The organism is Pseudomonas sp. (assembly GCF_030690725.1).
Classification (GTDB): Bacteria; Pseudomonadota; Gammaproteobacteria; order Pseudomonadales; family Pseudomonadaceae; genus Aquipseudomonas.
The window spans coordinates 1-57,671 of sequence record NZ_JAUYGD010000007.1; the positions used below are offsets into that span (position 1 = coordinate 1).

Consider the following 57,671-nt stretch of genomic DNA (forward strand, 5'->3'; position numbering starts at 1 on the left):
GCCTTCACCGGAATGTTGTTCGTCCCCGCGCCCGCACGGCCGATCGCCCGCACGCTTTCGGCAATGGTCGTGCCGTGCATGTCCTGCGAACGCACGAGGATCGCATCGGGCTTCGCCACGTCCTTGGAGACGTGATAGTGCTCCTGAGGAAAGCGCCGCAGCCCGATCTGCGAGATCTGGTTGAGTACCTGTATTTGGAATTTTTTCGTTGTCATCGGCAAAATCATAACCCACCGCGGCCTGCGCCGGGTGCCGGATTCCTCTCAGATTCCCGCGTGCGCTGAGCTGCGCGGCCGAACAAACCGGGCCGGGGCCGGATTCAACCGTGCTTCGCCTCGAACTCCCGCATGTACTCGACCAGCGCCTTCACGCCCTCGATCGGCATCGCGTTGTAAATCGAGGCGCGCATGCCGCCCACAGACCGGTGCCCTTTCAGCTGCACCATGGCGCGCTGCTTCGCGCCCTTGAGGAACTCCTCGTCCAGCGCCTCGTTCGTCAGTTTGAACGGCACGTTCATCCGCGAACGGTCCTGCCTGTCCACCGGGCTGACAAAGAACCGGCTCTGATCCAGATAGTCGTACAGCAGCTTCGCCTTGCCGATGTTGTGTTTCTCGATCTGCGCGAGCCCGCCCTGTTCCTTCAGCCACTTGAACACGAGCCCGGCGATGTACACGGCATAGGTCGGAGGCGTGTTCAGCATCGAATCGCTGTCGGCCTGCTGCTTGTAGTCGAACGCCGAGGGCGTGATCGGCAGCGCCTGGCCGATGAGATCATCGCGCACGATCACGATGGTGAGCCCCGCCGGGCCGATGTTCTTCTGGGCGCCGGCGTAGATCAGGCCGTACCTGGCCACATCGACCGCTCGGGAGAGGATGTGCGAGGACATGTCTGCAACCAGCGGCACGTCACCCGTATCGGGCGTCCAGTGGTACTCGATGCCGCCGATGGTCTCGTTGGAGCAGATGTGCACGTAACCCGCATCCTTGCTGAGCTTCCAGGTCTCGCGCGCCGGAATGTAGGTGAAACCGCGGTCCTCGCCCGAGGCCGCCACATTCACGGCGCAGTATTTCTTCGCTTCCTTGATGGATTTCTTCGACCACTCGCCCGTATTGACGTAATCCGCCACGGTCCTGCCACGCAGCAGGTTCATCGGCACGATCGCGTTCTCGGCGATCGCACCGCCCTGCAGGAACAGCACCTTGTAGTCGGACGGAATTTCCATCAGGTCGCGCAGGTCCTGCTCGGCCTTTTCCGCGATGGCGGTGTACTCGTCACTGCGGTGGCTCATCTCCATCACCGACAGGCCTTTACCCTGCCAATCGAGGAGCTCCGCCTGGGCGCGTTGCAGAACAGCTTCAGGAAGCGCGGCCGGGCCGGCGCAGAAGTTAAAGGCTCGCTTGCTCACATCCACTCTCGCTCAAAATAGTGGGCGGGCTGGTGCGTGCCAGCAGCCGCCAAATCCTACGCCGTCAGGGGCGAGCGCACTCGCCCCGACAGATCACTCTTCGCTGATCGGGCTTTCGTCAGCTGCGGCTTCGGGTGCATCACCTTCATCCGCAACTGCGCCGTCAAAACCCTCTTCGCCTTCCAGCAGCTCTTCGTCGTCTTCCGCCGAAGGCTCCTGTACGCGCTCAAGACCCACCAGGGTTTCATCCTTGGCCAGTTTGATCAGGGTCACACCCTGGGTGTTACGACCGAGGCTGGAGACTTCGCTGACGCGGGTACGCACCAATGTGCCCTGGTCGGAAATCAGCATGATTTCCTCGCCTTCCAGCACCTGCACGGCGCCGACCAGCTTGCCGTTACGCTCGTTGCTGACCATGGCGATTACGCCCTGGCCGCCACGACCGCGACGCGGGAACTCGGCCATAGCCGTGCGCTTGCCGTAGCCACGCTCGGAAGCAGTGAGAATCTGCGCATCGGCTTCAGGAATCAGCATGGAGATGATTTCCTGGCCTTCCGGCAGACGCATACCACGCACACCACGAGCGGTACGGCCCATGGTGCGCACCTTGCTTTCCTTGAAGCGAATGACCTTGCCGCCGTCGGAGAACATCATCACTTCGCGGGCGCCGTCAGTTACGGCGGCGGAGATCAGGGTGTCATCTTCATCCAGCTTGAGGGCGATCAGGCCCGAGCTGCGCGGACGGCTGAACTGCACCAGCGGAGTCTTCTTCACAGTGCCTTTGGCCGTAGCCATAAAGATGTAGGCACCGGTCGGTTCATCCGGGGTCTCGTCGTCGGCGTCATCGCCTTCGGTCAGATCTTCGACTTCTTCAGCCTCGACCACTACGCCTTCGATATCGTCCTGCTCATCGCCTTCTGGCGCTTGCTGACGCAGGGCCTCGAGATCGACCTGAAGCATGGCGGTGATGCGCTCGCCTTCGTCCAGCGGCAACAAGTTGACCAGCGGACGACCACGGGCAGCGCGCGAGGCCTCCGGAATTTCGTAGGTCTTCAGCCAGTACACCTTGCCCTTGCTGGAGAACAGCAGCAGCGTGGCGTGACTGTTGGCGACCAGCAGATGCTCGATGTAATCCTCATCCTTCACGCCGGTGGCCGACTTGCCCTTACCGCCGCGACGCTGCGCCTGGTAAGCATGCAGCGGCTGGCTCTTGGCATAGCCACTGTGGGAGATGGTGACCACACGCTCTTCTTCGGTGATCAGGTCAGCCAGGCTCAGGTCCAGACGATTGTCGAGAATCTCGGTGCGGCGCTTGTCGCCAAACTCGGCCTTGACCGCTTCCAGTTCCTCGCGAATCACTTCCATCAGGCGCGTAGCGCTGGTGAGGATGCGGATCAGCTCGCCGATCTGGGTGAGAATTTCCTGGTATTCGGCCAGCAGTTTTTCATGCTCAAGACCGGTCAGGCGGTGCAGACGCAGCTCAAGGATGGCCTGGGCCTGTTCCGGCGAGAGGAAGTACTTGCCATCACGCAGACCGTACTGCGGATCAAGATCGTCCGGGCGGCAGGCATCGGCACCGGCGCGCTCGACCATGGTTTCCACCGCACTGGATTCCCAGGGCGTGGCGATCAGCGCCAGCTTGGCTTCGGCCGGGGTCGGCGAGGCCTTGATCAGGGCGATAACCGGGTCGATGTTGGACAGGGCAACCGCCTGGCCTTCAAGGATATGCCCACGTTCACGGGCCTTGCGCAGCTCGAATACGGTGCGGCGGGTGACCACTTCACGGCGGTGCAGAATAAAGGCTTCGAGCATGTCCTTGAGGTTAAGGACCTTCGGCTGGCCGTCGATCAGCGCCACCACGTTGATGCCGAACACACACTGCATCTGGGTCTGGGCGTAGAGGTTGTTGAGCACCACTTCCGGCACTTCGCCGCGACGCAGCTCGATCACGATGCGCATGCCGTCCTTGTCGGACTCATCGCGCAGCTCGGTGATGCCTTCGAGCTTCTTCTCTTTAACCAGCTCGGCGATCTTCTCGATCAGACGCGCCTTGTTCAGCTGATACGGCAGCTCGCTGACGATGATCTGCTGACGGCCACCGACCTTGTCGATGTCTTCAATAATCGCCCGAGCGCGCATGTAAATGCGGCCACGGCCGGTGCGGTAAGCCTCGATGATGCCAGCGCGACCGTTAATGATCGCCGCAGTCGGGAAGTCCGGACCGGGGATGTACTGCATCAGCTCATCGACAGTCAGCTCGCCGTTGTCGATCAGCGCCAGACAACCATTGATCACTTCAGTGAGGTTGTGCGGCGGAATATTGGTGGCCATGCCCACGGCGATACCGCTGGAGCCGTTGACCAACAGGTTGGGGACCTTGGTCGGCATAACCGCTGGGATCATCTCGGTGCCGTCGTAGTTCGGCACCCAATCCACGGTTTCTTTGTGCAGGTCAGCCAGCAGCTCATGGGCCAGCTTGGTCATGCGCACTTCGGTGTATCGCATGGCGGCGGCGTTATCGCCGTCCACCGAACCGAAGTTGCCCTGGCCGTCGACCAGCAGGTAACGCAGCGAGAATGGCTGCGCCATGCGGACGATGGTGTCGTACACCGCGGTATCACCGTGCGGGTGGTACTTACCGATTACGTCACCGACCACACGGGCGGACTTCTTGTATGCCTTGTTCCAGTCGTTGCCCAACTCACTCATGGCAAACAGCACACGGCGGTGCACGGGCTTCAAGCCATCACGTGCATCCGGCAGCGCTCGCCCGACAATTACGCTCATCGCGTAATCGAGGTAGGACTGCTTGAGTTCGTCTTCAATATTGACCGGGAGGATTTCTTTGGCCAGTTCGCCCATGAGTAGCCTTGTTCCTTTTTCTGGTGAAACTCCGCGCCGCTCGTCCTGAGTGGTGTGGAGCCTGTCGCCGTGCCTTGAGGCTCATAGCGACTCACGACAAATCAATAAGTTATGCCATGTATCTGCGCAGGTAAGAGGCCCATAACGGGCACCCCCGAAAACCGCCGGAGCTTACCACAATCACCGCGGCGCACCTATCCCCAGCGCCACCCTACCGACTAGGTGCGCGCACCCGCAGAAAAACTCAGTGCAGGCGCTTGCGGCACATCAATTGCGCCATTTTTTCCGTATCTGGACGATCCACCACGCCCTTCTCGGTGACGATAAAGTCGATCAGGTCCGCCGGGGTCACATCGAATACCGGATTGAGCGCTTCGATCCCGCCAGCAATGCGCTTGCCGCCCAGCTCGAGCAGCTCACTGGCATCACGCTCTTCCAGCACGATGTCGTCACCGTGCTCCATGGCCATATCAATAGTTGAGCTGGGCGCGACCACCATAAAGCGCACGCCATGGTGCATGGCATTCACGGCCAGCTGATAGGTGCCGATCTTGTTCGCCACATCGCCGTTTGCAGCAATGCGGTCCGCCCCGACGATGACCCAGGTGATGCCACGGGTTTTCATCAGGTGCGCGGCAGCCGAATCGACATTGACAGTCACCGGAATGCCGTCAGCGGCCAGCTCCCAGGCTGTCAGGCGCGAGCCCTGCAGCCAGGGCCGGGTTTCGTCGGCGTATACCCGCTCAAGCAAACCATCGTGGAAGGCTGCGCGAATCACCCCCAGTGCCGTACCAAAGCCGCCCGTGGCCAGAGCGCCGGCATTGCAGTGGGTCAGCAGGTTCTGCTGATTGCCTTGATGCTTGCGGATCAGATCGACGCCCAGCTGGGCCATGGTCAGGTTGGCTTCGCGATCACTCTGATGGATGCCGATGGCTTCGGCCTCCAGCAGCGCCAGCGGGTCGTCATGGCTTTTCAGCCGACCCAGCCGATCACGCATGCGTTCGAGCGCCCAGAACAGGTTGACCGCGGTCGGCCGCGAAGCCGCCAGCAGGTCGAAATCCGCCTGCAGTGCCGCGCGCCAGTCACCGCCTGCCTGCAGACGAGCCCGTACAGCCAGAACGATTGCATAGGCCGCACTGATGCCGATGGCCGGCGCGCCGCGCACCACCATGCTGCGGATCGCCTCGGCGACATCCGCCGCCGAGTGGTAGCTCAGCCAGGTTTCCTCGAAAGGCAGCGCGCGCTGATCGAGCAGGTGCAGAGCGCCGTCACGCCACTCGATGGCCCTGACCTTCTCTGCCGCTAGCAATTGCTCGCGCATGACACACCTCCGCCGGAAAAAGCCGACCATTATACGCACAGCACTCCGCACATCGCGCCAGATCAGCTGCATGCAGCTTCAAGCCTAGGGCGTTCCCCTATAAACTCGCCACTTTACTGACTGCCGGAAGCGCTCCCCATGCCCCAAGCCCCGCTCGACCTCCTGCTCCTGCCCACCTGGCTGGTCCCGGTCGAACCTGCTGGCGTGGTGCTGCTGGAACACGGCCTGGGCATCCGTGACGGACGTATCGCGCTGATAGCCCCGCGCGCTGAAGCACTCAAACACGCGGCCCTGCAGGTGCTTGAACTACCCGGGCGACTGCTCACGCCAGGCCTGGTCAACGCCCACGGGCATGCGGCAATGACCCTGTTCCGCGGCCTGGCCGATGATCTGCCGCTGATGACCTGGCTGGAGAAGCACATTTGGCCGGCCGAGGCCAAGTGGGTCAACGAGCAGTTTGTGCAGGATGGCACCGAGCTGGCCATCGCCGAACAGCTCAAGGGCGGCATCACTTGCTTCTCCGACATGTACTTCTACCCGGAAACCGCCAGCCAGCTGGTGCACAGCAGCGGCATCCGCGCACAAATCACCATTCCCGTGCTGGATTTCCCGATTCCCGGCGCGCGTGATGCGGACGAAGCGCTGCGCAAGGGCCTGGCGCTGTTCGACGACCTCAAGCATCACCCACGTCTAAGCGTGGCCTTTGGCCCGCACGCGCCCTATACAGTGAGCGACGACAAGCTGGAGAACATCCGCGTGCTCGCCGAAGAGCTGGACGCTGGCATTCATATGCACGTGCACGAAACCGCCTTCGAAGTGCAGCAGAGCCTGGAGCAGCGTGGCGAGCGGCCACTGGCCCGCCTGGCGCGCCTCGACCTGCTCGGCCCGCGCTTCCAGGCCGTGCATATGACCCAGATTAATGATGAAGACCTGGCCCTGCTGGTGGAAAGCAACAGCAGCGTGATCCACTGCCCGGAGTCCAACCTCAAGTTGGCCTGCGGCTTCTGCCCGGTGGAAAAACTCTGGCAGGCCGGGGTCAATGTGGCCATCGGCACCGATGGCGCGGCGAGCAACAACGACCTCGACCTACTCGGCGAAACCCGTACCGCTGCCCTGCTGGCCAAGGCGATTGCCGGCTCTGCCACTGCGCTGGATGCCCACCGCGCGCTGCGTATGGCCACACTGAACGGCGCCCGCGCCCTTGGCCTGGATGAGCAGATCGGCTCACTGGAACTGGGCAAGGCAGCGGACATGGCGGTATTCAACCTCTCCGGCCTGGCCCAGCAGCCGGTCTACGACCCGGTATCGCAACTGATCTACGCCGGCGGCCGCGCCTGCGTCGAACACCTGTGGGTCAGCGGCAAGCTTTTGCTCGACGGCGGCCAACTGACGCGCCTGGACGAGGCGCGGATCGTCGCCAATGCACGCGCCTGGGGGGCGAAAATCGCCGCTAAATAACCGCAAGCCCAGAGAATGCGGGAACTGCGACAAACTGACATACATTGGACGCACAACAGGCGTCCAATCCACCCGGCGAAACTGGCAACATAAGCGCCTTGCGCTCCCACTCTCGCCGCAGCCTGACTCAGGGATTTATATGAGCAACGTCGACCACGCCGAAATCGCCAAATTCGAAGCCCTCGCCCATCGCTGGTGGGACCGCGAAAGCGAATTCAAGCCGCTGCACGACATCAACCCATTGCGGGTCAACTGGATCGACGAGCGCGTCGGCCTGGCCGGCAAAAAGGTGCTCGACGTCGGCTGCGGCGGCGGCATCCTCAGCGAATCCATGGCTCAGCGCGGCGCCAGCGTCACCGGCATCGATATGGGTGAAGCGCCGCTGGCCGTGGCCCAACTGCACCAGCTGGAATCAGGCGTAAGCGTCGAGTACCGGCAGATCACTGCCGAAGCCCTGGCCATCGAGATGCCCGAGCAGTTCGATGTGGTCACCTGCCTGGAAATGCTTGAGCACGTGCCGGACCCGGCGTCGGTGATCCGCGCCTGTTACCGCATGGTCAAACCCGGCGGTCAGGTGTTCTTCTCCACCATCAACCGCAACCCCAAGGCCTACCTGTTCGCCATCATCGGTGCTGAGTACGTGATGCGCCTGCTGCCGCGCGGCACCCATGACTTCAAGAAATTTATCCGTCCGTCAGAGCTGGGCGCCTGGAGCCGCGAGGCGGGCCTTGAGGTCAAGGACATCATCGGCCTGACCTACAACCCGCTGAGCAAACGCTACAAGCTGGAAGCCGATGTCGACGTCAACTATATGATCCAGACCCTGCGCGAGGAGTGAGGCGCATGCGTTTACGCGCAGTTCTATTCGATATGGACGGCACCCTGCTCGACAGCGCGCCGGACTTTGTCGCCATCAGCCAGGCCATGCGCGCCGAGCGCGGTCTGCCGCCGATTAACGACAAGTTGATTCGTGATCAGGTCTCCGGCGGTGCGCGTGCCATGGTCGCCGCCAACTTTGCCATGGACCCCGAGGCCGCAGGTTTCGAAGCCCTGCGCCTAGAGTTTCTCGAACGTTATCAGAGCCACTGTGCGGTACTTACCCGGCCCTTCGACGGCATGAATGAACTGCTTGATGACATCGAACAGGCCAAGCTGATCTGGGGTGTGGCGACCAACAAGCCGGTGCGCTACGCCGAACCGATCATGCAACAGCTCGGCTTGGCGCAGCGCTCGGCGGTGTTGGTCTGTCCGGATCACGTCAGCCGCAGCAAACCCGACCCGGAGATGATCCTGCTAGCCTGCGCGAAGATGGGCGTGGAGCCCGCCGCCACCCTGTTTATTGGCGATGACGAACGCGATATCGAAGCTGGCCGCGCCGCCGGCTGCAAGACCGCCGCCGTGACCTACGGCTATATCCACCCGCAGGACAACCCACGCAACTGGGGCGCCGATGTGGTGGTGGACCATCCGCTGGAACTGCGTGCCGTACTCGAACGCGCCCTGTGCAGCTGCTGAAAATCGCCTGCCGGGCGCGCACCGACGCCACCCGTTTTTGAATTAATGAGGCTTTACCCATGCATGACTATTCCGCCCGCCCCGACCTGCTCAAGGGCCGCGTGATTCTGGTGACCGGCGCCGGCCGTGGCATTGGCGCAACCGCCGCCAAGACCTTTGCCGCCCATGGCGCAACCGTGCTGCTACTGGGCAAAACCGAAGAAAATCTCAGCCGGGTGTATGACGCCATCGAAGCCGCCGGTCACCCGCAGGCCGCGGTCATCCCGTTCAACCTGGAAACCGCCCTGCCGCATCAGTACGACGAACTGGCGGCGATGATCGAAGCCGAATTCGGCAAGCTCGACGGCCTGCTGCACAACGCCTCGATCATCGGCCCGCGCACGCCGCTGGAGCAGCTGTCCGGCGACAACTTCATGCGCGTGATGCAGGTCAACGTCAACGCCATGTTTATGCTCACCAGCACCCTGCTGCCGCTGCTCAAGCTCTCGACGGACGCCTCGGTGGTATTCACCTCCAGCAGCGTCGGCCGCAAGGGCCGCGCGTACTGGGGCGCTTATGCGGTATCGAAGTTCGCCACCGAGGGCCTGATGCAGGTACTGGCCGATGAAATCGACGGTATCGCCAATGTGCGCGCCAACAGCGTCAACCCAGGCGCCACCCGCACCGATATGCGTGCCCAGGCCTATCCAGGGGAGAACCCGGCCAACAACCCGTTGCCTGAGGCGATCATGCCGGTCTATCTGTACCTGATGGGGCCGGATAGTACGGGCGTCAACGGCCAGGCATTTGACGCGCAATAAACCATCACAACTGCCGCCGGTTTTCCGGCGGCAGCCGACTCGCCTGGCATCAAATTGCCAGCAGCCCCGCCAGTTAACCGGCAAAGACTTGCCGCCAGCCGTTGCCACATAAATCTAAGTGCATGAAATAAAAGCACTTTTCGCACGCTACCGCGCTTGGCATGAAATTCGCTCTACCTCTTTCAGTCGTCGCGTATCGCGTAAGAGGTAAGGCTTTATGGCCCCGCACAACCAGTCCAACACCATCGATTTCGACGCTGCCAAATTGCAGCGCCTCGGCTATGCCGGTCGCCTGCAGAAAAATCTGAAACCAGTCAGCCTGGCGCAACTGCGCCAACAGCTGAGCCTGCGCCTGCAAACCTCGCTGGAAGCCGAACGCATTCTTGAGCTGTTTTTCACTGAAGTGCAGCGCCTGGTGCCCCTTAGCTCCCTCAGCTACCACCTGGCGTCCTGCGACCTGCGCCTGGACCTGGGCGAGCGCGCCAACCACTCGGCCGGCTACCGCCTGAATCACGAAGGCGAGTACCTCGGTGAGCTGACGTTCCGCCGTAACCAGCGTTTCAGCGAGGACGAGCTGGGCCAGCTGGAATCATTGCTGGCCAGCCTGCTGTTTCCTCTGCGCAACGCCCTGCTCTACCGTTCGGCAGTACAGAGCGCACTGCGCGACCCGCTGACCGAAACCGGCAACCGCATCGCCATGCAGCAGACGCTCAAGCGCGAAGTGGACATCGCCCGGCGCACCCTGCAGCCGTTGTCCGTGCTGATGGTCGACATCGACCACTTCAAACGCATCAACGATAACCACGGCCATCTGATCGGTGACCAGGCGCTCAAGGCCGTCGCCACCGCGCTGAAAGACAGCCTGCGCAATGTCGACATGGTGTTCCGCTTCGGTGGTGAAGAATTTATGGTGCTGCTCTCCAGCACCAGCCGCGAAGCCGCTTCGATGGTCGGTGAGCGCCTGCGCCTGGCCGTCCTAGGCATCCAGTATCTGGTGGAAAACCGCGCCATTGAGCTGTCGGTCAGCCTCGGCTGCGCCACCCTGCTGCCGGGTGAGTCGATGGAAAGCCTGATGCGCCGCGCCGATAGCGCGCTGTACGTGTCCAAGCGCGACGGCCGCAATCGCCTGTCGATGGCTGGGTAAAACGTCCAGCAATAAAAAGGCGACCCGAGGGTCGCCTTTTTCACATCTGCCGAAATGCTTTACTCCGGCTTAGGACCGCGACCGAAGCCCGGACGCTGACCTTCGCGGGTCGGCTGGCTGCGACGCTTGACCGGCGCACCGGCCGGCTTACGCGACGGACGATCAGTCAACTCAACGCCTGGACGCTGCGCACCCGGCTTGGCCGGACGCTTCTTGTTGACATCGCTCGGGCGCTCGGCAACTGGTGTGCCTTTGCCTTGATCGACACGCGGCGCACGCGGGGTGCGTACTGGACGCTCGCCACGCTCAGCACCTTCACCACGCGCAGGGCGCGAACGGCCCTGGTCGCCAGCCGCTGCCGGACCGCCGCCATGGGCCGGGCGCAAAGTCCGCTCCGGACGGGCGGCACGCCCCACCGGCTTGGCCGATTTGCGTTGCAGACGGTCGATCTTGTCGCGGGCTTTTTCCTTCATATCCGGCAAGGCGACCGGCTTGAGGCCGACTTCCTCACTGAGGATATCCACTTCGCGCTGGCTCATTTCGCGCCAGCGGCCCATGGTCAGATCCGAGGTGATAAACACCGGGCCGAAACGCACGCGCTTCAGACGGCTGACCACCAGCCCCTGGGATTCCCACAACCGGCGCACTTCGCGGTTACGGCCTTCCATCACCACGCAGTGATACCAGTGGTTGAAGCCCACGCCACCTGGCGCGACCTTGATGTCGGTGAACTTGGCCGGGCCGTCTTCGAGCATCACGCCGGCTTTCAGGCGCTCGATCATCTCTTCGTCGACTTCACCACGCACACGCACGGCGTACTCGCGATCCATCTGGAAGGATGGGTGCATCAGGCGGTTGGCCAGCTCACCGTCAGTGGTGAACATCAGCAAACCGGTGGTATTGATGTCGAGGCGACCGATATTGATCCAGCGGCCATCTTTCGGCCGTGGCAGACGGTCAAATACTGTCGGACGGCCTTCCGGGTCGTCACGGGTGCAGATCTCGCCTTCGGGTTTGTTGTAGATGATTACGCGGCGCACGCTTTCTGCGGCTTCTTCGCGGCGGATCACCTTGCCATCGACGGCAATCGCATCGTGCAGGTCGACGCGTACGCCGAGGCTGGCGACTGCGCCGTTGACCTTGACGCGGCCAGCGGTAATCCAGGCTTCAATTTCACGGCGTGAAGCCAGGCCCATGCGCGCCATGACTTTCTGCAGCTTTTCGCCTGCGGGGCTGTATTCTTCGATTTCTTCACTCATCTGGGCACCTCCCGGTGTTTTCTTTAGTGATTGGACGACTCGAGTCGTCGAAGGGCCGCGGAGCATACGCGAAACGCGGCGCTTACGCACGGATTGAGGCTAGCTGGCTGATCGGTGGCCGTCAGCCTTTGCGCCGACCGATGGTCGCCAAACTCAGCAAGCGCATATCCGCCTCGGCCAGAACGACACGCCGGGAAGCCTTGTCGAGCTTCTTCCAGCCTTTGATCTCGGCCTTGCTGCGCCCGCAACCGAGGCATATATCACGCTCGAACTTGCACAGCTTGATGCAGGGGTCTTTCACCGCGCTAACGCTTCAGTCAGACAGCTGCTCTTTATCCAGGGTTTCGTGAGGCTCATCGGCATCGTCAAGCTCATCGTCCTGCTCGGGTAAATCATCGAAGTCGGTCTTCAGACCCTGTTCCATCGAGTCGAGTTCAGCTAGCAGGCTACTGAAGCTGGTTTCCTCGCCCGCCTCCGCCGCCGGCTCATCGGCCAGGGCCAGGTCGGCACGCGCCTGCAGGCTTTGCGGCGCGTCCAGATCATCCTCAAAAGCCAGCACAGGCTCCGGTTCCAGTTCGCGCAGGGCGGCCAGAGGCGGTAATTCGTCGAGGCTTTTCAGGTTGAAGTGATCGAGAAAGGCCTTGGTGGTGGCGAACATCGCCGGTTTGCCCGGCACATCGCGATAACCGACCACACGAATCCACTCGCGCTCCAGCAGGGTTTTGACGATATGGCTGTTGACCGCCACACCGCGCACATCTTCAATCTCGCCCCGGGTGATCGGCTGGCGGTAGGCAATCAGCGCCAGGGTTTCCAACATCGCGCGCGAATAGCGCTGCGGGCGCTCTTCCCATAGGCGACCAACCCAAGGCGCAAATTTCTCACGCACTTGCAGACGGTAACCGGACGCCACTTCAATAAGCTCGAAAGCGCGCCCTTCACAGGACTTGCCCAGGTGTGTCAGGGCCTTCTTGAACACCGCCGGCTCCGGCCGCTCGGCCTCCTCGAAGAGTTCGTACAGACGCTCCAGCGATTGCGGTTTACCGGAGGCCAGGAGGAAGGCTTCGAGCAGGCTGGCCAGCTCACGAGGTTCGTTAAGGTTCATGCTTATTCAGCCCGCGCACGCACATGGATTGGCCCAAAAGCCTCATTTTGCACCAGTTCAACCAGGGATTCCTTGATCAACTCGAGCACTGCCATAAAGGTCACCACCACCCCGAGCTTGCCCTCTTCGGCGCTGAACAGGCTGACAAAGGGCACAAACGCGCCGCCCTTGAGGCGTTCGAGCACTTCGCTCATGCGCTCGCGGGTCGACAGCGCTTCACGGGTGACCTGGTGGCTTTCAAACATATCGGCGCGGCGCAGCACTTCGGCCATCGACAGCAGCACTTCTTCCAGGCTGACATCCGGCAGCAGCTTGCGCGCCCGCGCTTCGGGGGCATCAAGACGCGGCACGGTAACGTCACGACCGACCCGGCTAAGGCCGTCGATGCCTTCTGCAGCGGCTTTATAACGCTCGTATTCCTGCAGACGGCGGATCAGCTCGGCGCGCGGGTCGTCTTCTTCAGCTTCGACCTCACTGGAGCGCGGCAACAACATGCGCGACTTGATCTCGGCGAGCATGGCCGCCATCACCAGGTACTCGGCCGCCAACTCCAGGCGCACAGACTGCATCAGCTCGACATAACCCATGTACTGGCGGGTGATTTCCGCCACTGGGATATCCAGCACATCAATGTTCTGTTTGCGGATCAGGTACAGCAGCAGGTCCAGCGGGCCCTCGAAGGCTTCGAGAAACACCTCCAGGGCATCCGGCGGGATATACAGGTCCAGCGGCATTTCGGTGACCGCCTGGCCATATACCAGGGCAAATGGCAGCTCTTGCTGGGCATTGGCCTGATCCTGGGGATGGCTCTCGGGATGTTCCTGGGCTGGCACGCTGGACATGGTCATTCTCGAAATTAGATTCAGCGTTAGGTTCAGCGGTAATTCAGGCCAAGGGCCAGGCGCACTTCACTCAGAGTTTCGCGCGCCTCGGAGCGCGCACGCTCGGCGCCATCGGCAAGAATCTGCCGCACCAGATCAGGGTTGTCCTGATAATCCGCGGCGCGCGCCTGCAACGGTTGCAACTCCTGCTGCAGCGCCTCAACCAAAGGCGCCTTGCATTCCAGACAGCCGATACCGGCGCTGCGGCAGCCTTGCTGGGCCCAGTCGCAGGTCTCATTACTGGAATACAGCTGATGCAGCGGCCACACCGGACAATTCGCCGGGCTACCGGGATCATCGCGATGCACCCGCGCTGGATCGGTCGGCATACGGCGGATCTTCTCCTCGATCGCCGCAGCGTTGTCACGCAGGAAAATCGCGTTGTTATTGGATTTGGACATCTTCCCGCCATCGAGCCCGAGCAGCTTGGGCGACTCGCCGAGCATGGCCTGCGGTTCAATCAGCAGAATCTTGCCGCCACCCTCCAGGTAACCGTAAAGGCGCTCTTTATCACCCAGGGTAATGCTCTGTTGATCCTTAAGCAGCGCCCGCGCGGTTTCCAGCGCCTCGGCGTCGCCCTGCTGCTGATAGGCCTTGCGCAGATTGTTGTAGAGCGTCGCGGTTTTCTTGCCGAGCTTGATAATCGCCGCCTCGGCCTTCTCCTCAAAGCCAGGCTCGCGGCCATACAAATGGTTGAAACGCCGCGCCACATCCCGGGCGAACTCGATATGCGCCAGCTGATCGCTGCCCACCGGCACCACGCCGGCGCGGTACAGCAGAATATCCGCGGCCTGCAGCAAGGGGTAACCGAGAAAGCCGAAGGTGCTCAGGTCCTTGCCGTGCAACTGTTCCTGCTGCTCTTTATAGGACGGCACCCGCTCCAGCCAGCTGAGCGGGCAGATCATCGACAGCAGCAGGTGCAACTCGGCGTGTTCAGGGACTTGCGACTGGATAAACAGCGTCGCTGAGCTGGGGCTGACGCCGGCCGCCAGCCAGTCCACGGCCATGTCCATTACGCGCTGGGACAGTGGGCCGACATCGTCGTAATCAGTGGTCAGCGCGTGTAGGTCAACGATGCAGAAGAAGCATTCATAGGTGTGTTGCAGCTTCACCCAGTTCTTCAGCACCCCCTGGTAGTGCCCCAGGTGCAGCAGACCACTCGGGCGCATGCCAGACAGCACGCGGCGTTCAGCGTCAACAAGACTCAAAACGGATTACCTGAAAGCTCAAAGGAGCCCGATTATAGCCAGGATCAGATGTCATTCGTAAAAGGCGACGGATCACCGCAACCCACTCGGAACACCTCGGGCTCATCGTTAAGCAGGCTGACCACGGTAGAGGCTTCCAGCCCGCCAAAACCGCCATCGATGATCAGATCGACCTGATGCTCAAGGATCTGACGCATCTCGTAAGGGTCGCTCATCGGCAGCGTGTCCTCCGGCAGAATCAAGGTCACGCTCATCAACGGCTCATCCAGCTCGGCCAGCAAGGCCATGGCTATCGGATGGCTGGGCACACGCAAACCGATGGTGCGGCGCTTAGCATGCAGCAGCATGCGCGGCACCTCACGGGTGGCATTGAGGATAAAGGTGTAAGGCCCCGGGGTATGACTCTTGAGCAGGCGAAAGGCGGCGGTGTCGACCTTGGCGAAGGTGCTGAGCTGCGACAGGTCGCGGCATACCAGGGTGAAGTTGTGTTTATCGTCCAGCTGACGCAGGCGGCGGATGCGCTCCACCGCGCTCTTGTCGCCGATGTGGCAGCCGACGGCATAGGAGGAATCGGTCGGATAGATCACCACCCCGCCGCTACGAATAATCTCCACGGCCTGTTTGATCAGGCGCGCTTGCGGGTTTTCCGGATGAATCTGGAAGAATTGGCTCACGCTCGGTTCCTGGTCAAATTGCAGTAGGCTGCTGGACATGCTGAAACCGTGCCCACAGGGGCGGTAGATCCTCGGGCACCGGGCGATAGACGCCCAGCTCAGACCACTGGCCTGGCGCGTGGAAATCACTGCCTGCGGTGACAAACATGCCGAACTCCCTCGCCAGAATCGCCAGACTGCCAACCTGCTCGGCCGGCTGCATACCGTTGACCACCTCAAGTGAATGGCCGCCGGCACCGACAAAATCGGCGATCAACTTGCGTCGTTTACTCCGAGTAAAGTCGTACTGCCAGGGATGCGCCAGACTGACCCAGGCATTGGCACGGCGCAGGGTATCCACTGCCTGAGCCAACTCTGGCCAGTGCTGTTTGACATCACCCAACTTGCCCGAGCCCAGCCACTTGCGAAACGCTTCGGCGCGGTCCTTGACGTAGCCACTGCGTACCAGAAAGTCGGCAAAGTGCGGACGCGCCGGGGCGTTGCCGCTGTCGCCCAATTCCTGTTGCATGGCCCGCGCGCCTTCCAGCGCACCTGGCATACCCTTGGCTTCCAGGCGTTTGCTGATTTCCGCAGCGCGCAACCAGCGCCCCTCATGCAATTCGGCAATCGCCTGCTGCAAGGCCGGCGCATCGCGGTTGAAGGCGTAGCCCAACACGTGAATGGTCGCGCCACCCCAGGTGCAGGACAGCTCGATGCCATTGACCAGCTGCATACCCAAGGCTTGCGCTGCGGCGCCGGCTTCATCAAGGCCATCGAGAGTGTCGTGATCGGTCAACGCCAGCAAACGCACACCGCGCTCAAACGCCCGCGCCACCACCACAGCCGGCGCAAGGGCGCCATCTGAAGCGGTGCTGTGGCAATGCAAATCAACATCCATAAGGGGCGCTTTCCGAGTCATTTATGTTTGTTATTATGCCGCCAGATGTGGATTCTTGCTGGCTTGCGCCAATATTTCCTCGACTTTGCCTGACCAGGCTGCTTTTCTCCCCAGGCAGCGGCCTACGCCGACGACCTTATTAAGGATTGAAATGCTCTACGCGATCATTGCCACCGATGTGGAAAACTCCCTGGAAAACCGCCTGAATGCCCGCCCAGCACACCTGGCGCGCCTGGAGCAACTGAAGACTGAAGGCCGTTTGATCCTCGCCGGCCCACACCCGGCCGTCGACAGCAATGATCCAGGCCCAGCCGGGTTTTCCGGCAGCCTGATCGTCGCCGAGTTCGAATCGCTACTGGCCGCACAACAATGGGCAGATGCCGACCCTTACCGCGCCGCCGGGGTATATGCCTCGGTGCTGGTAAAACCCTTCAAGCTGGTCTTGCCTTGAAGCCATCCCTTCGCTGAACAACCCATAACAACAATTACAAAGATAGGAGTTCCGATGCGTACAGGCCCGCTGTTTCTACTCTTGACCCTGTGCTTGCCGGCCGTCACCCAGGCCGAGGAAAGCCCGCCGCAGCCATTGGCAGAAGCCACTTCGGCGCAGACGCAGATCGATGAACTGGAGCAGCGCCTGGCGCTCAGCGAAGAACAGCGCGCAGCCCTCAGCGCTGAACTGCAGAACAGCAGCAACGAACGTGACACCGTACAACTGCAGCGCCTGCGCCAGGAAAACCAACGCCTCAAGCTGCAGCTGAAAAAAGCCCAGGCCAGTGCCCCGCAGCCGCTGATCAGCGAACAGCAAATGTGGTTCGCCACAGGCGCCGGCGCCGGTTTGCTCGGGGTGATTATCGGTGCGTTCCTGCGCCGTGGTCGCCGCTCACGTAGCGAGTGGCTCAACTGACCCATGAGTGATCTGCTGTTAATCGACGACGACGTCGAACTCTGCGAACTGCTTACCAGCTGGCTGACCCAGGAAGGCTTTCAGGTCAGCGCCTGCCATGACGGCCACAGCGCGCGCAACGCCCTAGCCCAGCACAGCCCGGATGCCGTGGTGCTGGACGTGATGCTGCCCGACGGCAGCGGCCTAGAACTGCTCAAGCAGTTGCGCAGCGACCACCCGGAACTGCCGGTGCTGATGCTTTCAGCACGCGGCGAACCGCTGGACCGGATTCTCGGCCTGGAACTGGGCGCCGACGATTACCTGGCCAAACCCTGCGACCCCCGCGAACTCACCGCGCGCCTGCGCGCCGTCTTGCGCCGCAGCTTGCCGGCCACGCCCAGCAGCCCGCTCGATCTCGGCGACCTGCATTACAGCCAGGCCCGCGGTACCGTAACCCTGGGCGAACAGGAAGTGCTGCTGACCCTCTCGGAAAGCCGCATCCTCGAAGCCCTGCTGCAACAGCCGGGCGAGCCGGTGGATAAACAGGAACTGGCGCAACTAGCCCTCGGCCGCAAGCTGACCCTGTATGACCGCAGCCTGGATATGCACGTCAGTAACCTGCGCAAAAAACTCGGCCCACACGCCGACGGCCGCCAGCGCATCCTGGCGCTACGCAGTCGCGGCTATTACTACAGCGTCTGAGCAGTCGCTGTGTAAATCAGCCACACGGTGCTCTTTACCTAAGCTTTACCTTGCCCTGACGGCCCTTGACCTTGACCGCCCTAGACTGGGCTCATCCGGTGTTTACCGGTTTCAGACAAGGAGACACACCATGCGCAAGACCCTTACCGCAGTACTGCTCGCCCTGACACTGCCGACCCTGGCCATGGCCATGCCCGAAGGCGGCCCACGGCACGGCGGCGGCGAGCACAGCTCCCGCATGTTCAAAGAACTCGACCTGAGCAAAGAGCAGCACCGCGAAATCCGTAAGCTGATGGGCGAGCAGATGAAAGGCCGCCACGACATCACCAAACGCTACCTGGACAAGCTGCCGGCAGCCGAACAGAAAGCCATGCAAGACGAATTGCAGGCCGCCAAGGACAAACAGCACAGCGCCATCCGCGCCCTGCTCAAGCCTGAGCAGCAGAAAGCCTTCGACGAGCATCAGAAAAAGATGGAAGAGCGCCGCGCGGAACGTCAGGCATTCAAAGCCTGGCAGGCCGAGCAGGCGAAAAAGAACTAATCCGGGCACTGTTGCCTTTACGCCCATCAGGCTGCAAAACCTGATGGGCGTACGCATTTCCACCACATCCATTCCACTAAGGAGCCACCGTGCGGTCACTGTTCTGGCGCATCTTTGCCAGCTTCTGGCTGGCTATTGCCCTGGTTGCCGGGCTGTCCATGCTGCTTGGGCGCATGCTCAATCAGGACGCCTGGTTGCTCAGCCAGCACCCCGGTATGGATGACCTTGCCGAGAAGTGGACGCAACGCTACGAAAAGAAAGGCCCAAGCGCCGCCCAAGATCTGCTCGAACAACGCAAACGCAAGTTCCGTATTGATGTGCAGGTGCTTGATGACAGCGGCCAAGCCGTGGTCAAAGGCACCTTCCCGCCCCGCGCGGCGGCCTTTGAAGCCCGCCATCGCAATGAGAAACGCCTGCCCTGGCGCCGCCTGAGTGTCGACTACACCAGCCCGTACAGCGGTGAAACCTACCTGTTTATCTACCGCATCCCGAACCCCGAGGTCGCCGCCTGGCAGCGCGAGAGCCTGCTCTGGCCGCTGAGCGCACTGGGTATCGCGATGCTGGTGCTGACCCTGTTCAGCCTTTGGCTGACGCTGTCCATCACCCGTCCGCTGAATCGCCTGCGCGGCGCCGTGCATGATCTGGGGCAAACCGCTTATCAGCAGAACAGCCTGGCCAAACTGGCCGAACGGCGCGATGAACTTGGCGTGCTGGCGGCCGACTTCAACCGCATGGGCGAACGGGTGCAAGGCCTGATCAGCAGCCAGCGCCAGCTGCTACGTGACGTGTCTCATGAGCTGCGCTCACCGTTGGCGCGCCTGCGCATCGCTCTGGCGCTGACCGAGCGCGCCGACGCGACCGAACGGGAAAAATACTGGCCGCGCCTGAGCCAGGAGTGCGACCGCCTGGAGGCGCTGATCAGTGAAATCCTCGCCCTCGCCCGCCTCGACGCCGAGCCAGGCGCAGCGCAGCCGATCAACCTCGACGAACTGCTGCACAAGTTGCAGGAAGACGCGCGCCTGGACGCGCCGGAGCAACAGATCAAGATTCAGCTGGAAAGCGGCCTGCAGCTCAACGGCTGGCCGGACATGCTGCAACGCGCGCTGGATAACCTGCTGCGCAACGCCCTGCGTTTCAACCCGGCTGGCCAGGCCATCGAGCTGACGACCAGGACAGACGCCGAGCAACTATGCCTGAGCGTGCGTGACCACGGCCCGGGCGTTGCGCCTGAGCTGCTGACGCGCCTTGGCGAGCCCTTCTACCGCGCGCCCGGCCAGACCAGCAGCGGTCACGGCCTGGGCTTGGCCATTGCCCGCCGCGCCGCCGAGCGGCATGGCGGCCAACTGGAGCTGAGCAACCATGCGCAAGGCGGCTTTGTCGCCACCCTGCGCCTACCGCTTACTCCGCCGAATCAGGCGCAGGCCAAGCCCTGACAAAGTCACTGACCTGTACCTGCGGCACCGCGCGCAATTCGCGCTCTGGGGTGCCGAGGTAGAGGTAGGCAATAACCTGCTCATCTGCGCTCAGCCCCAAGCCGGCAGCGACCTGCGCGTTGTAGGCCATATCGCCGGTGCGCCAGACCGCGCCAATACCCTGGGCATGGGCAGCCAACAGAATCCCGTGAGCGGCGCAGCCGGCAGCCAACACCTGCTCCTGCGCCGGTACTTTCGGGCTGGCCTGCACGCGAGCAATCACCACCACCAGCAACGGCGCACGCAGCGGCATGGCGCGCGCCTTGGTCAAAGCTTCGGGGCTGGCATCGGCAGGCAGTGCTCGGGCAAACAGCTCGCCCAACTGCGCCAGCGCAGCACCTTCGACGGTGAGAAAACGCCAGGGCCGCAGCTGGCCATGGTCAGGTGCGCGCAAAGCGGCGCGAAACAAAAGCTCGCGCTGCGCAGCATCGGGGGCCGGCGCCATCAGGCGCGGCGCGGAAACACGGTTTAGCAACGCATCAAGAGCGTCCATCAGCCACCTCGGCAATTGAAACAGACGACCATTCTAGTGCTTGAGCGCAGCGGAGGGGCAATCCGCACAGTTCTCAGGCTACCCGCTCAGGCGAAACACTCGGCAATACCGGCGGCATCAACGGCGGCAAGCCGTGTGCACTGCGCGCGGCATCGCAATGCGGGTTGTGCTCGCCGTTGACCCAGGAGGCCTCGAATTCGCGGCAGGTGCTGGAGCGCTGTTCATACAGCGTACAGCGCACACCCTGGCCGACTTCACCGAGCAGGGCCGTGCAGCGCACGGGCTTTTGCTCCGTGCCGCGCATGGCGACTCGGTGTGGGGTGATCAGCACCACCTGATCATCGGGCACCACACCGCCCGCCGATTGGCACTCACCCCAGAAAAATGACACACGAAAATGCGCGCAGCAGGCGCCACAGCTTAGACAAGGATTGCTATCGGACATGATTTGGCGGGCTCAGAAACCGGCAAGGGCCGGCACCTGACGGCTATTCTATGCAGCGCCAAGCGCTTGTAAAGCGCGCATTATGGCGGCTGTACAGCGGCTGCAGCGCGCGTAGAATAACGCCCCTTTACCCTACAGAGCCTGAGCCGAATCCATGTCATTGCCGACACTGCGCATCATTGCTTTTATTCTCGGCATCTTCCTGATCACCCTGGCCGCCAGCATGTTGATCCCCATGCTGACGCTGCTGCTGTATTCGCGCACCGACGACCTCAACGCCTTTCTCTGGTCCAGCCTGGTGACCGCCGCTGCGGGTATTGCCATGGTCATTCCCGGACGACCCAAGGACGCGCAGCTGCGCCCGCGCGACATGTACCTGCTGACCACCGGCAGTTGGCTGGTGGTGTGCATCTTCGCCGCCCTGCCGATGGTGCTGATTCACCACATCAGCTACACCGACGCCTTCTTCGAGACCATGTCCGGCGTTACCACCACCGGCTCAACCGTGCTATCGGGCCTGGACCACGCCTCCCCTGGCCTGCTGATCTGGCGCTCGATGCTGCAATGGCTGGGCGGCATCGGCTTTATCGGCATGGCGGTGGCGATTCTGCCGCTGCTGCGCGTCGGCGGCATGCGCCTGTTCCAGACCGAATCCTCCGACTGGGGCGAGAAGGTCATGCCACGCTCGCATATGGCGGCCAAATACATCCTGTTTATCTACCTGGGCCTGACCCTGAGCGGCTTTCTTGGCTACTGGCTCGCCGGCATGACGCCCTTCGATGCAATCAACCATGCGATGACCTCGATCTCCACCGGCGGCTACTCGACCTCGGACTCATCCCTGGCCAACTGGAACCAGCCAGCCGTGCACTGGGTCGCGGTGATACTGATGATCTTCGGCGGCCTGCCCTTTACCCTGTATGTCGCCACCCTGCGCGGGAACCGCAAAGCGCTTTACAAGGACCACCAGGTACGCGGTTTTATTGGCTTTCTGCTGGCCACCTGGCTGGTGTTCGGCACCTGGCTGTGGCTGCACTCGGATAACAGCTGGCTGGATGCGTTTCGCATCGTCGCGGTGAATGTCACCTCAGTGGTCACCACCACCGGCTATGCACTGGGCGACTACACCACCTGGGGCAGTTTCGCCGTGCTGCTGTTCTTCTACCTGACCTTTGTCGGCGGCTGCTCGGGGTCCACTTCCGGCGGATTGAAGATCTTTCGCTTTCAGGTGGCCTATGTGCTGTTGCGGGCCAACCTGCAGCAACTGGTGCACCCGCGTGCGGTGATCAAGCAGCAGTACAACAACCATAACCTCGATGAAGAAATTGTCCGCTCGCTGATCACCTTTTCGTTCTTCTTCACCATCACCATCGGCGTGATTGCCCTCGGCCTGACCTTGCTTGGCCTGGACTGGGTAACCGCGCTGACCGGCGCAGCGACGGCGGTGTGTAACGTGGGCCCCGGTTTGGGGCCAATCATCGGCCCAGCGGGTAATTTCTCCAGCCTGCCGGATGCCGCAAAGTGGTTGCTGACCATCGGCATGCTGCTCGGCCGCCTGGAAATTCTCACCGTACTGGTACTGGTCACTCGGGCATTCTGGCGGCATTGAGTGAAATAGGCCGGGCGATAAACAAGCCCGATAACCTAGACTCCTGCTACTTATGCAATGGAACCGCTTAGATGGCTTGGCCGACTTTACGGATCATCGCGTTTATCAATGGCATCTTTCTTCTGACCCTGGCGATCAGCATGGCCGTGCCCATGCTGACCCTGGTGCTGTTTGCGCGGCCTGACGAACTCAACGCGTTTCTCTGGTCCAGCCTGATCACCTTTATCGCCGGCATCGCGATGATTGCCCAGGGCCGGCCCAAGGATGTGCAGCTGCGCCCGCGCGACATGTACCTGCTGACGGTATCCAGCTGGGTGCTGGTGGGCCTGTTCGCCTCGCTGCCCTTTATGTTTTCCCTGCATGTGGGCATCACCGACGCAGTGTTTGAAAGCATATCGGGCATCACCGCCACTGGCGCCACCGTGCTGAGCGGGCTGGACAGCATGTCGCCGGGGATTCTGATCTGGCGCTCGCTGCTGCACTGGCTCGGCGGCATCGGTTTTATCGCCATGGCCGTGGCGATTCTGCCGATGTTGCGCATCGGTGGTATGCGCCTGTTCCAGACCGAGTCCTCGGACCGTTCCGAGAAGATCATGCCGCGCTCGCACATGGTCGCCAAGTACATGATCGCGGCCTACCTGGGCATCAGCCTGCTCGGCTGCCTGGCCCTGTGGACGGCGGGCATGGGCGGGTTCGACGCAATCAACCACACCATGTCAGCCATCGCCACTGGCGGTTTTTCCACCTCGGACCAATCGGTGGGCAAATGGACCGAGCCGGCGGTGCACTGGGTCACCATCGTGCTGATGATCCTCGGCAGCGTGCCGTTCGTGCTGTTTGCTTCAATGCTGCGCGGCAACTACAAGGCTTTGATCAGGGACCAGCAGGTACGCGGCTTTCTCGGCATTTTGCTGAGCACCTGGCTGTTGCTCGGCACCTGGTATTACCTGAGCACGGAACTGCACTGGCTCGAAGCCATTCGCCACGTGGCGTTCAACACCACCTCAATCATGACCACCACCGGCTTTGCCCTCGGCGATTACACGCTGTGGGGCGGTTTTGCCGGCATGCTGTTCTTCTACCTGGGGTTTATCGGTGGCTGCTCGGGCTCGACCGCCGGCGGGCTGAAGATATTTCGCTTCCAGGTGGCCTACGTGCTGCTCAGGGCCAACCTGATGCAGCTGATCCACCCGCGCGCGGTGATCAAACAGCAATACAACCGCCACCACCTGGATGAAGACATCGTCCGTTCGATCCTGACCTTCTCGTTCTTCTTCACCATCACCATTGCCGTGCTGGCCCTGGGCCTGACGCTCTGTGGGCTGGACTGGATCACCGCCCTCAGCGGCGCGGCCAGCACCGTCTCCGGCGTCGGCCCCGGCATGGGCCCGATCATCGGCCCGGCGGGCAACTTCTCCAGCCTGCCGGACACCGCCAAGTGGCTACTGACCTTCGGCATGCTGCTCGGCCGCCTGGAAATATTGACAGTACTGGTGCTGATGCTGCCGGCCTTCTGGCGACATTAAGCGCGCAGCTACAGACGCGCGCGATACTCACCCGGCGTGGTGTCAAACCAGCGGCGGAAGGCGCGGAAGAAGTTGCTCGGGTCGGAGAAACCCAGCAGGTAGGAAATTTCCAGCAAGGTCAGATTGGCCCGGCCCAGATACTGCCCGGCCAGCTCGCGGCGCGTATCGTCGAGCAGGTGCTGGTAGCTGGTGCCTTCATCCTGCAGTCGCCGCTGCAAGGTGCGCTCGGACAGCAACAGCGCCTGCGCCACCGCTTCCCGCTTGGGCTCGCCCTGAGGCAACAGACGGCATAACACCTGACGCACCTGATGGGTCACCCGCGTACCGGAAAAGCGCGCCAGGTAATCGCCGGCAAAGCGGTCATGCAGCTGCGCCAGCGCCTCATTGGCCGATGGTAGCGGCGCATCCAGATCGGCCCGCTCGAACAGCAAGGCGTAATGCTCGGCATTGAATTTCAGCGGACACTGGAACACTTCCTCATAAGGCGCCAAATCCTCTGGAGCCGGCCCCATCAAACTCACCAGGCGCGGGCGCAGCGGCTTGCCGGTCAGCCAGCGGCAGAATGCCAGGGAGTGTGCCAGCGAGGCCTCGGCGCTTTGCCGCGCCGAGGGCAGGCGATCACCGTGGATTGCCAGAAGCATTTCATAGCCCTCTGGCGTGGGATGAAAACTGAGGTCGGCGCCCTCGCCAATAATCCGCTGATAGCGCACCAGGCGGGCAAAACCTTCCTGCAGGTTGCGGCTGCTCATCACCGCATAGCCAACCACGTTGAAGGACGATGGCCGTAGAATCTTCGCCATATTCAGGCCAATCGCCGGGTTGCCACTGGCTTCCACGGCCATGTGCCACAGCCGCGTCATGCCGTCCTGGGCAAAGCGCGCATCGGGGTCGCTCAAGGCGGCATAGTCGAGGCCCAACTGGGCAAACAGGCTGCGGCAATCAACCCCGCCAAGCTCCAGGGCCGCGACAATGCCCGAGGCCCAGCTGGATGAAGTGGTACGTTCGCTCATGGCGTTTTCTTATTTTGAGTCAGCAAAAAGGGCGACAGAAGGATACTAAACTGGCACCTAATGTCAGTGGCCCAGCGCGTCAGTCGACCTAGACTGCAAGTAAGCCGCCATAGCCGCAAGCCTGGTGGCACTCAAAAGAATAAGAGGAGGCCCCTGATGAGCACTGAAACCCACGAACGCTACAACAGCTTCGCCGAGTTCTACCCCTATTACCTGCAGGAGCACAGCAACGCCACCTGCCGCCGCCTGCACTATGTCGGCAGCCTGCTGGTACTTTGCGTGCTGGGCTATGCCCTGGTCACTCAGCAGTGGCTGTGGCTGCTGGCCATACCGCTGATTGGTTACGGCTTTGCCTGGATCGGCCACTTTGTCTTCGAAAAGAATCGCCCCGCCACCTTTGATTACCCACTCTATTCGCTGATGGGCGACTGGGTGATGCTCAAGGATGCCTTTACCGGGCGCATCAAGTTTTAACCGCCCGCCCCGGCGACCGCTGACACAGGCGGCACTGCCGTTCGGCTGCCGCGCTTGGCGGTTGCGGTGGGCTTGGTTATGATCCCTGGCTTATTTTGCGCAGCCGGCACGGTGCGCCACCCAGGTGCCCAGCAGAGGTGCCAGACGAGCAGCAGGGATTGTCCCATCGGATGAATGTCAAAAGCGCCCCCCGAATTTCCGCACTGCCGGCTCCGCCGCTGCGTGAGTACTACTCCCGCGTCCTGGCCTATATCGCCATCGCTGCCAGTATTGCTGCTGGCACCTACACCCAGCATTTCGGCTACGACATTCTCTGGATGGTGCCCTACGCCCTGCTTTACCCGCACCTGGCGCACCATCTGAGCCTGCGCTTCAAACGCGAGCATCCGCAGCGCACCACCCTCAGCCTGCTGTTTATTGACGCTGTGCATGCCGGCGGCGCGCTGGCCCTGCTTGGTTTCTCGGTGGTCCCCAGCCTGATGTCGCTGCTGATTTTGCTGTTCAGCGCGCTGGTCATCGGTGGCGTACGTCACCTCGCCCTGGCCTCGCTGATTGCCCTAAGCGGCGCGGTGTTCTGTGCGGCGCTGTTCCAGGTCAAGCTGAACATCAACACCCCACCGCTGGTGGCACTGGTCAGCATCTTTTTCACCACCCTGTATATCTGCATCACCGCCTACTTTGTGCACCAGCAGGGCTTGCGCCTGGCACAGGTGCGCAGCGAAATAACCCGCGAACAGGAAAAAGCCGCACGCCTGGCGCGCAATCTGGCCAAGTACCTGTCACCACAGGTGTGGGAATCGATCTTCACCGGCAAGAAGAGCGTGCGCCTGGAAACCCAGCGCAAGAAGCTCACGGTGTTTTTCTCCGACATCAAGGGCTTTACCGAACTGTCCGAAGAACTGGAAGCCGAAGCCCTGACTGATCTGCTCAACACCTACCTCAATGAAATGTCGAAGATCTGCCTGAAATACGGCGGCACCATCGACAAATTCATCGGCGACTGCGTGATGGTATTTTTTGGCGACCCGAGCAGCAAAGGCGCGAAGAAAGATGCGGTGAATGCCGTGTCCATGGCCATCGCCATGCGCAAGCATATGAAGGTGCTACGCCAGCAGTGGCGCGCCCAGGGCATCACCAAACCGCTGGAAATTCGCATGGGCCTGAACACCGGTTATTGCACGGTGGGCAACTTCGGCGCCGATACTCGCATGGATTACACCATCATCGGCCGCGACGTGAACCTCGCCAGCCGCCTGGAAAGCGCCGCCGAAGCCGGTGAAATTCTGATCTCCCACGAGACCTATTCGCTGATCAAGGACGTGATCATGTGCCGCGACAAGGGCCAGATCAACGTCAAGGGTTTTACCCGCCCGGTGCAGATCTATCAGGTGGTGGATTTCCGCCGCGACCTGGGCGCCACCTCCAGCTATGTCGAGCACGAACTACCTGGCTTTTCCATGTACCTGGATACCAACGGCATCCAGAACTTCGACAAGGAAAAGGTTATCCAGGCCCTCAGTCAGGCAGCCGATAAGTTGCGTGACAAGGTGATCATGTAGCGCCCACCTGGGCCTGCAAGCACAGCTCACCATCGAGCAGCGGCTGCTGCGCCAGAAACTCCAGCGCCGAAGCCCGCCAGGATTGCCGCGCCGCCAACTCGGCGCAACGCGCGCGATCCAGGCTCAAGGCCGCCACACAGGCCGCACCCAAGTCCTCATGCATGACCCCGCTGACGCCCGCCTGCAGCACATCTAACGGCCCGGCGACCGGAAATGCCGCCACCGGTGTGCCACACGCCAGGGCTTCGAGCATCACCAAACCGTAGGTATCGGTGCGCGAGGGAAACACCAGCACGCTGGCGTTCTGAAACGCCTCGGCCAACGCCTGGCCATGCTGATAGCCGAGAAAGCGCACCTGCGGATAAGCCGCCTGCAATGCCTCACGCTGCGGCCCATCGCCGACCACCTGCTTCTGCCCCGGCAGATCAAGGGCGAGAAACGCTTCGATATTCTTCTCTGGGGCAATTCGCCCGACATACAGAAACACTGGCTCAGCCAGGCTTGACGGCGTTACGGCTGGGCGAAACAGCCGCGTATCAACACCCTTGCGCCACAGCACCAAGCGTTTGAAGCCCCAGCCGGCAAACTCCTCACGCATGCGCTCGGTGGTCACCAGCACCGCCTGGCTGGGCCGATGAAATGCGCGCAGAAAGGCATACCCCCAGCGCAGCGGCACCCAGGGCCAGCGGGTGTGTACATATTCGGGAAAACGCGTATGGATGGCGCTGGAGAACGCCAGGCCGCGCTTGCTCAGCCAGCGCCGCGCCGCCCAACCCAATGGGCCTTCAGTAGCCAGGTGTACGCAATCGGGCTGAAACGCGCGAATCGCCGGACCAACCCGCCAGAGGTTCCATACCAGGGGAATTTCCGGGTAACTGGGGCATGGCAGCGCACGAAAATCCGCTGGCGACAGCAGCTTGACCTGATGCCCCAGGCCGCGCAGCTCGCTGATCAACGCCTGCAGGCTAGTCACCACACCATTGACCTGCGGTGACCAGGCGTCAGAGACGATCAGAATTCTCACAGGGCCGGCTCAGCAGCCACAACCGGGGCAGCCTGCAGCTGACGCGCCTGATCATCGGCCAAGCGATACAACTCGATGCTGCCATCCAGGTGCTCGATCAGCGCCGTGCAGGACTCCACCCAATCGCCGCAATTCATGTACTCGACCTCACCCATCGGGCGGATTTCGGCGTGGTGGATATGCCCGCAGACCACGCCGTTGAAGCCGCGTTTGGCACACTCGTGGACAATGGCTTCTTCAAAGTCGCTGATAAAGTTCACCGCCGTCTTGACCTTGTGCTTGAGGTACGCCGACAGCGACCAATAGCCATAGCCATAGCGGCTGCGCCAGTAATTCAGCCAGCGATTGAGGGTCAGGGTGAACTCATAGGCCGAGTCGCCGAGAAAAGCCAGCCAGCGGTGATAGCGGGTGATCACGTCGAACTGGTCGCCATGAATCACCAGCAAGCGCCGGCCATCGGCGGTAAGGTGCTCGGCCTCGTCGACCAGCTGGATATTGCCGAGCATCAGGCTGGAATAGCGCCGCAGAAATTCGTCATGGTTGCCGGTGACGTAGATCACCTCGGTGCCGCGCTTGCTCATGGTCAGCAGGCGGCGGATCACGTTGCTGTGCGACTGCGGCCAATACACTCCGCTGCGCAGCTTCCAGCCATCGATGATGTCACCGACCAGGTAGATCTTGTCGGTCTGGTAGCGTTTGAGAAACGCCGCCAGGTGTTCGGCCTGGCAATCCCGGGTGCCCAGGTGCACATCGGAAATCCACAGGGTACGGACACGTTGCTTGCGGCTGGGCTTGGCGAGCTGGGCGCTGGTCATGGACGACCTCCGGCTGGGTTTGCTCGAGTCTGCGCAGGCGTGGTGAAAGGTGCATGACAGCGCCGTGGCAATTCGGTGACATGCCCCAAAGGGTATAAACTGGCTGGCCGAACAAGGAGCCCACCATGTCCTCGCTGCTCTCGCTGCGTCACTACCGCCATGAACTGCTCAGCCACAGCCATGACCACGCGCAGCTGGTGTTTGGCCTGAGCGGCCTGCTGGAGTTCGAAGTGGCCGGCCAAGGTAGCCAGGTAAAGCGTCAGACCCTGGCCGTGGTGCCTAGCGATGCGCAGCACGCCTGCGGCAGCAAAGACGGCAGCCACTGCCTGGTGCTCGACGTACCTTGCGAAGGCTGGCTGCAACAACAGCTGGGCCGGCATCTGGATGCCACCCGCCGCCTGCTGGAAAAACCCGCCGCTGTCAGCCTGAATCCCGCGCAGAGCCAGTTGGTCAGCTGGCTGGCCGCCAGCCCGATCAATGACCCGGTGATTGCCCAGCAAGGCGCTGCCCTGCTGTTGGCCAGCCTGGCCAATGGCGAGCTGCCCACCCATGCAACCAGTTGCCTGCCGCTAACGGCGCTGGATGCGCATATTGATCAACATGCCGCACACCCGCTGCAGGTGGCCGACCTGGCGCGCCTGGCCGGCCTCTCGGCTGCGCGCTTTCATGCGCGCTTTCTCGCGGAGACCGGGCAAACGCCGATGGACTATGTGCGCAGCCGTCGTCTGCAGCTGGCGCGTCAGCTGCTGCAAGGCAGCAACCTGGCAATTGGCGAGATCGCTGCACGGGTCGGCTACAGCTCGCAAAGTGCCTTTAGCGCCGCCTTGTTGCGGCATCTCGGCGTTACACCTCGGCAACTGCGCCGCGCTGAGTAATTTGCCGGCACTCGCTTGCGAGAGCCTGGCGACAAAACCCGCGACTCCTGAGACAGACAAGGCCGCAGGCAGACACCTAGACTGCCCGGCAGAATCGAGGAGTCGCCTATGCACAACATCGAATGGCAGGATTTCGTCAAACCACTACCCAACGGCGCGCGCCTGGCATGAATCAACGTAATGCCCTCTGGGCCATCCACTTGGGCGCCCTGCTGTTTGGCCTATCGGGCATCTTCGGCAAGCTGGCCAACACCACCCCGCAGATGATCTCCGCCGGCCGCGCCATCTTCGCCGTGGCGGCCCTGCTGCTGTTCGCCAAGCTGATCAGCAATGCGCGCCTGGTCCGCCTTGGCTTACGCCAGACCAGCCTGCTGGCACTCGGCGGTTTGCTGCTGGGCGGCCACTGGTGGAGTTTTTTCGAATCCGTGCATATCTCCGGCGTGGCCATCGCCACCCTCGGCTTTGCCAGTTTTCCGGCCTTTACCGTGCTGCTCGAAGGTTTGCTGTTCCGCGAACGCACCCGGCCGGTCGAATACGCCATGGTGGTACTGGTGTGCCTGGGCCTGGTGCTGGTTACCCCGCATTTCGACCTGAGCAGCCAGGCCACCAGTGGCCTGCTCTGGGCGGTGCTGTCTGGCCTGCTGTTCGCCCTGCTGTCGCTGCTCAACCGCGCCAGCACCCGCGGCATCGAGCCGGTGCAAGCAGCGCTGTACCAGAACCTCACCGTACTGCTGGTATTCCTGCCGCTGGCCTGGCCGACGCTGCCCAGCGTGCAGGCACAGGACTGGTTGTGGATGGCCATGCTCGGGATTTTCTGCACGGGCCTGGCGCACAGCCTGTTCGTCGCCAGCCTGCGGGTACTCAAGGCGCGCACCACGGCGGTGATTTTCGCCCTGGAGCCGATCTACGGAATTGCCTTCGCCTGGCTGCTGTTCAGCGAAGTGCCGACCTTGCGCATGCTGGCCGGCGGCCTGCTGATTGTCAGTGCGATCTTTCTTTCGGCGCGGATGGCCAAGTGATCCAAGCGTTCCTCAACAACGCTCAGCGGTCGTTGTGGCCCAGATCGCGCGCCGGATCAATCTGATCGCGCAAGCGCTGCTTGAGCACCTTGGCCTCGGGGAAACCACCATCGGCTTTACGCTCCCAGATTTGCACGCCATCGCAGGTGATGCGAAACACCCCGCCCGTGCCCGGCTCCAGGCAGACCCTGGCCAGATCATCGGTAAAGCTCGACAGCAGCTCCTGCGCTAGCCAGGCGGCGCGCAGTAGCCACTGGCATTGCGTGCAATAGGTGATGACCACTTCGGCTTTGGGGCTGGACATTGGCAGGCTCGCGACGGCTGAAAAGCCGATGATAACGCGCAGCAGCCTGGCCTGGCGCAGCAAGAAAAACGCCCGCGTACCAGAGGCACGCGGGCGTTGAGCGACAGCCTCGTGTATCAAGCGATTTTGGCCAGTAGCTGACGTGCCTCCTGCTTCTGCTCTTCATCGCCCTCGTTGATCACTTCATTGAGAATCTGGCAGGCACTGTCCAGGCTGCCCTGCTCGATATAAGCCAGGGCCATGTTCAGTTTGGAGAGATTTTCGCGGTTGCCGGCCAGATCATCCAGGTCATCCAGAAGCTCCACGTCGAGCACGTCACCGCCCCAGCCATCGTTGGAGGTTTCCTCCACCAGCATCGACTCGGCAAACGGGCTGCGGGCATCGCGGCTGCCTGACAGCTCGAAAATATCCGAGGTCTTGCGCTTGGCCGCAGCACCGCTCTCGGCCTTGTCCGCCAGTTTTTTCGGCGCAGTCGGGGCAAAGGGACTGACCAGATCCCAGTCGGCATCTAGCGACATATCGTCCAGATTAAGCTGGCCATCATTGGCAGCCTCATCCAGCGGTTGCGCCTCGACCTCATCCAACTCCAGCACCACATCGTCCAGCAGGCTGGCTGGCGGCGCGCTGAAAAGCTCGGCATGCCGCGCTTTCAGCTCGTCAATCCGCGCCGGAGTAAAGCCGGATGCCCGGACCAATGCTTCATGGGCGATAAAGCCCTGGGTATCACCCAGCAAAGCCAGAACTTCCAGCAGGCGGAAGCCGATATCGCTGCGCTGCGGCTGGGCGTCCCAGGCCTTGCGCAAGGTACTGGCGGCCTCACTCAGACGGCCATAGGCGATATACACGTTGGCACTTTGCAGCGCATCTTCACCCGCAGCTGGCCATACCGGCCCCGTGCGCGGCACCTCACGCACATTCAGAGCCACTGCGGCTGCCGGCGCGACCGCTACAGCCGGCGCAACACTTGGCGCCTTAGGCATGGCGGGCGTCAGCGCAGCGGCTACCGCAACAGGCGCGGGTTCAACGGGCTTTCTGCTGCGCCAGAACAGGCCGGCCACGCCCGCCAGTAACAACGCCAGCAGACCGGCGATAAGCGCCAGCCAGTGGCTACCTGATTCCGCTGTAGCAGGCGCGGCTGCCGCGACCGGCGCAGCCACAGGTGCTGCGGTTGCTTCGGCACTCGCCCGGCGTGCGGCTAACTCAGCCTGCAGGCCGGCAATCTGCTGATCCCGCGCCTCCATCTGTTCCTGCAACTGCTGCACCTGCAAGCCCAGCTGCGCCAGGCTCTGCTGCAATTGCAGGGTCTCGCTAATCTGATTGGCCAGTTCCTGTTCGACGCGGGCCTGCTCCTCAATCAACAGCTCGGCCGGCGGATCAACCGGCAGCTGAGCACTTGGGGCAGCTACAGCCTCTGGCGCAGCCGCTGTGGCAACAGCTGCTTCGGCTACTGCCGGTGCAGCACTGGCGAGGCTGTCGGGCAAAAGCAATTGCGCACCAGCACGCAGGCGATTGATATCGCCATTGATAAAGGCTTGCGGGTTAAGCGCATGGATATCGTTCATCAGCGCCTGGGGCGTCACCTGCCTGGCATCGGCGGCCAAACGCGTGGCTATCTTCCACAGGCTGTCGCCGCTGACCACGCTGTAGCGATTCCCCTGCTGCGCGGTGGGCATTACCGCCGGGCGCACAGGTGCGACAGGTGCTACACGCGGCGTAGTGGCGACAACAGCGGGCGCGGCAGATGCTGCAGGTGCAGCCAGGCTGCGGTAGGCGGCCGAACTGGGCGGGTCGAGCAGCACGGTGTACTCGCGGTACAGCTGGCCATTGGGCCGCAACACTTCGACGATAAAGTTCAGGTAAGGCTCACGCACCGGCTGAGTCGACACCACGCGAATCACGCTCTTGCCGCCGCGCAGCAATGGGGTGAAGCGCAGGTCATTGAAGAAATACAGGCGATCAACGCCGGAGCGGCTGAACACGTCGGCGGGCGCCAGGCGCACACGCATGTCTTCAGCGGTCAGGTCGCCCACATCAAACAATTCGATTTCGGCATCCAGCGGCTGACTGAGCGCCGAATGCAGGGTGATTTCGCCCAGGCCAAGGGCCGGAACCAGCCCCGAATACAGGGCCGAGCTGGATGCCAGACCAATGAGTAACTGACGAACCTTTGCCATAAAAAACGCTCCCGGTGAATCCGCCCCCTGTGCCTTCGCCACTTCACGTCCAAGACGTGCGCTTCCAGCGCTTGCGAAAGTATAGAAGTCGGCAAATGTTGCCTTGGGAAGATACGTTCCGTGTTTAACCCGGCTGGTGCATGGCAATAATTACGGCGCACTGAATAGACAAATGCCAACCGCCGTTTGGCAAAAAGCCACCACAGGTGCAAGCATAGGCCTGCAGTCAAGAAAATGACAACTCCGTCACACTACCGTTTAGCTGTCAGCGTCTTGTCGATTTGACGCCCCAGGCCGCTAAAACCGTGACTGCAAATACTCCGGCCACCAGCCAGAAACTCTGCTTGAAGGCCAGCATCTCGGCGAGGTGATCGCCGCCTTCAGCGCTGTGCCGCCACTCCAGAAAGAAAGTCAGCAGATTGACCCCGAACGCGCCGCCCAGCTGGCGCACGAAGGTAATGGCGCCTGCGCCCTGGGCCAGTTCCTCGGGGCTGAGGATATCCAGCGAGCCGGTACTCAAGGCCGGCAGCAACACGCCCAAGCCAATGCGCCCGACGCAAGCCCAGAAGCACAGCTGGATAAACGAGGCGCCCTGCTCGACCCAGGCCAAGCCCGCCACCGACAGCGCAAAAATCAGTAGTCCGGCACTCAGCAGCACGGCCGCAGACAGCCGATCACTGAGCCAACCACCGAGAAAGGACGCCATGCCCATCAATATCCCGGCCGGCAACAGCAGCAGACCCGAGCGCCCGGCGCTGAAGCCTTCGACAGTCTGCAGATACAACGGGATCAGGTAAGTCGAACCATACAGGCCCAGGCCCAGGGTCAAGGCGACCCAACTGGCGCTGCGAAACCCGGCATGCCGCCACAGCGCCAGCGGCAGCAGCGGCTGAGCGGCACGCCGGCTGCGCAGAATAAACCCCGCGCCCGCCAGCAGTGCCACACAGCCCGGTAACCAGACCCTCGGCGCCGACCAGGCAAAACGCTGCGCTTCAGCGAGAAAACCCAGCGCGGCAAATATCGCCACACAGAGCCAGGCAAAGGCCTGAATATCCAGACGCGGCGTGCTGCGCTCACGCTCACTGGGCAGCAACCACTGCCCGGCCAGCATGGCCAGCAGACACATCGGCAGCGGCATCCAGAAGATCGACGGCCAACCGAAATGATCGACCAGATAACCGCCGATCCCCGGCCCCAACGACGGCGCCAGCATCACCCCCAGGCCGTAGATGCCCAACGCCATTCCGCGGCCGCCATCGGCGAATACCCGGAAGATCAGCACCATGGCCAACGGCTGTACGATGCCCGCGCACAGCCCCTGCACGATGCGCAGGGCAATCAGCTGCCAGGCAGCGTGCGCCACCAGCGCCAACAGGGAACTGAGAATAAACAGCAGCAGGCCGAATTGCGCCGTACGCCGCGCGCCAAAACGCGCCTGGGCCCAGGCGGCCAACAGCAAACCAGCGGTCATGGCCGCGAGAAAGCCGGTGGATAGCCACTGAGCCAGGGGCCGGCCGATGGCGAAATCCGCCATGATCGCCGGCAAGGCGACATTGATGCTGGTGGAGGCCAAGACCATGGCCATGCTGCCGACCATCAGCAGCGCCAGCAGCCACTGCGGGTAACGCGGACCGAAGCGTTGCTGCAGGCTCTGCAGGTCGTCACGCATCAGCGTTTTTCCAGGTTACTCAACACCTGGGCGTGGACCTTCTGGCAGCGGCGCAACTCGTCTTCATCGATGCCGGCGAACACTTCCTGGCGCAGTTGCGCGGAGATCGCTTCGATCTTTTCAATCAACGGGCGGGCTTGTGGGCTGAGGGCAATCTTTTTCGCACGGCGGTCTTCCGGCACCGCCTGACGGCTGACCAGCCCCTGGGCTTCCAAGCTGTCGAGCAGGCGCGCCAGGGTTGGTCCTTCAACGCCGACGCTCTGCGCCAATTCGCGTTGGGTCGGCAATTCGGCAAAGCGTCCCAGGTGCAGCAGCACCAGCCAGCGGGCTTGGGAAAGCCCCAGACCGACCAGACGGCGATCCAGTTCGGCGCGCCAAGCGCGAGACAGTTGGGCAACTTGCATGGCAAAACGGTGTTGATCGGTATGCGACATGGACAACGGCTCTTAACTATAAAAAACTAATTATTAGCCAGCTAACCATAACCCTTATAACGAGGCAAGCCTGCAAAAGGTTTCACCACTTTACATACTGATCTTCGACAAAGCCCCACAGGTTGTCGATGCGCACTTCGGGCCGGCCAATCGGCCGCAGCACGCCAGTGAACTGGCCGAAAATCTGTTTGAAGTTGCTCGCCAGCAGCCCCACGTTCAACCGCTCCTTGTGTAGGCCACGCCCCTCGAAACGCAGCTCCACCTGGCCGTCATAGGAGTTGATCATCCAGGGTTCTAGCGGTTGATCACGATCAAAGGCAAAGCGCACGGTATCAACCTTGAGCAACTCGCCGTCCAGCCAGAAGCAGTTCTCGGTAAAACTGCTTTCATTGACCCCGCAGGACAGGTTCAGCCCGACCCGCTGCTCACCCGCCAGGCCGGACAAGCAGGCCCAGTTCCAGTGGGTTTCAGGCCGCATATAACCGGCTGACCAATCGTGATGAGCAAATGCGCCAATCTGCGCCAGATCAAAATCCCCCAGCGCGCTACGCACCTGCCCTGTGCAGCGCACCCCCGCCACTTTCTGCGCATAGACCCAGCCATTGACCGCCGTAGGCGTGTTGATGCACATCGGCTGAAAAGCAGGCTCTGCCTCGGAGAAACAGGCATCGATGCGGGTGCCGTCATCCAGTTCTACCAGCAGACGCTTTTCCTTGGATGCGGCGTCGTTCTCCAGGCGCAGCAGATTGCCGCCGCTGCGCACCTCACACACGCCCTGATCCGGGGTCTGTGAAAACTGACTGCCAAAGCCCAACGGCAGCTTGAACTGACGCTCAATCATGCGCCCGCTGGCCGGGTGGAACAGGTAGACAAAGCCCACACCCAGGAGACTCAGGTTGGCCAGCGCACAGCCGCCGATCAGCTCATCGCTGATCAGGCCGAAATACTGGAACTGATGAAAGCGCCGCCATTTGGCCAACGCGCCCAGCTTGCGGCCCATGGGCGAGCGGAAATCAAAATCGCGGTAATTGATCAGCCCCGGCGCGGCGGGAAAGATGCCGTAATGCGGCTGGCCGTTGGCCTGAATCAGTCGGTCCATCGCAGCAATCACTCAAGGAAAAAACCTCAGCGATGCTAGCACCGCGACTTCGCTCCGGGCATTCACCGCAGGCGCCAAGCACAGCGGCAAAATCGGCCACAACGGTGTAGGTTGGGTTGAGCTCCGCGAAGCCCAACAGCGGCGTCCGGTCTGGCCTCGGCGTAGCGCCCAGCATTGCCCGTTGGGCTTCGTCGCTGCACTCCTCAACCCAATCTACGCCACGACCTGATTACGGCCAAACGCCTTGGCCTCATAAAGCGCACGATCCGCATGCTCGTAGAGCTGCGCCAACGCCCCACCTGCGGCAGGCTGGATGCAGGAAATGCCAATCGACATAGTCAGCATGCTCGCCGTATCCGAGCCGGCATGTTCGATATTCAGGGTCTGCAGGGTTTGGCGCAGCGCTTCGGCGTGATGCCGCGCTTCGGCTTCGCCTATGTCATAGAGCAGCACGGCAAACTCTTCGCCGCCCAGGCGCACGGCCATGTCCAGCGGGCGCCGCGCGGCGTCCTGCAGCAGGCTGCCAATACGCTGCAACACGTTATCGCCGGCCTGGTGGCCGTAGTGATCGTTGTAGGCCTTGAAGTGATCAACATCGCAGAGCAGCAACGCCAGGCCACGATGTTCGCGCTGCGCCTGACGCCACAGGCGCTCGAACTGCCGGTTGAAACTGCGGCGGTTGTGCAGGCCAGTCAGGCTGTCGTGATCGGCCAATACGCGCATCAGTCGGCTGATCAGAAAGTGCTCGCGTGATTTGAACTCCAGCAGGTAACAACCCACCGCGCCCATCAGGTTGCCGAACAGCAGAAACAGGGTGTTATTGATCAGCCGAGGCACCGGCAAGCTGGCCACCAGCAGTTCGACGCAGACGTAGACCAGCAGCACCAGCAACGAGCAGCACAGCGCCTCGATCAGACGTAAACCCGCCAGAAAGTAAGCGGCCATACAGACCAGCAACAGCCCCTCATAGGGGTAGCTGGGATCAACTCGATGGGCAATGCCAACCACAAAGGAGGCTGCCGCGCCCAGCGCCAACAGGCTGACCAGACTCAGCGGTTGCAACAGATGAATATGCTTGCGCTGAATCAGCAGCCCGCCGAACAGGCACAGCAACACTAAAACGGCGAGGCGAATGGCCAGCATCCACCACACCTCGGGCGCCTTGATCAGGACAAAATCGAACGCGGCAAAGGCCAGCCACACCAGAATGCCCACGACCAGGGCAATACGCTTGAGGTCGAAGGTGTCGTCACGCACATAGTTGCGATACTCCCGCTCCAGCGGCCGCGAAAAGCGCAACAGGCGAAAGCCCAGGGCGAGCTGATCGGCATAGGGGCTGGGGCGAACATCGTCTAACCAGGCATGGGAAAGCGGCACCGGAACCTCTGCAGCTGGGTGGCTGAAAACACCTTAGTCGCTCGTACCCGGTGCCACAAGATCAACCGGCGGCCAGACTGCGCTCACTCAGGCCTCGAACTCCGCCTGCAAGGCCGCTCGCACGCAGTGCAGAATGCCCAGCTCCACACGCCCGGCAAACTGCTCGCTGATCGCCGCTACCGGCGGCAGCTCACCTTCGCCATCGAGAAAGGCATCCTGAATCTCGCCGAGCAATGCTTCGGGCACATCCAGCGCCTGCTCCAGGGACAACTGCTGACGGCCAATGGCTTCGGCCAGCAGGCCGTAGACATTCTTCTCGCTGCAGCTGAGCTGGCTGGCGATCTGCGCCGGGGTCATGCCGGCACGGGCCAGACTGACCAATTCGTGGCGCAAATCGACCACCGCTCGCGGCGCTTCATCATCCGCACCGAGCACGGCCAGGAAGGCCTCGCCATAACGCTCCAGCTTGCGTGCGCCGACGCCACTGACCCGCGCCATCTCGGCCAGGGTACTGGGCTTGCTGCGCAGCATCTCCAGCAAGGTGGCATCCGGGAAGATCACATAAGGCGGCACGCCATGCTCTTCCGCCAGCTTGCGGCGCAAGGCGCGTAGCGCTTCCCATTGGCCACGCTCCTCACCACGCACCAGCTGGCTGGCGGCGCTGCTGGAGGCCTTGGCGCTCTGTTGTGGTTTCAGATCACGACGCAATTGCAGCGTCACCTCGCCCTTGAGCAAGGGCCGGCAACTGTCGGCCAGGCGTAGGCCACCAAAGCCTTCGAGATCGACATCGGCCAGACCACGCGCCACCAACTGGCGGAACAACGAACGCCACTCACCTTCAGTCAGCGCCTTGCCGATGCCGAACACCGCCAGATGCTGATGGCCTACGCCGCGGATCTTTTCGTTGTCGCGGCCGAGCAGCACATCGACCAGGTGCCCCACGCCATAACGCTGGCCGGTGCGATAGATCGCCGACAGTGCCTGGCGCGCCGGCTCGGTGGCATCCCAGGTCTGCACACCATCGATGCAGTTGTCGCAGTGCCCGCAGGGCTGCGGCATGTCCTCATCGAAATAGGCCAGCAGCGCCTGCCGCCGGCAGCGGGTTTCCTCGCACAGCGCGAGCATGGCATCGAGCTTGTGTTGCTCGACGCGCTTATGTCGCTCGTCGCCCTCGGAGTTGTTGAGCATCTGCTTGAGAAAAATCACATCCTGCAGGCCGTAGGCCATCCAGGCATCCGCCGGCAGGCCGTCACGGCCGGCGCGACCGGTTTCCTGGTAATAGGCTTCCAGGGATTTCGGCAAATCGAGGTGGGCGACAAAGCGCACGTTGGGTTTGTCGATGCCCATGCCGAAGGCGATGGTCGCCACCATGATCAGGCCTTCCTCGTTGAGAAAGCGCTTCTGGTGATAGGCGCGCAACTCGTTGGCCAGACCGGCGTGGTACGGCAACGCCGGGAAACCCTGCTCGGAGAGGAACGTGGCGACCTCTTCGACCTTCTTGCGCGACAGGCAGTAGACGATGCCGGCATCGCCCTTGCGCGCGCTCAGGAAGCTCAGCAGCTGCTTGCGCGGCTGCTCCTTGGGCACGATGCGGTAGAAGATATTCGGCCGATCAAAACTCGATAAAAAACGCTCGGCATTCTGCAGATGCAGACGCTGAACGATTTCCTCGCGGGTACGCATGTCCGCAGTAGCAGTCAGGGCAATGCGCGGCACATTGGGGAACAGCTCGGCAAGCTGGCCTAGCTGCAGGTATTCCGGACGGAAATCATGCCCCCATTGCGACACGCAATGCGCCTCGTCGATGGCGAACAGGGCAATGTCGAGGTTTTGCAGAAAGCTCAGCATGCGCGGCTGCACCAGCCGCTCCGGGGCCAGGTAGAGCATCTTGATCTCGCCGCGCTTGATCCGCTCGGCAATCTCCCGCTGCTCATCGGCGTTCAGGGTGGAGTTCAGCGCTGCAGCCGCCACACCCAGCTCATCGAGGGTGGCGACCTGATCGTCCATCAGCGCGATCAACGGTGAAACCACTACCGCCAGGCCTTCGCGCAGCAGGGCCGGCACCTGAAAGCACAGGGATTTGCCACCACCGGTGGGCATCAACACCAGGGCATCGCCGCCACTGGCCACGCGCTCGATAATCGCACCCTGACGGCCACGGAAGCTGTCGTAGCCGAATACGTCTTTGAGGATGCGTTGCGCGTGCTCGAGCATGAAGGGTCTCCGAAACAAGCCGCGCATTATACGCACCTGGGAATGGTGCTGAGTCCCGATCTGACTCTGCTGCGCATTTGCCCGTATTTACCTAGAACTATGGCCGCTGTAACAGGTCTGGACTAGAATCCAGCCTCGTTTACTTCTTCAAGGTAGCCCCCCGATGTCTTTCGCCGAACAATTGTCCCGCCTGCAAGCCTTCCTCGATGCCGATGAGCTGCATGACGAGGCACTGGACTACATCGCCGCCCACGGCTACCTGACCGCCCTGTCGATCTGCCCACAGCCGGTGCCGGAGCGCGAATGGATTGACGCACTGTTCTCCGAGCCGCCGCACTACCGCAGCGACGCCGAGCGCGAAGAGATCGAAGCCACCCTGATCCAGCTGCAAAGCCATATCGCCCGCCAACTGGCCAGTGACGATGAACCCGACGTACCGTGCGAGCTCGACCTGGGCGAAGAGCCGGACGATTCCGACCTGCGCGGCTGGTGCATCGGCTTTATGGAAGGTGTGTTCCTGCGTGAAGCAGTGTGGTTCGACGACGCCGAAGATGAAGTCAGCGAGCTGTTGCTGCCGATCATGGTCGGTTCCGGCCTGTTCGATGAGCAGCCTGAATTCGCTGAAATCGCCCGTGACCGCGACCTGGTCGACAGCATGGTCGAGCAGATCCCTGAGCTGCTGACCGCACTGTTCCTGCTGTGCCATGCGCCGGAAGAAAAACCGGCCCTCCTGAAGCCCCGCCACCACTAAGCACGCGCCATGGCGCGTGAGATTCGGGTGCCGCCGATCCAAGAGCAGCGCAACCCCGCTATTCGCTACGTTCTGCTGGCCATCGGCTGGCTGAGCGTGGCGCTGGGGGTAATCGGCATCTTCCTTCCTGTACTGCCCACCACGCCTTTTCTGCTGCTGGCGGCTGCGTGCTTTATGCGCAGCTCGAAGCGTTTCTACCTGTGGCTGGTCAATCACCGCCAGCTTGGCCCGTGGATCGTCGACTACCTCGAGGGCCAGGGCATCCCGCTCAAGGGCAAGGTCTACGCCATCAGCTTAATGTGGCTGAGTATTGGCCTGTCGTGCTACCTGGTGCCGCTGTTCTGGGCCAGGGCCTTTATGCTGACCAGCGCGGTGCTGGTTAGCCTGTATATCCTCAGCCAGAAAACTCGAAACAAAGCCTAAGCACCACGCCAGCCGACATTCGGTATATTCAGCGCGGCAAAAATCAGCAGCACCACCTAGACTTTCCCAATCTCCGGCCGAGGCGCGGTACATGCCACCCCGTCAGCTCACTCATGGATGGTTCAAGCGCCTCAACCGAGCGTTGCTGGGCGGCTGCATCCTGCTGATCGGTCTGGCCAGCGCCCTGGCCAACTGGGACTTCGGCGTCATCCTGCAAAATGCCGAAAGCCGCTATGGCAACCTCGGCGCAGCCAAGCAGCGCATTCAGGCCTGGGAGGCGCAAATCAAGGCCAGCGCCAATAGCAGCGAAAGGGACAAGCTCACCGAGGTCAATCGCTTCTTCAACCGGCAGATCCGTTTTGTCGACGATATCCGCCTGTGGAAACAGAACGACTACTGGGCCACGCCCATCGAGATGCTGGTCAAGGGCGCCGGCGATTGCGAAGACTATTCCATCGCCAAATACTTCACCCTGCGCCGCCTCGGCATCCCCAGCGACAAGCTGCGTATCACCTACGTCAAAGCACTCAATTACAACCAGGCGCATATGGTGCTGACCTACTACGCCAGCCCCGGTGCCGAGCCATTGGTGCTGGACAATCTGATCAATGAAATAAAACCCGCCTCGCAGCGCAAAGACCTGCTGCCGGTCTATGCATTCAATGCCGAAGGGCTCTATCTCGCTGGTTCCAATAGCAAAAAGAGCGATTCCAAAAAGCTCTCGCGCTGGCAGGACATCTTGAAAAAAATGCGCACGGAGGGCTTCGCCATCGGCGAAGGCTAGGAGGAACCTATGTCTCTACTCAAGCAGCTATTTCTCGCCATCTGCCTGTTCCTGGTAGTGGCCTTTACCGGCAGTTTTATCGCCGGGGTGGAAAGCTCGCGTGAGCAATTGCTCAGCCAGCTGCGCTCCCATGCCCAGGACGCCGCAACCGCGCTGGGCCTGTCGATGACCCCGCACGTGGATGACCCGGCGATGATCGAGCTGATGGTCAGCTCGATCTTCGACAGCGGCTACTTCACCAGCATCCGCGTGGTGCGCATCCCCAATGACGAGGTAATTGTCGAACGGCGCAGCGACGATGCCAGCACCGAGACCGTTCCGGCCTGGTTTAGCGAGCTGGTGAACCTGCAGCCCCAGGGCGGCGATGCGCTGATCATGCGTGGCTGGGAACAGGCCGCGCGGGTCGAGGTGCTCAGCCACCCACAGTTCGCCCTGGCCAAACTCTGGGACAGCGCCATCGGCAGCCTGATCTGGCTGCTGCTCTGCGGCCTGGTCAGCGCCATACTCGGCGGCTGGCTGCTGCGCACCCAACTGCGCCCGCTGGACAACATGGTGCAACAGGCCCAGGCCATCACCCGCCGCGAATTCCTCACCCTGCCAAAAGTGCCGCGTACACCGGAACTTAAACGCGTGGTCACCGCCATGAACCAGATGGTGGAAAAGCTGAAAACCCTGTTCGCCGAAGAAGCCGCGCGCAGTGAAAAACTGCGTGAGGAGGCCTACCAGGACAGCATCACCGGCCTGGCCAACCGCCGCCTGTTCGATATCCGCCTGGCCCATCAATTGGTGGTCAGTGAACAGAACGCCGAAGGTTATCTGCTGTTGCTGCGGGTCAACGACCTCGGCGGGCTCAACCAGCGCCTCGGCGGCCAGCAGACTGACGCGCTGATTGCCGCCATTGGCGAGCTGCTCAAGCGCCTGCTCAACCAGACCAACCGCTCGGACTGGCTGGCCTCACGCAGCCGGGGCGGCGAATTTAGCCTGCTGGCCCCCGGCATTGGCAGTGAAGAAGCCGACCTGCTCGCCGGCGAGCTGCACACCGGCCTGGAAAGCTTGCGCCAGACCGGTGCCAGCGACTGCACGCCAGTGGCACACATGGGCATTGCCGCCTTCCGCCCGGGTGAAGAACCCGGCCAGGTCATCGGCCGCGCCGATCAGGCCCTGGCGCAAGCACAGAACGACCCGAGCCGCGACTGGGTACGCCTGGACGACTACAACGCGCAACCGACTCAAGGCCTGCACGAATGGCGCACCTGGATCGACGACGCGCTGAACAAGCGCAAGCTGCAGCTGTATTTCCAGCCCGTCACGCAGTGTGCGGATCGCAACCGGCTGCTGCACCACAAGGTGCTGGCACGCCTGCTTGATCCACAGGGTGAAACGATTGCCGCCGGGCGCTTCCTGCCCTGGATCGAACGTCTGGGCTGGACCGCCCGCTTTGACCTGGCCATGCTTGAACACAGCCTGGCGCACCTCAGCCAGCATGCGGCGCCACTGGCCCTGAGCCTATCGGCCGCGACCTTGCGCGACACCGAAACCCTCAAGCGCATGTTAGACATCCTCAGGCAGCACCCGCAGCAGGCTAGCCTGCTGACCCTGGAAGTGGACGAACGTCACCTGCCACCTGCGGCCGAGCTGGAAGCGCTTAGCCAGGGCATCCGTGACACCGGCTTCAGCCTGGGCCTGCAGCACTTCGGCGGACGCTTCAGCCTGATCGGCAACCTGACTCACCTGGGCCTGGCCTACCTGAAACTCGACGGCACTTACATCCGCGCCATCGATCAGGAAAGCGACAAGCGCATGTTTATCGAGGCAGTGTTCCGCGCCACCAACAGCATCGACCTGCCGTTGATTGCCGAGATGGTGGAAACCGAAGGCGAGCTGGCGGTGCTCAAGGAGCTGGGGCTATACGGCGCCATGGGCCGCCTGCTGGGTGCGCCCATGCCGTGGAAGGATTAAGCAGAGCCGTAGCCCTGATGTAATTTGGGAGCTGTAGGGTGGATGACGCTCTTTTCATCCACCATAAGGGCTCTGTTGGTGGATGGGTAAAGCGTCATCCACCCTACGCCTGATCTCGAGTGCTCGTGCAACCCGGGGCTCAGCTGGCAAATAGATAGCCTTCCACATCCATCCCGGCATCACGCATCTGCGCCAGCTTGTAGCGCAGGGTGCGCGGGCTGATGCCCAGGCGCTCGGCAGCTTCCTTGCGCCGGCCGCGCTCGGCGCGCAGGGTATCGATGATCATCTGAAACTCATGCCGGCGCAGGTCATCGCCCAAGGCGCCAGCTTCTGCCGGCAAGGCGTCCTGCGGCGCAGGTGCGCTATTGACCACCACCGCCAACAGCTGCGGCGCAGGCGGCGTAACGGCCGAACCAATAGGTGCCAGCAGGCAAAGATCCTGCGGTTGAATCAGCCCGCCTTGCTGCAGAATCAGCGCACGCTGAATGGCGTTATCCAACTCACGCACATTGCCCGGCCAGCTATGGCTCATCAGGCTCATCTGCGCCTGCGGGGAAAGCCGAATCGGCGCGTGGTTCATTTTCTTCACGTACTTGGCCAGTAAACGCTCAGCCAGCGGTACGATGTCCGCCGGGCGCTCACGCAGCGGTCGCCAGGCCAGTGGAAACACTGACAGGCGATAGTAAAGATCTTCACGGAAGCGCCCCGCCGCCACTTCTGCAGCCAGATCGCGGTTACTGGTGGCCAGCACGCGGATATCCAGGGTAATCGGCTTACGCGCGCCCACCCGCTCCACCTCACGCTCCTGCAGCACGCGCAGCAGCTTGGCCTGCAGGCCCAGCGGCATTTCGGAAATTTCGTCGAGCAGAATGGTGCCGCCCTCGGCCAGTTCGAACTTGCCCGGCGCGCTGGCAATTGCCCCGGTAAATGCGCCCTTCTCGTGGCCAAACAGCGTGGCCTCGAGCATGTTGTCCGGAATAGCCGCGCAGTTGATTGCAATAAAAGGTTTGCTGCCACGTGGCGACTGCTGGTGAATAAAACGCGCCAGCACCTCTTTACCGGTGCCAGACTCACCCGTGATCAATACCGTGGAGTCGCTCTGCGCCACCCGCGTGGCCAGGGCCAGCAGCTGCACGCTGGCCGGCTCTTCAGCGACCGGGCCATCCTGCTCACCGGCAGAAACTCGGCCCAATGCATGCCGATCAACCAGCGTCAGCAGGGCTTTCGGCTCGAATGGCTTGACCAGATAATCCGCCGCGCCTTGGCGCATGGCATCCACCGCCCGCTCCACCGCGCCGAAAGCGGTCATCAGCAGCACCGGCAGCTGCGGCTGGCGCTGACGAATCTGCGCGAGCAACTGGTGGCCATCCATGCCGGGCATGTTCACGTCACTGACCACCAGGCCAAACGGCTCTTCGGCAATCGCCAGCAGCGCCGCTTCGGCGCAGTCCACCGCGCGGTAATCATGCCCACCCAGCGCCAGGGTATCGGCCAGTGCCTCGCGCAACGCGCGGTCATCTTCGACCAATAGAATTTTGCTCGCCATGGATGGTTACTCCTGAATCAAAGGGTGCGTAGCACCAAGCAGCGGCAAGGTGATAATGGCGCAGGTGCCACGCCCCGGCCGCGAACGCAGCTGCACATCGCCTTGGTGGGCGCGCGCCACTGCCTTGACCACGGCCAGGCCAAGCCCGGTACCGGTGGTTTTGGTGGTAAAGAAGGGTTCGCCAAGCCGCGCCAGCGTCGCGCTGTCGATGCCTGGGCCGTTGTCGCTGATGCACAGGCGCAGCGTTTCACCGCGCTGATACAGATGAATCTTCAAGCGCGCTTCACGGCCGCCAGCCTGAATCGCGTTTTCGATCAGGTTGAGCACGGTGCCGACCAGGGTGTCGCGGTTGCACAACAACTCGCCCGCGCGGCTGTCGCATTGCCAGCGCACCTGCATATCCAGCACATGGGGTTCGGCGGCGCTACGCAACGCAGCGAACAACGCCTTGGGTGCCAGACGGTCCGGCAGCGGCAGCTCGCCACGGGCAAAGATCAGCATGTCGCGCACCTGATGCTCCAGCTCGTGCAGGCGCTCTTTCAGGCGACCGGCAAAGCGCTGTTGCTGTTCAACTGGCAGCACCTGCTCAGTCAGGTGACTGGCGTAGAGCAATGCAGCCGAGAGCGGCGTACGAATCTGGTGCGCCAGAGAAGCAACCATGCGACCGAGGGCAGACAAGCGCTCGTGGCGGGACAGTTGATCCTGCAAGCGCCGGGTTTCTGTCAGGTCGGTCAGCAACACCAACTGGCCAGGTTCGGCGTGCAATGAACGGGTGGCAATCGACAGGCGCCGGCCATCCTTCAGGGAAATTTCGTGACCGTCATCCTCACGCGGGGCAAAGTTGCGCGCGATCACTTGGCGCCAGAGCATACCCACCAAAGGCTGGCCGAGCAGATTACGCGCCACCGGGTTGGCCTCACGCACCACGCCCTGGCCATCGATCACGATCACCCCGCCGGGCAACAGATCCAACAGGCTCTGCAGACGATGAGCCAGGCGCTCTTTCTCGGCCAGCTCCTGCATCCGCTGGGCACTGACCAACGCCAACTGGCCCTTGAGTTCAGTCACCCGCGCCTCCAGCATGCTGTAGCTGGTGCTGAGCTGAGTCGACATCTGGTTGAACAAGGCAAAGGCCTGTTCGAGCCCGGCACGGCTGGCCTGCTCCACGGGGGCAGGCGCTTCGGATTCTTCAGGGCGTTGGGCGTTAGCGTTCATGGTTCTCTCTCGCGCAGCGAGCCGTCATAAGACAGTCAGTTGCAAGAGAGATAGCAATACCCGTGCCTGAAAAAATATCCTTTTAAATCAATGCTATAAAAAACAAAGCCGAAGGTTTCGTCAAACCTTCGGCTTTATTGGAGGGGCAAGCGCCAAGTCACTGACGATTGCCTGACACAGAAAGGTCAGTCATCCAGCCCTTCGTCATCACGCCGGCTCATGCCGTACTTACGCATTTTCTCGACCAGGGTGGTGCGCCGAATGCGCAAACGCTCGGCAGCACGCGCCACCACACCGCTGGCATCATCAAGTGCCTGCTGAATCAGACCCTGTTCAAGGTTGCCCAGGTAATCCTTCAGGTCCAGGCCTTCCGGCGGCAGCATGGCCATCGAATCCACGCCCGGTAGACCGGCCAGGATAGTCGCGCGCTCATCCAGCTCGTCGCGCAGGCTGGCCACCATGTTCTCGTCTTCATCGTCAACATGACGGAATTTCTTCGGCAGCTCGCCCACGCCAATAACGCCATAGGGATGCATGATCGCCATGCGCTCGACCAAGTTGGCCAGCTCGCGCACGTTACCCGCCCAGTCATGCCGGCACAGCGACATGATGGCCGCCGAATTGAAGCGGATAGAGCCGCGCTTCTCGAACTCCATGCGCGAGATCAGCTCATTCATCAGCAGCGGGATGTCCTCGATACGTTCACGCAGCGGGGCCATCTCGATCGGGAAGACGTTGAGGCGGTAATACAGGTCCTCACGGAAGCTGCCGTCTTCGATCATCTTTTCGAGGTTCTTGTGGGTGGCGGCGATGATCCGCACATCGGCGCTCTGGGTCTTGTTGCTACCCACCCGCTCGAAGGTGCGCTCCTGCAATACGCGCAGCAGCTTCACCTGCATCGGCAGCGGCATGTCGCCGATTTCATCAAGAAACAGCGTGCCGCCATTGGCCAGCTCGAAACGCCCGGCCCGGCTGGTGATCGCACCGGTAAACGCGCCCTTCTCATGGCCGAACAGCTCGCTCTCAAGCAACTCGGCGGGAATCGCACCGCAGTTAACCGGTACAAACGGCGCTTCACGGCGCTTAGAGTGGTAATGCAGGTTGCGCGCGACCACTTCCTTGCCGGTGCCCGACTCGCCAAGGATCAGCACGCTGGCCTCGGTATCGGCAACCTGCTGCATCATCTGCCGCACCTGCTGAATGGCCCTGCTGGTGCCGACCAGACTGCGAAACAGATTAGTCTCGCGCTGACGGCCACGATCACGGGCCTGGTCGTACATCTCGCGGTACACCTGAGCGCGGTGCAGGGAGTCGAGCAGCTTGTTGTAGCTCATCGGCATTTCCAGCGTCGCCAGTACGCAGCGGCGCTGTTCTTCCGGCCACTCGGCAGCCACCTGATCATTAATCAACAGCGTTGGCAGAAACTCATCCCAGGCAGCCAGCTGCTTGAGCATGTCCAACACGCCGCCTTTGGCCTTCACTTCGCCAAGCACCACGCTAAGCACTTCACGGCTGGACGCCAACTCCGCGACGCATTGACGCCAGTTCTGGCTATCGCTGGCCAGATGATCTTCACCGAGAAAATTCAAGATCACCGTCAGGTCACGACGGCGCTCGCTGTTATCGTCAATCAGGAGGATTTTGGTTTCACGCCACATAATTTATTTACTGATCCTGGAGTGAAAAACGCGCCCGCCGCCCAAACACCACTCGATCCAGCGCCGGCAATTGGCCACTAGTTAAGTCAATTTTTTGTTAATAGTCAATTTTATGGCGTGCTTTTTATTGCGTCCGCCAAGCAGACTAAGCAGCTGTTTAACAAAGAAGGGGAAAGATCGGGCAGAACGCAGACATTTACCAGAAGGTCGATACCGGACAGCATCGACCGAAAACAGTTAATCAACCGAACAGCTGATAGACCTTGGCGCCTTGTTGCGACTGATTCAACTGAACGAGCTCATTGGCCAAGCGCTGCTGCTCGGCTTGGCAAACGTTAACCAGCTCGCGATAAAGATCCAACAACTCCTGCATACGCGCACGCAGGGTTTCTTCATCACTGGCAGACTCGACCATAGCCTCGTCAACGGCCTGGCGGCATTGCAGATCCAGCTCGCCAATGGCGGCCCAGTCCTGGGTAGCCAACGCAGTGCGCAAGGCGCTGCCGGTTTCTTCTAGACGCTGCACGGATGAACTCATAAACAATTCCTCAGGCGGGAAACAGCATCACTCAGCGATGGCATCCCAGCCAGCTTTTACATTACGCAACAGGCCTGCAACTTCATCCAGCGGCGCTATTTCATTCTGCACATTGGCATCAACCAAACGTGTGGCCATGTATTCGTAAAGGCTATCCAGATTGGCAGCAACTTCACCGCCCTGCTCCAGATTAAGGCCTTCGCGCAAGCCACCAATGATACCGATGGCTTTGCTGATCAGCTCTCCCTTAAGGGCAACCTGATTACGCTCCATGGCGCCGCGAGCTTGAGCCAAGCGGGTGAGCCCGCCCTCCATCAACATCTGGATCAATCGATGCGGGCTGGCTTCAATTGCCTGAGCCTGGGTGTTGACGGTTTGATACTGCTTGAGGGCCGCCATCGCGTTCATCGTTGTTCTCGCTGTTCTGTTTGCTGAATACCTTGGGTATCGGCGCTACAGAGCAAAGCTTTAGCAACGAAATCAGTTTCCTACAGCCGGCTCAACCTCTGGGCCGATGGCATCCCAAGCGCTCTTGATCTGCTCAAGCAGCGCCTGAACTTCATCCAGAGTACGCGGTGTACTGTCGAGCGCTACACCGGCCAACCGGCGCGTCATGTAGTCGTAGAGCGAATCCAGGTTCTCGGCAATTTCACCGCCCAGTTCTTTGTCCAAGCTGGCCTGCAATACGCCGAGGATGGTGATAGTGCTGCCAACGGCCATGCCGCGAATCTCGGCATCCCCCTCAACCTGAGCATGCTTGGCCAGCATTACCCTTTGCAGCGCTCCCTCAAGCAACAGTTGAACAGTGCGATAGGGCGAAACATCGTGGCTGGTATTGACCTGCTTGTAGGTATCAATCGGTTTCTTGCTCATTCACTTATCCTTTCTCACGAAACCTGGCAGGCTGGCGAGTTGATTGGCCAGGCTTTCACTGGTTTGTTTTAGCCGGCCGACCAGGGAGTCCATGGCGTTGTACTGAGCATAAAGACGCGTCTGCAGACTCTCGACTCGAACAGCCAATGCTTTGCGCTGGTCATCAACACCCTTCTTGGTAACCTGCAACGCGTCAGTACGCTGCTTAAGCACACCAGTGTCCCCTACATATGCGCCAACTGATTTGGAAAGACGCCCCATCAGGCCATTGTCACCTGCAAGATAACCGGCCACTTGATCGAAATTGCTATCCAGCTGCTTGGTTAACGTCGTGTCATCAATCTTGAGCTGACCGGTTTTCCAATCAGAGGTAATGCCCAAACCTGCAAGCGCTTTAACACCGCCTTCGCCGGTGATATTGACCATTTCATTGCGCAAACTAGACAGCACATTGCGTATAGAAGAGTCACCAAGCAAGGGGCCCGTTACCGGCTTACCGCCATCGACCGGCACAACGGCGGTCAGCTGAGAAGTCGTACTGATCAACGCGTTGTATGCATCAACAAACTTCTGCAGGTTGGTTTTCACACCGCTTTTATCGACCCCAACAGTAACGCTAATGGTTTTGCCATCGGCCAAATCTGTAGAGCTCTGTGCCGCAGTGAGATCAAGCGTTACGCCCTCTAGCGCGTCCTCAATGCGGTTGGTGTCGCGGACCAATTCCAAACCATCAATGGATATCTTGGACGACTGGGCCTTGGTGATAACACCACCAGCCCCCGTAGTGGAGTTGGGCTTAAGGAAGGCATCGGCATTGCCGGGGTCAACCGTTGGAGTAAACGCCTGAGACGTCAACGCGTTGGCTCCAGTCGTCACATTATCTTCGTTGGCCACGACCTGAATATCATTGCCCGCACCACTCTTGGTGGAACTCAGGACCAGCCGCGAACCTGAATCATCGGTGATGATCGTGGCACTCACACCGCTGCTTTTACCGGCTTCATTGATTGCGTCGCGCATACCGGCCAGGGTGTTATTGCTGGAGGTAATGTTGACGTTGAAGCTCGAGCTGCCCGCAGAAATAGTCAGCGAACCGCTGTTAAATGTGGCGGCGTTGCCACCAGTAACCGACTGCAGCGCCACCTTACTGCTGGTCGCCAGCTGCTTGACCTGAACGTTGTAACTGCCTGCTGGGGCAGTGGCTGCGGCAGTAACCTTGAGAGCGCTGGTGTTGGAAGAGCTCGCCGTTCGCGACTCGAACAAGGAGGTTTTATTCAACGAGTCGACGGCGGTTTTGAAGGTATTCAGCGCGCTGGTCAGCGAGCCCATGGCCGAGATGCGCGCAACAGTGGTCTTCTCGAGATTGTCCAGCTGATTGGTCTTGGGTGCCCTTTCGGCATTGACCAACGCTGTGACGATTTCGTCGATTTTGATTCCTGAGCCAATGCCCGTAATCCCGACCATGCTTCACCTCGCCAAAATAATGACTGCAACACGCTAGATAAGCGTTAACAGTCAAAAGCTGTGCCAACCTTGTTGGCTAGGCCTCAGCTTTGAACAACAAACTACGAACCTCCGAAAGATTCTCTGCTAACTGCAGCGCTTCTTCGGAAGGGATTTGCCGGATTACATCACCCGACCCTGCATCGGTCACTTTGACCACTACTCGCCCACTGCCCTCTTCGAGGGAGAAGTTCAGGCTACGACGAACCGATTGGACAAAGTCCTGAATCGTCGCAACTGCAGCTTCGACTTCTTCGCGAGAAGCCGCTGAGCCATTTTCAACCTTTGTGGCACCTGCGGTTGCAGCGTCTTCAGAAGGCTTACGCTCAACAGCATCAGCCACAACTTTGGCAGAGCCATTTGGCGCACGCTCTGCTTTGGAAGCAACAGCGGTGGATGCAGACGAACCTTGAATAGAACCAATGTCCATAATTTTCTCCTCAGAATGAGGGAACGGGGAGAAGAGCTAAGCCCTTCTCCCCGCAGTCTAGCGCTTTTACCCTTAACCGAGCAGGCTGAGTACAGCCTGTGGCAACTGGTTAGCCTGAGCCAAGATCGCGGTACCGGCCTGCTGCAGGATCTGATTTTTGGTCAGTTCCGAAGTTTCAGCAGCAAAGTCAGTGTCGCGAATCCGGCTGCGAGCAGCAGAGGAGTTCTCAGAGATGTTCTGCAGGTTCGAGATAGTGTTCTCGAAACGGTTTTGAACAGCACCGAGTTGGGCACGCTGGCTATCGATGTTGGAGATCGCACCGTTGATGATACCCAGAGCGTCCTGTGCACCCGTCGCCGTACTGATATCGATGGTATTCACCGCATCCAGCTCACTGAAACCATCAGTACCTAGACCACCAGTCAGACCATTCACACTGAAGGCATCAGCAGCTTCGAGTTGAACTTGACCGTCTGCACGAGCACCGCCGCCAGTAACGATAGTTGCAGCAGTACCCACATCAGTTTCACCATCGAAGCTCTTCGCTTGCAGCGTAGCACCGCCGGAGCCTGCAAAGTTACTGATGCTGATGGCATCACCACGGGAGCTAACCAGTTCAATGGTGCTGCCTTTCGAGACTGCAGAGATACCAGTTTTACCAGTCTCGCGGTTGATCGCATCTGCCAGCGAGGACAGGTTTGTAATGTCATCCACTACTGCTGATACGGAGGAAGAGTCTGTAACAAGCGACTTGCTGGTCAGGCCAGACAGGTCGAAGGAAACAGTACCCGAGGCAGTAATACCACCCAACGTAGCAACGGTACGAGCGTTGGCCGTGACGCCAGTTTCATCGCTCTTGGAGTTGATTGCACGAGCCACTTCACTCGCCGAGCCGCTGGCTGCACCAGCAATGGCTACGTCGCCGTCGGACAGTTTGGAGTTGATATTGAAAGATGCACTGCCGTATGCACTGCCCGAAGTGGCACTGAACGCAGCACCCGAAGCAGTAGCAGTAGCGCCTGCACCATCAGTGGTAAAACGGTTGATACCGATACGGTCAGTTGCAGCAGAACCGATCGATACGCTGATAGTTTCGTATGCGTTAGCACCAACCTGGAAAGCTTGAGACCCAAAGCTGCCGTCAAGAATCTTACGACCACCGAAGCTGGTGGTTTCAGAAATACGGTTCAGTTCTTGTTGCAACTGCGACACTTCGCCTTGCAGGGCTGCACGCTCAGTGGCGCCGTTAGAACCGTTGGCCGATTGCAGGGCCAGGTCACGGATACGTTGCAGAATGCCAGTCGACTGCTGCAGTGCACCTTCAGCGGTTTGCGCCAGGGAGATGCCGTCGTTGGAGTTACGGGTCGCAACGTTCAGACCGTTGATCTGGCTGGTCAGACGGTTGGAAATCTGCAAGCCGGCGGCGTCATCCTTGGCACTGTTGATGCGGAAGCCTGTGGACAGGCGCTGCAACGAAGTATCCAAGCCTTTGGATGAGCTATTGAGGTTACGCTGAGTGTTGAGTGACGCTACGTTTGTGTTGACTGTAAGGGCCATGGTGTTTGCCTCCAAAGGACCGTGCTACTGAGATTGTCTGAGCCTGCGAGCTTCGGGCCTGCTTTGCTCAGACGCCCCATAAAGTTCGCATTCGATCTTTATATCGGCGGCCTTAGGAGCAGCTTTAGCAACTCGTTCTATTTTTTTTTCCACAAACAGAACAATTACTTAAGCAGCAAAGCCGAGAAAAACTTGGTATCTGCCGACATCCCGACGGCAAATACCGAGTTCTTCACATACAAAAACAGCCCATTCCTTCAGCCTAAACCCTCGCTAGCACTTTGTCGGCATCAATCAGGCGACCATGAGGCTCTCCACACCTCAAGATTTTCCCCGTCGAGCATCCAGCCGTGCTGCACCTGCCGGCGCAGTTCATCACCCATCCTGGCGCTCGCGTCCAGATCACTGATGTGCATGCGAATTGCGTCGACCCAGTCCTTGAAGCGATTTTTCACCCGGGTTACCGGCAACGCCCCCTGGTAACACACCAGATCACTGCAGATAACCGGGAAGCCACAAGCGCCGTATTCAAGAAGACGCAAGTTGCTTTTGCATTCATTGAACAGATTCTGCTCGACCGGAGCCAAAGCAAGGTCCAGATCCAGGCTGGCCAATGCGGCCGGGTACAGATCAATTGCAACGCCCACATGCATCTCATGCACGTAAGGACGGATTACCTCCGGACACATGCCCATAAACACCCACTCGACCTCACCTGCCAGCTCCTTGACCACATCAGTGATCAGTTCCAGATCACCGGTGTGGCTAACGCCACCCGCCCAACCGACGCGAGGCTTCCTTCCTCGCCGCCGCATGGATGACAGGCCGCTCCACCAATCCACCGGCAAGCGGTTCTCAACCACCCGAATGTCGCCATGCAACCCGGCAAAGGCCTCAGCCAACGGCGCAGTGGATACCGTGAAGCGATCAACAAAGCTCAGCCCCTTACGCAGCGACTTGAGTATGTCCTTCGGCATCTGCGGACGATGCACACTCTTGAGCGGCAGGTTGGGCAGGTAATCATCCAGCTCATAAATGGTGAATGCCCGCGAGAATTTCTTGATGCGGCGCATGGCGTCCAGGCGCTCGTCACCAATCTGGCGCTGCAGCACGATCACGTCCGGGTCAAGGCGCTCCAGGTCCGGCACCTGCAACAGCCCGATAGACATCATGCCATCAGCCATACCACTCTCTTTAAGCGCCGAGAACGGTTTGATCACACGGTAGTTACCACAACCAAAGGGGTCCGCCGGATGCGCTAGTACCACTGGCAGCGGGCGCCAGCTCAGTGGACTCCAGGTCAGACCAGAGTCGACTTCCAGATCAAAACCGCGACCACTCAACGCCAGATTACGGTTATAGGCAGGGTCACGCGCAATGTCGGCCAGGTGACGCTCATAGAGAGCGTCCTGCTCGGCCACATCGGGTTCTCGATATACATGTTCATGCATCAGCACTGCATGGGCAGCCCATACGGTCAGGTAGCCCGCAGCACGTACCCGCAGACAGAAATCGACATCGCGGTAAGCATTCAGCGTGGTATCCAGCCCGCCGAGCTGACGAAAGATCTCAGCGCGCACCATCAGACAGGCATCACTCACGGCGCTGTAGTTCTGGTCGACCTGCAGGCGTTGCAGATAGCCCGCACTGTCCATTGCCTCACCGGCGAATGCCCGGCCAGCAGGCCCCCGCAACCCGAGCAGTAAGCCGGCTTGATCAATACGTCCATCGCCGCTCAACAGTTTGCCGCCAACAACACCGACTTCAGGGCGTTGCGCATGATTGAGCAGCTCGTCCAGCCAGGCTTCACTCACCGCCACCGACTCAGCAGACAGCAGCAGCAGGTATTCACCTTGAGCGGCCATGGCTGCCTGGTTCTGGGCCTGGACGATATCGCCCGCCGAGACAACCCTGAGCCGGGCATCAGCCAGACCGGCAATACCCTGCAACCACACTTGAGTATCCGCATCCAGTGCATCGTGGGCACCGAACAGAATCTCGTAATGTGCGTAACGGGTTTTCTCGAGCAGACTCTCCAGACAGCGCTGCAGACAGGCCAAAGAGGCGTCAATCGCGATGATGATCGATACCAGCGGGGTATTCGAATGGCCGTAATCGATGCGGTAACGTGCAGGTAGCCCTGGAATAACCCGCGCCTGATAACCGCGCTGGGCCAGATGACGCTCAATCACTCGCCGCTCATCTGGGTTATCCCGCAGCGCAGGCGCATCGGTGATCAGCAGTGGCTCATCAACATGCCCAAGCCCAAGCAGACCCTGTGCCTCAATCAGCCGGGTGAGCAGGTCGAACTCCAGGGCTTCGGCAAACTGCGCATCAAAACCACCGACAGCCAGAAACACATCACGCCGGAACAACCAGTGCCGCGCCATGACCAGTGGGAAGCTAAGCAGCAGATCCAGGTTGAAGCTCGGCAGAAATGCCCCGCCCAGGCTGCCATCAGGCAAGCGCTGCAACTGGTCACCATAAATTGCACGGCACTCCGGATTTGCCGCCAGCTCCAGCCCTGCGATCATCAGGCCACTCGGGGTGAACTCATCGCCGGCGCGGGCCAACATGAACCAGGAGAAATCGCTTTCGCTCACTACGTGGTTAATCTGTGCTGCCAGGCTTGCGTCGCTCAATCGAACGAAGTGCAACTTATCCCCCGCAGAGGTCTTCGGTACATCAGCGCTACTGGTCAGCACCACGATCTTCAGGGTGGCATACAGGCAGCGCTCGCCGATCAGGCTCTTCAGGGTTTGCATCAACGGCGCTGATTGCCCATCCAGATCGAGCACGATGATGCCGATCAGCGGTCCGCCGTCATGTTCTTGCAGGTACTGATTAATTAAGCGGTTTTCCGTCTTGGTTGGCAGGCGCTCCGCCAGCCAACGCTGCAGGGTGGGAACATCAGTACCTCTGTCTACCGAGATACCCAAGCGCTGCAGCATATCCCCACGTTCACGCGTCAATACCTCACTGTCAGAACCGGGGTAACGCTGATACAGCAGTTGATAAAGCGCCGGGAAGTTCTTCCGCTCTCGGCCCAGCATGTGATCGTCACTGGTACTCTGCTCGCGCGTATGAACTTCACTGGTCACAACCGGCACATGGACAAAGGGGTAGCGCGTGGCCAGACGAAGGAGCATGTCCCAGTCTTCGAACGCAGCCAGCCCAGTATCAAATTCGCCGACTTCACCTAGCATGCTGCGCGGGTGCGCCCAGGTATTGACCGGGATGTAGTTCTGCGTAAACAGACGGTCGCGATCAAACACCTCGTGCTTGAACGGCTGGCCACGGCCTAGCTCGATGCGCTGGCCGTTCTCCAGCTTTTCGTTAACGTACTCGACGCCGGTATAGATAACGCTGCCCGGATGCTGTTCGAAGGCCTCAGCCAGCACGACCAGGTGATTGGGTAGGTATATATCGTCGTCGTCGAGATAGACGACATAGCGTCCGCGCGCCTGCTTGAGACCGGCGTTACGCGCGGCCGACAGGCCCTGATTGCGCCCCTGACGGATATAGGTGATGGGGAAGTCGTAGACCGCCAGCAGGTGCTCAACCGGCTCCCCATTATCGTTGATCAGGATGACTTCAAAATCGCGCAGCGTCTGGGTGCCAACGCTTGCCAGAGCATCCTTCAGCAGATCGGGACGGTTGTAGGTGGTGAGAATTATGGAAAACAAACACTGTGCGACCGAATCATCGGCACTCTGCTCCAGCAGCGCGCGGCGTATGGCATCAATGCGCGCTTGCAGCGGCGCCCTGACCTCCGCCGAGTAGGCCTCGATACGCTGACGATAGAGTTGCCAGATAGGTTGCGCGGCGTCCCGCATGCGCACGCGGGTCGCCGCGTCATCCAAGCACAGCTCGAGAATTTCGGTGTGCTCACGCAGCGGTCGGTCGCTGCCATAGAAGCTCTTGGAGATCTGCCCGCCATGTACTCGGTAGCCGACGCTGGGCTGGCGCAGGAAGACGAAGTCGGGTGCCACGTGAGCCAGGCGAATCCACAGCTCCCAGTCGCCGGCGAGCATGTCGTGGCGGTGGATGCCACCTTCTGGCAGTGCGACGAGGTGCAGCGAGCTACGGCGCAACATGGCGGCAGAAGGCGTGATGTAGTTGTCGAAGCACAGCAGATCAATCACTTCGTCGCGCCCACCGCAATACGATGCGCGCCGATGCCCCGGGTGGTCCGCGTACTGCT

52 protein-coding genes and 1 pseudogene (1 of these 53 running past the window's edge) are annotated in these 57,671 nt (G+C 61.0%); 20 read left to right on the forward strand and 33 right to left on the reverse strand.

Going from position 1 to position 57,671, the window contains the following annotated elements:
• The 4 genes and pseudogenes from Q8O69_RS01610 to mtnA form a co-directional block, all read right to left on the reverse strand.
• Positions 1-215: pseudogene (locus Q8O69_RS01610) on the reverse strand (hypothetical protein); the annotation flags it as partial.
• Positions 216-319: 104 nt separating this feature from the next.
• Positions 320-1,405: a 3-phosphoserine/phosphohydroxythreonine transaminase gene (gene serC / locus Q8O69_RS01615; protein WP_305589160.1), complete on the reverse strand. Its 1,086-nt coding sequence runs from the start codon at positions 1,403-1,405 to the stop codon at positions 320-322.
• A 93-nt stretch (positions 1,406-1,498) separates the two neighbouring features.
• Positions 1,499-4,267 carry a DNA gyrase subunit A gene (gene gyrA / locus Q8O69_RS01620; RefSeq protein ID WP_305589161.1) on the reverse strand — a complete coding sequence of 923 codons (2,769 nt, stop codon included), beginning with the start codon at positions 4,265-4,267 and terminating at the stop codon, positions 1,499-1,501.
• A gap of 244 nt (positions 4,268-4,511) precedes the next feature.
• Positions 4,512-5,588, reverse strand: coding sequence for an S-methyl-5-thioribose-1-phosphate isomerase (gene mtnA / locus Q8O69_RS01625; protein ID WP_305589162.1), 1,077 nt, complete (start codon positions 5,586-5,588; stop codon positions 4,512-4,514).
• 138 nt (positions 5,589-5,726) lie between these two features.
• Here mtnA and Q8O69_RS01630 point away from each other — a divergent pair, with 138 nt between their 5' ends.
• The 5 genes from Q8O69_RS01630 to Q8O69_RS01650 all read left to right on the forward strand — a co-directional run bounded on the left by Q8O69_RS01630 (position 5,727) and on the right by Q8O69_RS01650 (position 10,505).
• Positions 5,727-7,046, forward strand: coding sequence for a TRZ/ATZ family hydrolase (locus Q8O69_RS01630; RefSeq protein ID WP_305589163.1), 1,320 nt, complete (start codon positions 5,727-5,729; stop codon positions 7,044-7,046).
• Positions 7,047-7,185: 139 nt separating this feature from the next.
• Positions 7,186-7,884 (forward strand): bifunctional 2-polyprenyl-6-hydroxyphenol methylase/3-demethylubiquinol 3-O-methyltransferase UbiG, encoded by a 699-nt coding sequence (ubiG, locus tag Q8O69_RS01635; protein ID WP_305589164.1) that lies wholly within the window; start codon positions 7,186-7,188, stop codon positions 7,882-7,884.
• 5 nt (positions 7,885-7,889) lie between these two features.
• Positions 7,890-8,561: an N-acetylmuramic acid 6-phosphate phosphatase MupP gene (gene mupP, locus Q8O69_RS01640; protein WP_305589165.1), complete on the forward strand. Its 672-nt coding sequence runs from the start codon at positions 7,890-7,892 to the stop codon at positions 8,559-8,561.
• A gap of 59 nt (positions 8,562-8,620) precedes the next feature.
• Entirely contained in the window at positions 8,621-9,361 is a 741-nt protein-coding gene (locus Q8O69_RS01645) for a YciK family oxidoreductase (RefSeq protein WP_305589166.1), read from the forward strand.
• Between the two features lie 217 nt (positions 9,362-9,578).
• Entirely contained in the window at positions 9,579-10,505 is a 927-nt protein-coding gene (locus tag Q8O69_RS01650) for a GGDEF domain-containing protein (protein WP_305589167.1), read from the forward strand.
• Between the two features lie 59 nt (positions 10,506-10,564).
• Here the strand turns inward: Q8O69_RS01650 and rluB are convergent, their stop codons facing one another.
• The 7 genes from rluB to Q8O69_RS01685 form a co-directional block, all read right to left on the reverse strand.
• Positions 10,565-11,764 carry a 23S rRNA pseudouridine(2605) synthase RluB gene (gene rluB / locus Q8O69_RS01655; protein WP_305589169.1) on the reverse strand — a complete coding sequence of 400 codons (1,200 nt, stop codon included), beginning with the start codon at positions 11,762-11,764 and terminating at the stop codon, positions 10,565-10,567.
• Between the two features lie 121 nt (positions 11,765-11,885).
• Positions 11,886-12,065: a DUF1289 domain-containing protein gene (locus tag Q8O69_RS01660; RefSeq protein ID WP_305589170.1), complete on the reverse strand. Its 180-nt coding sequence runs from the start codon at positions 12,063-12,065 to the stop codon at positions 11,886-11,888.
• A gap of 12 nt (positions 12,066-12,077) precedes the next feature.
• Positions 12,078-12,869 (reverse strand): SMC-Scp complex subunit ScpB, encoded by a 792-nt coding sequence (gene scpB, locus Q8O69_RS01665; RefSeq protein ID WP_305589171.1) that lies wholly within the window; start codon positions 12,867-12,869, stop codon positions 12,078-12,080.
• A gap of 2 nt (positions 12,870-12,871) precedes the next feature.
• Positions 12,872-13,570 (reverse strand): ScpA family protein, encoded by a 699-nt coding sequence (locus Q8O69_RS01670; RefSeq protein WP_305589233.1) that lies wholly within the window; start codon positions 13,568-13,570, stop codon positions 12,872-12,874.
• Between the two features lie 173 nt (positions 13,571-13,743).
• Entirely contained in the window at positions 13,744-14,958 is a 1,215-nt protein-coding gene (locus Q8O69_RS01675) for a tryptophan--tRNA ligase (protein ID WP_305589172.1), read from the reverse strand.
• Between the two features lie 44 nt (positions 14,959-15,002).
• The gene (locus Q8O69_RS01680) at positions 15,003-15,632 is read right to left on the reverse strand and encodes an L-threonylcarbamoyladenylate synthase (protein WP_305589173.1); all 630 of its coding nucleotides are present in this window, start codon (positions 15,630-15,632) and stop codon (positions 15,003-15,005) included.
• Positions 15,633-15,645: 13 nt separating this feature from the next.
• The gene (locus Q8O69_RS01685) at positions 15,646-16,509 is read right to left on the reverse strand and encodes a PHP domain-containing protein (protein ID WP_275961325.1); all 864 of its coding nucleotides are present in this window, start codon (positions 16,507-16,509) and stop codon (positions 15,646-15,648) included.
• Between the two features lie 151 nt (positions 16,510-16,660).
• Here Q8O69_RS01685 and Q8O69_RS01690 point away from each other — a divergent pair, with 151 nt between their 5' ends.
• The 5 genes from Q8O69_RS01690 (at position 16,661) to Q8O69_RS01710 (ending at position 20,071) form a co-directional block, all read left to right on the forward strand.
• Complete coding sequence (locus tag Q8O69_RS01690; protein WP_275961324.1) at positions 16,661-16,960, forward strand: YciI family protein; 300 nt, start codon at positions 16,661-16,663, stop codon at positions 16,958-16,960.
• Positions 16,961-17,014: 54 nt separating this feature from the next.
• Positions 17,015-17,416 carry a translation initiation factor 2 gene (locus Q8O69_RS01695; protein ID WP_305589177.1) on the forward strand — a complete coding sequence of 134 codons (402 nt, stop codon included), beginning with the start codon at positions 17,015-17,017 and terminating at the stop codon, positions 17,414-17,416.
• 3 nt (positions 17,417-17,419) lie between these two features.
• Entirely contained in the window at positions 17,420-18,097 is a 678-nt protein-coding gene (locus tag Q8O69_RS01700; RefSeq protein WP_275961322.1) for a response regulator transcription factor, read from the forward strand.
• Positions 18,098-18,227: 130 nt separating this feature from the next.
• Complete coding sequence (locus tag Q8O69_RS01705; RefSeq protein WP_305589180.1) at positions 18,228-18,638, forward strand: Spy/CpxP family protein refolding chaperone; 411 nt, start codon at positions 18,228-18,230, stop codon at positions 18,636-18,638.
• Positions 18,639-18,727: 89 nt separating this feature from the next.
• Entirely contained in the window at positions 18,728-20,071 is a 1,344-nt protein-coding gene (locus Q8O69_RS01710) for a HAMP domain-containing sensor histidine kinase (RefSeq protein WP_305589181.1), read from the forward strand.
• On the opposite strand, the gene Q8O69_RS01715 is transcribed toward Q8O69_RS01710, so the two are convergent.
• Both Q8O69_RS01715 and Q8O69_RS01720 read right to left on the reverse strand, forming a co-directional pair.
• The gene (locus Q8O69_RS01715) at positions 20,037-20,603 is read right to left on the reverse strand and encodes a nitroreductase family protein (protein WP_305589182.1); all 567 of its coding nucleotides are present in this window, start codon (positions 20,601-20,603) and stop codon (positions 20,037-20,039) included. The genes Q8O69_RS01710 and Q8O69_RS01715 overlap by 35 nt on opposite strands.
• 73 nt (positions 20,604-20,676) lie before the next feature.
• Positions 20,677-21,048, reverse strand: a complete 372-nt coding sequence (locus Q8O69_RS01720) for a YkgJ family cysteine cluster protein (RefSeq protein WP_305589183.1) — start codon at positions 21,046-21,048, stop codon at positions 20,677-20,679.
• Positions 21,049-21,202: 154 nt separating this feature from the next.
• Here Q8O69_RS01720 and Q8O69_RS01725 point away from each other — a divergent pair, with 154 nt between their 5' ends.
• Both Q8O69_RS01725 and Q8O69_RS01730 read left to right on the forward strand, forming a co-directional pair.
• Positions 21,203-22,657, forward strand: a complete 1,455-nt coding sequence (locus tag Q8O69_RS01725; RefSeq protein WP_304869949.1) for a TrkH family potassium uptake protein — start codon at positions 21,203-21,205, stop codon at positions 22,655-22,657.
• Between the two features lie 71 nt (positions 22,658-22,728).
• Positions 22,729-24,183: a TrkH family potassium uptake protein gene (locus Q8O69_RS01730; RefSeq protein ID WP_305589184.1), complete on the forward strand. Its 1,455-nt coding sequence runs from the start codon at positions 22,729-22,731 to the stop codon at positions 24,181-24,183.
• Positions 24,184-24,191: 8 nt separating this feature from the next.
• Here the strand turns inward: Q8O69_RS01730 and Q8O69_RS01735 are convergent, their stop codons facing one another.
• A complete protein-coding gene (locus tag Q8O69_RS01735; RefSeq protein ID WP_305589185.1) occupies positions 24,192-25,193 on the reverse strand; it encodes an AraC family transcriptional regulator in 1,002 nt (333 codons plus the stop codon).
• A 156-nt stretch (positions 25,194-25,349) separates the two neighbouring features.
• Here Q8O69_RS01735 and Q8O69_RS01740 point away from each other — a divergent pair, with 156 nt between their 5' ends.
• Entirely contained in the window at positions 25,350-25,667 is a 318-nt protein-coding gene (locus tag Q8O69_RS01740) for an Mpo1-like protein (protein ID WP_275961314.1), read from the forward strand.
• A gap of 170 nt (positions 25,668-25,837) precedes the next feature.
• Positions 25,838-27,226 (forward strand): adenylate/guanylate cyclase domain-containing protein, encoded by a 1,389-nt coding sequence (locus tag Q8O69_RS01745; protein WP_275961313.1) that lies wholly within the window; start codon positions 25,838-25,840, stop codon positions 27,224-27,226.
• On the opposite strand, the gene Q8O69_RS01750 is transcribed toward Q8O69_RS01745, so the two are convergent.
• Together Q8O69_RS01750 and Q8O69_RS01755 are read right to left on the reverse strand one after the other, a co-directional pair.
• Positions 27,219-28,250, reverse strand: coding sequence for a glycosyltransferase family 1 protein (locus Q8O69_RS01750; protein ID WP_305589187.1), 1,032 nt, complete (start codon positions 28,248-28,250; stop codon positions 27,219-27,221). The genes Q8O69_RS01745 and Q8O69_RS01750 overlap by 8 nt on opposite strands.
• Positions 28,247-29,065: a UDP-2,3-diacylglucosamine diphosphatase gene (locus tag Q8O69_RS01755; RefSeq protein ID WP_305589188.1), complete on the reverse strand. Its 819-nt coding sequence runs from the start codon at positions 29,063-29,065 to the stop codon at positions 28,247-28,249. The genes Q8O69_RS01750 and Q8O69_RS01755 overlap by 4 nt, the downstream gene beginning before the upstream one ends.
• A gap of 125 nt (positions 29,066-29,190) precedes the next feature.
• On the opposite strand from Q8O69_RS01755, the gene Q8O69_RS01760 reads away from it, so the two are divergent.
• Positions 29,191-29,940 carry an AraC family transcriptional regulator gene (locus tag Q8O69_RS01760; RefSeq protein WP_305589189.1) on the forward strand — a complete coding sequence of 250 codons (750 nt, stop codon included), beginning with the start codon at positions 29,191-29,193 and terminating at the stop codon, positions 29,938-29,940.
• Between the two features lie 167 nt (positions 29,941-30,107).
• On the forward strand, positions 30,108-30,959 hold the full coding sequence (locus Q8O69_RS01765; RefSeq protein ID WP_305589190.1) for a DMT family transporter: 852 nt from the start codon (positions 30,108-30,110) through the stop codon (positions 30,957-30,959).
• A gap of 22 nt (positions 30,960-30,981) precedes the next feature.
• Here the strand turns inward: Q8O69_RS01765 and Q8O69_RS01770 are convergent, their stop codons facing one another.
• From Q8O69_RS01770 to recQ, 7 genes are all read right to left on the reverse strand, one after another.
• On the reverse strand, positions 30,982-31,263 hold the full coding sequence (locus tag Q8O69_RS01770; protein ID WP_305589192.1) for a SelT/SelW/SelH family protein: 282 nt from the start codon (positions 31,261-31,263) through the stop codon (positions 30,982-30,984).
• 116 nt (positions 31,264-31,379) lie between these two features.
• The gene (locus Q8O69_RS01775; RefSeq protein ID WP_305589194.1) at positions 31,380-33,437 is read right to left on the reverse strand and encodes a FimV/HubP family polar landmark protein; all 2,058 of its coding nucleotides are present in this window, start codon (positions 33,435-33,437) and stop codon (positions 31,380-31,382) included.
• A gap of 265 nt (positions 33,438-33,702) precedes the next feature.
• Positions 33,703-35,106: a DHA2 family efflux MFS transporter permease subunit gene (locus Q8O69_RS01780; RefSeq protein ID WP_305589196.1), complete on the reverse strand. Its 1,404-nt coding sequence runs from the start codon at positions 35,104-35,106 to the stop codon at positions 33,703-33,705.
• Complete coding sequence (locus tag Q8O69_RS01785; RefSeq protein WP_090248226.1) at positions 35,106-35,540, reverse strand: MarR family transcriptional regulator; 435 nt, start codon at positions 35,538-35,540, stop codon at positions 35,106-35,108. Before Q8O69_RS01785 ends, Q8O69_RS01780 begins: the two co-directional genes overlap by 1 nt.
• An 82-nt stretch (positions 35,541-35,622) precedes the next feature.
• Positions 35,623-36,639 carry a DUF2804 domain-containing protein gene (locus Q8O69_RS01790; RefSeq protein ID WP_305589199.1) on the reverse strand — a complete coding sequence of 339 codons (1,017 nt, stop codon included), beginning with the start codon at positions 36,637-36,639 and terminating at the stop codon, positions 35,623-35,625.
• Positions 36,640-36,852: 213 nt separating this feature from the next.
• The gene (locus tag Q8O69_RS01795) at positions 36,853-38,016 is read right to left on the reverse strand and encodes a diguanylate cyclase (protein WP_275961304.1); all 1,164 of its coding nucleotides are present in this window, start codon (positions 38,014-38,016) and stop codon (positions 36,853-36,855) included.
• Between the two features lie 87 nt (positions 38,017-38,103).
• Complete coding sequence (recQ, locus tag Q8O69_RS01800) at positions 38,104-40,230, reverse strand: DNA helicase RecQ (protein WP_305589201.1); 2,127 nt, start codon at positions 40,228-40,230, stop codon at positions 38,104-38,106.
• Between the two features lie 163 nt (positions 40,231-40,393).
• Between recQ and Q8O69_RS01805 the strand changes: the two genes are divergently transcribed.
• The 4 genes from Q8O69_RS01805 (at position 40,394) to lapD (ending at position 44,147) form a co-directional block, all read left to right on the forward strand.
• A complete protein-coding gene (locus tag Q8O69_RS01805; RefSeq protein WP_305589203.1) occupies positions 40,394-40,981 on the forward strand; it encodes a YecA family protein in 588 nt (195 codons plus the stop codon).
• Positions 40,982-40,990: 9 nt separating this feature from the next.
• Positions 40,991-41,404, forward strand: coding sequence for a YbaN family protein (locus tag Q8O69_RS01810; RefSeq protein WP_305589204.1), 414 nt, complete (start codon positions 40,991-40,993; stop codon positions 41,402-41,404).
• Positions 41,405-41,495: 91 nt separating this feature from the next.
• A complete protein-coding gene (lapG, locus tag Q8O69_RS01815) occupies positions 41,496-42,188 on the forward strand; it encodes a cysteine protease LapG (RefSeq protein WP_305589205.1) in 693 nt (230 codons plus the stop codon).
• A 9-nt stretch (positions 42,189-42,197) separates the two neighbouring features.
• Positions 42,198-44,147, forward strand: coding sequence for a cyclic di-GMP receptor LapD (lapD, locus tag Q8O69_RS01820; protein ID WP_305589206.1), 1,950 nt, complete (start codon positions 42,198-42,200; stop codon positions 44,145-44,147).
• A gap of 139 nt (positions 44,148-44,286) precedes the next feature.
• Here lapD and Q8O69_RS01825 read toward each other — a convergent pair whose 3' ends face one another.
• The 10 genes from Q8O69_RS01825 to Q8O69_RS01870 form a co-directional block, all read right to left on the reverse strand.
• On the reverse strand, positions 44,287-45,693 hold the full coding sequence (locus tag Q8O69_RS01825; RefSeq protein WP_305589207.1) for a sigma-54 dependent transcriptional regulator: 1,407 nt from the start codon (positions 45,691-45,693) through the stop codon (positions 44,287-44,289).
• A 6-nt stretch (positions 45,694-45,699) separates the two neighbouring features.
• Positions 45,700-46,908: a PAS domain-containing sensor histidine kinase gene (locus Q8O69_RS01830; protein WP_275961297.1), complete on the reverse strand. Its 1,209-nt coding sequence runs from the start codon at positions 46,906-46,908 to the stop codon at positions 45,700-45,702.
• Between the two features lie 185 nt (positions 46,909-47,093).
• Positions 47,094-48,566: a sigma-54 dependent transcriptional regulator gene (locus tag Q8O69_RS01835; protein ID WP_275961296.1), complete on the reverse strand. Its 1,473-nt coding sequence runs from the start codon at positions 48,564-48,566 to the stop codon at positions 47,094-47,096.
• Between the two features lie 241 nt (positions 48,567-48,807).
• Positions 48,808-49,104, reverse strand: a complete 297-nt coding sequence (locus Q8O69_RS01840) for a flagellar protein FliT (RefSeq protein WP_275961295.1) — start codon at positions 49,102-49,104, stop codon at positions 48,808-48,810.
• A 27-nt stretch (positions 49,105-49,131) separates the two neighbouring features.
• A complete protein-coding gene (gene fliS, locus Q8O69_RS01845; RefSeq protein WP_275961294.1) occupies positions 49,132-49,512 on the reverse strand; it encodes a flagellar export chaperone FliS in 381 nt (126 codons plus the stop codon).
• A gap of 72 nt (positions 49,513-49,584) precedes the next feature.
• Entirely contained in the window at positions 49,585-49,977 is a 393-nt protein-coding gene (fliS, locus tag Q8O69_RS01850) for a flagellar export chaperone FliS (RefSeq protein ID WP_304869994.1), read from the reverse strand.
• Positions 49,978-51,441: a flagellar filament capping protein FliD gene (gene fliD / locus Q8O69_RS01855; RefSeq protein ID WP_305589209.1), complete on the reverse strand. Its 1,464-nt coding sequence runs from the start codon at positions 51,439-51,441 to the stop codon at positions 49,978-49,980. It abuts the gene before it with no gap.
• Positions 51,442-51,517: 76 nt separating this feature from the next.
• Positions 51,518-51,910 carry a flagellar protein FlaG gene (locus Q8O69_RS01860; RefSeq protein WP_305589210.1) on the reverse strand — a complete coding sequence of 131 codons (393 nt, stop codon included), beginning with the start codon at positions 51,908-51,910 and terminating at the stop codon, positions 51,518-51,520.
• A 72-nt stretch (positions 51,911-51,982) separates the two neighbouring features.
• Positions 51,983-53,467 (reverse strand): flagellin, encoded by a 1,485-nt coding sequence (locus Q8O69_RS01865; protein WP_305589211.1) that lies wholly within the window; start codon positions 53,465-53,467, stop codon positions 51,983-51,985.
• A gap of 290 nt (positions 53,468-53,757) precedes the next feature.
• Positions 53,758-57,671, reverse strand: the 3' portion of a protein-coding gene (locus Q8O69_RS01870) for a glycosyltransferase (protein ID WP_305589213.1). Its footprint extends 1,669 nt past the window's final position; 3,914 of the gene's 5,583 nt are visible here — the last part of the coding sequence; its start codon lies beyond the right edge, outside the window; the stop codon is at positions 53,758-53,760.

Excerpts from the sequence above, each read along its gene's own strand:
- gyrA (WP_305589161.1), bottom strand. The coding sequence starts at position 4,267 with ATGGGCGAACTGGCCAAAGAAATCCTCCCGGTCAATATTGAAGACGAA.
- mtnA (WP_305589162.1), bottom strand. The coding sequence starts at position 5,588 with ATGCGCGAGCAATTGCTAGCGGCAGAGAAGGTCAGGGCCATCGAGTGG.
- Q8O69_RS01630 (WP_305589163.1), top strand. The coding sequence starts at position 5,727 with ATGCCCCAAGCCCCGCTCGACCTCCTGCTCCTGCCCACCTGGCTGGTC.
- ubiG (WP_305589164.1), top strand. The coding sequence starts at position 7,186 with ATGAGCAACGTCGACCACGCCGAAATCGCCAAATTCGAAGCCCTCGCC.
- mupP (WP_305589165.1), top strand. The coding sequence starts at position 7,890 with ATGCGTTTACGCGCAGTTCTATTCGATATGGACGGCACCCTGCTCGAC.
- Q8O69_RS01645 (WP_305589166.1), top strand. The coding sequence starts at position 8,621 with ATGCATGACTATTCCGCCCGCCCCGACCTGCTCAAGGGCCGCGTGATT.
- Q8O69_RS01650 (WP_305589167.1), top strand. The coding sequence starts at position 9,579 with ATGGCCCCGCACAACCAGTCCAACACCATCGATTTCGACGCTGCCAAA.
- rluB (WP_305589169.1), bottom strand. The coding sequence starts at position 11,764 with ATGAGTGAAGAAATCGAAGAATACAGCCCCGCAGGCGAAAAGCTGCAG.
- scpB (WP_305589171.1), bottom strand. The coding sequence starts at position 12,869 with ATGAACCTTAACGAACCTCGTGAGCTGGCCAGCCTGCTCGAAGCCTTC.
- Q8O69_RS01685 (WP_275961325.1), bottom strand. The coding sequence starts at position 16,509 with ATGGATGTTGATTTGCATTGCCACAGCACCGCTTCAGATGGCGCCCTT.
- Q8O69_RS01690 (WP_275961324.1), top strand. The coding sequence starts at position 16,661 with ATGCTCTACGCGATCATTGCCACCGATGTGGAAAACTCCCTGGAAAAC.
- Q8O69_RS01695 (WP_305589177.1), top strand. The coding sequence starts at position 17,015 with ATGCGTACAGGCCCGCTGTTTCTACTCTTGACCCTGTGCTTGCCGGCC.
- Q8O69_RS01700 (WP_275961322.1), top strand. The coding sequence starts at position 17,420 with ATGAGTGATCTGCTGTTAATCGACGACGACGTCGAACTCTGCGAACTG.
- Q8O69_RS01705 (WP_305589180.1), top strand. The coding sequence starts at position 18,228 with ATGCGCAAGACCCTTACCGCAGTACTGCTCGCCCTGACACTGCCGACC.
- Q8O69_RS01715 (WP_305589182.1), bottom strand. The coding sequence starts at position 20,603 with ATGGACGCTCTTGATGCGTTGCTAAACCGTGTTTCCGCGCCGCGCCTG.
- Q8O69_RS01720 (WP_305589183.1), bottom strand. The coding sequence starts at position 21,048 with ATGTCCGATAGCAATCCTTGTCTAAGCTGTGGCGCCTGCTGCGCGCAT.
- Q8O69_RS01725 (WP_304869949.1), top strand. The coding sequence starts at position 21,203 with ATGTCATTGCCGACACTGCGCATCATTGCTTTTATTCTCGGCATCTTC.
- Q8O69_RS01730 (WP_305589184.1), top strand. The coding sequence starts at position 22,729 with ATGGCTTGGCCGACTTTACGGATCATCGCGTTTATCAATGGCATCTTT.
- Q8O69_RS01735 (WP_305589185.1), bottom strand. The coding sequence starts at position 25,193 with ATGAGCGAACGTACCACTTCATCCAGCTGGGCCTCGGGCATTGTCGCG.
- Q8O69_RS01740 (WP_275961314.1), top strand. The coding sequence starts at position 25,350 with ATGAGCACTGAAACCCACGAACGCTACAACAGCTTCGCCGAGTTCTAC.
- Q8O69_RS01745 (WP_275961313.1), top strand. The coding sequence starts at position 25,838 with ATGAATGTCAAAAGCGCCCCCCGAATTTCCGCACTGCCGGCTCCGCCG.
- Q8O69_RS01755 (WP_305589188.1), bottom strand. The coding sequence starts at position 29,065 with ATGACCAGCGCCCAGCTCGCCAAGCCCAGCCGCAAGCAACGTGTCCGT.
- Q8O69_RS01760 (WP_305589189.1), top strand. The coding sequence starts at position 29,191 with ATGTCCTCGCTGCTCTCGCTGCGTCACTACCGCCATGAACTGCTCAGC.
- Q8O69_RS01765 (WP_305589190.1), top strand. The coding sequence starts at position 30,108 with ATGAATCAACGTAATGCCCTCTGGGCCATCCACTTGGGCGCCCTGCTG.
- Q8O69_RS01770 (WP_305589192.1), bottom strand. The coding sequence starts at position 31,263 with ATGTCCAGCCCCAAAGCCGAAGTGGTCATCACCTATTGCACGCAATGC.
- Q8O69_RS01775 (WP_305589194.1), bottom strand. The coding sequence starts at position 33,437 with ATGGCAAAGGTTCGTCAGTTACTCATTGGTCTGGCATCCAGCTCGGCC.
- Q8O69_RS01780 (WP_305589196.1), bottom strand. The coding sequence starts at position 35,106 with ATGCGTGACGACCTGCAGAGCCTGCAGCAACGCTTCGGTCCGCGTTAC.
- Q8O69_RS01785 (WP_090248226.1), bottom strand. The coding sequence starts at position 35,540 with ATGTCGCATACCGATCAACACCGTTTTGCCATGCAAGTTGCCCAACTG.
- Q8O69_RS01790 (WP_305589199.1), bottom strand. The coding sequence starts at position 36,639 with ATGGACCGACTGATTCAGGCCAACGGCCAGCCGCATTACGGCATCTTT.
- recQ (WP_305589201.1), bottom strand. The coding sequence starts at position 40,230 with ATGCTCGAGCACGCGCAACGCATCCTCAAAGACGTATTCGGCTACGAC.
- Q8O69_RS01805 (WP_305589203.1), top strand. The coding sequence starts at position 40,394 with ATGTCTTTCGCCGAACAATTGTCCCGCCTGCAAGCCTTCCTCGATGCC.
- Q8O69_RS01810 (WP_305589204.1), top strand. The coding sequence starts at position 40,991 with ATGGCGCGTGAGATTCGGGTGCCGCCGATCCAAGAGCAGCGCAACCCC.
- lapG (WP_305589205.1), top strand. The coding sequence starts at position 41,496 with ATGCCACCCCGTCAGCTCACTCATGGATGGTTCAAGCGCCTCAACCGA.
- lapD (WP_305589206.1), top strand. The coding sequence starts at position 42,198 with ATGTCTCTACTCAAGCAGCTATTTCTCGCCATCTGCCTGTTCCTGGTA.
- Q8O69_RS01825 (WP_305589207.1), bottom strand. The coding sequence starts at position 45,693 with ATGGCGAGCAAAATTCTATTGGTCGAAGATGACCGCGCGTTGCGCGAG.
- Q8O69_RS01830 (WP_275961297.1), bottom strand. The coding sequence starts at position 46,908 with ATGAACGCTAACGCCCAACGCCCTGAAGAATCCGAAGCGCCTGCCCCC.
- Q8O69_RS01835 (WP_275961296.1), bottom strand. The coding sequence starts at position 48,566 with ATGTGGCGTGAAACCAAAATCCTCCTGATTGACGATAACAGCGAGCGC.
- Q8O69_RS01840 (WP_275961295.1), bottom strand. The coding sequence starts at position 49,104 with ATGAGTTCATCCGTGCAGCGTCTAGAAGAAACCGGCAGCGCCTTGCGC.
- fliS (WP_275961294.1), bottom strand. The coding sequence starts at position 49,512 with ATGAACGCGATGGCGGCCCTCAAGCAGTATCAAACCGTCAACACCCAG.
- fliS (WP_304869994.1), bottom strand. The coding sequence starts at position 49,977 with ATGAGCAAGAAACCGATTGATACCTACAAGCAGGTCAATACCAGCCAC.
- fliD (WP_305589209.1), bottom strand. The coding sequence starts at position 51,441 with ATGGTCGGGATTACGGGCATTGGCTCAGGAATCAAAATCGACGAAATC.
- Q8O69_RS01860 (WP_305589210.1), bottom strand. The coding sequence starts at position 51,910 with ATGGACATTGGTTCTATTCAAGGTTCGTCTGCATCCACCGCTGTTGCT.
- Q8O69_RS01865 (WP_305589211.1), bottom strand. The coding sequence starts at position 53,467 with ATGGCCCTTACAGTCAACACAAACGTAGCGTCACTCAACACTCAGCGT.